34 protein-coding genes and 2 tRNA genes (2 of these 36 only partly in view) are annotated in these 57671 nt (G+C 35.2%); 17 read left to right on the forward strand and 19 right to left on the reverse strand.

Annotated elements, in window-relative coordinates:
• From IPO86_13145 to IPO86_13160, 4 genes are all read right to left on the reverse strand, one after another.
• Positions 1–738, reverse strand: the 5' portion of a protein-coding gene (locus IPO86_13145) for an efflux RND transporter periplasmic adaptor subunit (GenBank protein ID MBK9729053.1). It extends 573 nt beyond the left edge of the window; the window shows 738 of its 1311 coding nt (coding positions 1–738); it begins with the start codon at positions 736–738; its stop codon lies beyond the left edge, outside the window.
• A gap of 10 nt (positions 739–748) precedes the next feature.
• Positions 749–5122: a CusA/CzcA family heavy metal efflux RND transporter gene (locus IPO86_13150; GenBank protein ID MBK9729054.1), complete on the reverse strand. Its 4374-nt coding sequence runs from the start codon at positions 5120–5122 to the stop codon at positions 749–751.
• 100 nt (positions 5123–5222) lie between these two features.
• Complete coding sequence (locus IPO86_13155) at positions 5223–5540, reverse strand: hypothetical protein (protein MBK9729055.1); 318 nt, start codon at positions 5538–5540, stop codon at positions 5223–5225.
• Positions 5541–5610: 70 nt separating this feature from the next.
• A complete protein-coding gene (locus IPO86_13160; GenBank protein ID MBK9729056.1) occupies positions 5611–6777 on the reverse strand; it encodes a type IV secretion system DNA-binding domain-containing protein in 1167 nt (388 codons plus the stop codon).
• Positions 6778–6824: 47 nt separating this feature from the next.
• Between IPO86_13160 and IPO86_13165 the strand changes: the two genes are divergently transcribed.
• The 4 genes from IPO86_13165 to IPO86_13180 all read left to right on the forward strand — a co-directional run bounded on the left by IPO86_13165 (position 6825) and on the right by IPO86_13180 (position 10083).
• Complete coding sequence (locus IPO86_13165; protein MBK9729057.1) at positions 6825–7064, forward strand: hypothetical protein; 240 nt, start codon at positions 6825–6827, stop codon at positions 7062–7064.
• A 33-nt stretch (positions 7065–7097) separates the two neighbouring features.
• The gene (locus IPO86_13170; GenBank protein MBK9729058.1) at positions 7098–8753 is read left to right on the forward strand and encodes a recombinase family protein; all 1656 of its coding nucleotides are present in this window, start codon (positions 7098–7100) and stop codon (positions 8751–8753) included.
• Entirely contained in the window at positions 8750–9268 is a 519-nt protein-coding gene (locus IPO86_13175) for a replication protein (protein MBK9729059.1), read from the forward strand. Before IPO86_13170 ends, IPO86_13175 begins: the two co-directional genes overlap by 4 nt.
• A gap of 458 nt (positions 9269–9726) precedes the next feature.
• Positions 9727–10083, forward strand: coding sequence for a helix-turn-helix transcriptional regulator (locus IPO86_13180; protein ID MBK9729060.1), 357 nt, complete (start codon positions 9727–9729; stop codon positions 10081–10083).
• Between the two features lie 298 nt (positions 10084–10381).
• On the opposite strand, the gene IPO86_13185 is transcribed toward IPO86_13180, so the two are convergent.
• From IPO86_13185 to IPO86_13200, 4 genes are all read right to left on the reverse strand, one after another.
• Positions 10382–11218, reverse strand: coding sequence for a C39 family peptidase (locus IPO86_13185; GenBank protein ID MBK9729061.1), 837 nt, complete (start codon positions 11216–11218; stop codon positions 10382–10384).
• Between the two features lie 49 nt (positions 11219–11267).
• Positions 11268–12170: a serine hydrolase gene (locus tag IPO86_13190; protein MBK9729062.1), complete on the reverse strand. Its 903-nt coding sequence runs from the start codon at positions 12168–12170 to the stop codon at positions 11268–11270.
• A gap of 107 nt (positions 12171–12277) precedes the next feature.
• Positions 12278–12991 (reverse strand): YggS family pyridoxal phosphate-dependent enzyme, encoded by a 714-nt coding sequence (locus IPO86_13195; GenBank protein MBK9729063.1) that lies wholly within the window; start codon positions 12989–12991, stop codon positions 12278–12280.
• A 6-nt stretch (positions 12992–12997) separates the two neighbouring features.
• Entirely contained in the window at positions 12998–14407 is a 1410-nt protein-coding gene (locus IPO86_13200; protein ID MBK9729064.1) for an SET domain-containing protein, read from the reverse strand.
• Between the two features lie 481 nt (positions 14408–14888).
• On the opposite strand from IPO86_13200, the gene IPO86_13205 reads away from it, so the two are divergent.
• Complete coding sequence (locus IPO86_13205; protein MBK9729065.1) at positions 14889–16166, forward strand: pyridoxal-phosphate dependent enzyme; 1278 nt, start codon at positions 14889–14891, stop codon at positions 16164–16166.
• Positions 16167–16317: 151 nt separating this feature from the next.
• Here the strand turns inward: IPO86_13205 and IPO86_13210 are convergent.
• From IPO86_13210 to mqnE, 7 genes are all read right to left on the reverse strand, one after another.
• Positions 16318–16392, reverse strand: a tRNA-Pro gene (locus IPO86_13210).
• A gap of 22 nt (positions 16393–16414) precedes the next feature.
• Complete coding sequence (locus tag IPO86_13215) at positions 16415–16771, reverse strand: four helix bundle protein (protein ID MBK9729066.1); 357 nt, start codon at positions 16769–16771, stop codon at positions 16415–16417.
• A 122-nt stretch (positions 16772–16893) separates the two neighbouring features.
• A tRNA-Ser gene (locus IPO86_13220) sits at positions 16894–16982 on the reverse strand.
• 100 nt (positions 16983–17082) lie between these two features.
• On the reverse strand, positions 17083–18483 hold the full coding sequence (dnaA, locus tag IPO86_13225; protein ID MBK9729067.1) for a chromosomal replication initiator protein DnaA: 1401 nt from the start codon (positions 18481–18483) through the stop codon (positions 17083–17085).
• A 244-nt stretch (positions 18484–18727) separates the two neighbouring features.
• On the reverse strand, positions 18728–19480 hold the full coding sequence (locus IPO86_13230) for a hypothetical protein (GenBank protein MBK9729068.1): 753 nt from the start codon (positions 19478–19480) through the stop codon (positions 18728–18730).
• Positions 19477–20103 (reverse strand): histidine phosphatase family protein, encoded by a 627-nt coding sequence (locus IPO86_13235; protein MBK9729069.1) that lies wholly within the window; start codon positions 20101–20103, stop codon positions 19477–19479. The genes IPO86_13230 and IPO86_13235 overlap by 4 nt, the downstream gene beginning before the upstream one ends.
• A 157-nt stretch (positions 20104–20260) precedes the next feature.
• A complete protein-coding gene (gene mqnE / locus IPO86_13240; protein MBK9729070.1) occupies positions 20261–21442 on the reverse strand; it encodes an aminofutalosine synthase MqnE in 1182 nt (393 codons plus the stop codon).
• 329 nt (positions 21443–21771) lie between these two features.
• Between mqnE and IPO86_13245 the strand changes: the two genes are divergently transcribed.
• The 10 genes from IPO86_13245 to scpA all read left to right on the forward strand — a co-directional run bounded on the left by IPO86_13245 (position 21772) and on the right by scpA (position 36056).
• Complete coding sequence (locus IPO86_13245) at positions 21772–22665, forward strand: glycosyltransferase (GenBank protein ID MBK9729071.1); 894 nt, start codon at positions 21772–21774, stop codon at positions 22663–22665.
• 105 nt (positions 22666–22770) lie between these two features.
• Positions 22771–25647, forward strand: a complete 2877-nt coding sequence (locus IPO86_13250; GenBank protein MBK9729072.1) for a TonB-dependent receptor — start codon at positions 22771–22773, stop codon at positions 25645–25647.
• Positions 25648–25671: 24 nt separating this feature from the next.
• Positions 25672–27234, forward strand: coding sequence for a T9SS type A sorting domain-containing protein (locus IPO86_13255; protein MBK9729073.1), 1563 nt, complete (start codon positions 25672–25674; stop codon positions 27232–27234).
• 69 nt (positions 27235–27303) lie between these two features.
• A complete protein-coding gene (locus IPO86_13260; GenBank protein ID MBK9729074.1) occupies positions 27304–28290 on the forward strand; it encodes an aldo/keto reductase in 987 nt (328 codons plus the stop codon).
• 12 nt (positions 28291–28302) lie between these two features.
• Positions 28303–29556, forward strand: a complete 1254-nt coding sequence (locus IPO86_13265; protein ID MBK9729075.1) for a T9SS type A sorting domain-containing protein — start codon at positions 28303–28305, stop codon at positions 29554–29556.
• 92 nt (positions 29557–29648) lie between these two features.
• Positions 29649–30848, forward strand: coding sequence for an L-2-hydroxyglutarate oxidase (lhgO, locus tag IPO86_13270; protein MBK9729076.1), 1200 nt, complete (start codon positions 29649–29651; stop codon positions 30846–30848).
• Between the two features lie 50 nt (positions 30849–30898).
• Complete coding sequence (locus IPO86_13275) at positions 30899–31393, forward strand: acetyl-CoA carboxylase biotin carboxyl carrier protein subunit (protein MBK9729077.1); 495 nt, start codon at positions 30899–30901, stop codon at positions 31391–31393.
• Positions 31393–32421 (forward strand): hypothetical protein, encoded by a 1029-nt coding sequence (locus IPO86_13280; protein MBK9729078.1) that lies wholly within the window; start codon positions 31393–31395, stop codon positions 32419–32421. Before IPO86_13275 ends, IPO86_13280 begins: the two co-directional genes overlap by 1 nt.
• Positions 32418–33902, forward strand: a complete 1485-nt coding sequence (locus tag IPO86_13285) for an acetyl-CoA carboxylase biotin carboxylase subunit (GenBank protein ID MBK9729079.1) — start codon at positions 32418–32420, stop codon at positions 33900–33902. Before IPO86_13280 ends, IPO86_13285 begins: the two co-directional genes overlap by 4 nt.
• A gap of 9 nt (positions 33903–33911) precedes the next feature.
• Positions 33912–36056, forward strand: a complete 2145-nt coding sequence (gene scpA, locus IPO86_13290; GenBank protein MBK9729080.1) for a methylmalonyl-CoA mutase — start codon at positions 33912–33914, stop codon at positions 36054–36056.
• Between the two features lie 498 nt (positions 36057–36554).
• Here the strand turns inward: scpA and IPO86_13295 are convergent, their stop codons facing one another.
• The 3 genes from IPO86_13295 to IPO86_13305 all read right to left on the reverse strand — a co-directional run bounded on the left by IPO86_13295 (position 36555) and on the right by IPO86_13305 (position 54403).
• Positions 36555–52676 carry an HYR domain-containing protein gene (locus tag IPO86_13295; protein MBK9729081.1) on the reverse strand — a complete coding sequence of 5374 codons (16122 nt, stop codon included), beginning with the start codon at positions 52674–52676 and terminating at the stop codon, positions 36555–36557.
• A 26-nt stretch (positions 52677–52702) separates the two neighbouring features.
• A complete protein-coding gene (locus IPO86_13300) occupies positions 52703–53344 on the reverse strand; it encodes a hypothetical protein (protein ID MBK9729082.1) in 642 nt (213 codons plus the stop codon).
• Between the two features lie 462 nt (positions 53345–53806).
• Positions 53807–54403, reverse strand: a complete 597-nt coding sequence (locus tag IPO86_13305; GenBank protein MBK9729083.1) for a hypothetical protein — start codon at positions 54401–54403, stop codon at positions 53807–53809.
• 159 nt (positions 54404–54562) lie between these two features.
• Here IPO86_13305 and IPO86_13310 point away from each other — a divergent pair, with 159 nt between their 5' ends.
• Positions 54563–56107: an acyl-CoA carboxylase subunit beta gene (locus IPO86_13310; protein MBK9729084.1), complete on the forward strand. Its 1545-nt coding sequence runs from the start codon at positions 54563–54565 to the stop codon at positions 56105–56107.
• Between the two features lie 186 nt (positions 56108–56293).
• Positions 56294–56641: a 4Fe-4S dicluster domain-containing protein gene (locus IPO86_13315; protein MBK9729085.1), complete on the forward strand. Its 348-nt coding sequence runs from the start codon at positions 56294–56296 to the stop codon at positions 56639–56641.
• A gap of 363 nt (positions 56642–57004) precedes the next feature.
• Here IPO86_13315 and IPO86_13320 read toward each other — a convergent pair whose 3' ends face one another.
• On the reverse strand, positions 57005–57671 hold the final stretch of the coding sequence (locus IPO86_13320; GenBank protein MBK9729086.1) for a S8 family serine peptidase. It continues 3359 nt past the right edge of the window; the window shows 667 of its 4026 coding nt (coding positions 3360–4026); its start codon lies beyond the right edge, outside the window; its stop codon occupies positions 57005–57007.

The following is a 57671-nucleotide window of genomic DNA, read 5'->3' on the forward strand; positions in this document are numbered from 1 at the left end:
TACATATAAATCCAAATGCAGTTGATTGTTATCCACTATTTCTGCAATGGGGTTGCTCGCGTCAACATAACTACCTATATTTATCAAAACAGTACTTATAGTGCCACTAATAGGACTTGAGATGTTTACAACGGATTGAATGTTTTCGCTTGAGAGTGAGACTGAATTTATTCCAATAAGTTCTAATTGCTTTTGCAAGCTAGCTTTTCGGGATCTAAGGATTTTCAATTCAGTTTCCGTTGTTTGCAAGTTTTTTAAAGCCCCAGCATTTCCTTGTAGCAATTCTTTTTGGCGGTTGTTTTCTAATTGTGCCAAATCCGTTTTAGCGGAAACTGAAATAAATTCTTCTTGCATGGTGATAAAAGAATTATTAGTGATGGTTGCAAGAACTTGCCCTTTTCTAACGGTATTGCCTGTTTGCACCAATATAGACTTTATTACACCACCCAATAATGCAGTTGCATTGGCTTTATTTTGATTTGGCACTTTAAGAAGACCATTGACTTTGAGGGAAGCGGTTAGCTGTTTTTTTTCGATACCGTTTAATTCAATTTTGATGGATTTCATTTGTTCTGCTGTCAGCATTGCTGTGTTATCATTTTCGTGTTCATCATGGGATTCCTCAGAATGGCCGGCTTCTTCTCCGTGACTATGCCCGTCTCCTTCTTTGTGTTTTTGACAAGATGTAAGCAACCAACAGGTAGCTGCAAAGGATATGATGATTAATAATTTTTTCATTTTATTAAATTTACTTGTTGATTAAGAAATTGATGTTGATAATAGATTGGTTGAGTTGATTGATGGCTTGCAGATAATTCAATTGCACATCAGCAACAGTCTGCAAAGCCTGTAAATATTCAATATAGCCAACAGCTCCACTGTTGTAGGCTATTTTTGCGGTATTTATAATGATTTCAGCATTAGGTAGAGCACTTGATTTATAATAGTTGTATTGCGACAAATTTTGATTGTATTGCTCAAAAGCATTTTGCAGTTTGGTTTGAAGTTGGAGTTTTCCATTATCTGCTTCCATTTGAAAAGCTGCGTGTTTGTAATCCAGTGATTTTATTTTTGCGGAGTTACTAAAAAAAGTTAATGGAATGCTTACTCCTAGATTAAAACCTTGAAATCGTTTGCTCCCATCATAATACACTTCCGTTCCGTTAACTGTTTGTGTTCCGATTAAAGACTGATTGAAATAACCCACATTCAAATCTGGTAAGGTGGATGAGATTTCTACTTTTCTGTTTTGCTCTGCAATAAGAGCCTGTTGGTATAAAACTAACAGAGAAGGATTATTGGCTATGAGTGTAAAATCGAATGAATTACTTATGATGAGAGGTTGAAAATTGTCGTTAGTGAGAATTGTAAAATCTTCACTCGAATTCAATAAAGCTTTAAGCGATGCATAAGCCATCGCCGCTTCTGTTTCATTTTGCTTAATTATGAGCGATAGTTGTCCACGTTTTGTTTCAGCAGTGGCTTTTTCCAATAAATTTGTTTCGCCAGTTTTGTAACGCAAATCAGCAGCATTGACGAAATCAACATACAAACTGTCTAATGACTTTAATTGTTTTTTCGCATTTTGCAAATACAGCAATTGATAAAACCAATATTTCACCTGGGCTTTTATTTCATTTTCTGACATTTGCATTTGCAATTGACTCCCTTCTAATTCGGCATTATACAACCTGGCTTTTGCTGTATAGTAAGTTGGGAATGGAATGTTTTGTGTTATCTGAAATGCTTTGTCCTGATTGATGCTATTGTATTGCCCGAATTGAAAGTTCACATTAGTTTTTGGTAATTCAAAAACGGATTTTTTCATAATGCGTGAAGATTGCACATTGAGTTGCCTTGATTGAAGCTCCAAATTATTTTTCATTGCAACACTCAATGCGTCTTCTATACTCAACTGTTTAGGTGTAGTCTGAGCATTCGCATTTTGAGAGAAGAACAATCCAAAAACAAGTAGTAGTAGTGTCGAAATATTCTGATTGAATTTTCTTTTTCGTTGTGAAGAAAAAATCAAATACAACAATGGCAAAACAAAGAGTGTAAGAAAGGTTGCAGTAATCAACCCACCAATTACCACCGTTGCCAAAGGCTTTTGTACTTCTGCACCCGCACCATGAGAAAGAGCCATTGGTAAAAAACCAAGTGAGGCAACAGCAGCAGTCATAAGGACTGGTCGCAAGCGTATTTTAGTCCCTTCTTTAATTCTTTGAAGAATATCAGTTACGCCATCTTTCTCCAATTGGTTAAACGTGCTGACCAATACAATTCCATTCAAGACAGCTACTCCAAACAAGGCAATAAAACCAACGCCTGCTGATATACTAAAAGGCATATCGCGAAGCAACAATGCGAAGACTCCACCAATGGCAGCCATTGGAATTGCGGTGAAAATAAGTGTTGCTTGTTTAACAGATGTGAATGTGAAATAAAGAAGCATGAAGATAAGAGCGAGAGCAACTGGTACAGCAATCATCAAACGCGCAGATGCAGCTTGTAAATTTTCGAATGTTCCACCATAAGTATAATAATATCCCTCAGGTAATTTGACCTTTTCACTGAGTTGATTTTGAATATCTTTTACTACACTTTCTACATCTCTGCCTTTCACATTAAAACCAACTACAATTCTACGCTTGCCGTCCTCACGGCTTATTTGCGCAGGCCCCAATTCCATTTTTATTTCCGCTACTTGTGATAAAGGAATTTGTGTTCCGTTGGCTGTCGGAATATATAAATGGCTTACATCTTCAATATTATTTCTGTGAGTACTGTCCAGACGAACTACCAAATCGAATTTGCGTTCGTTTTCAAACACCACCCCCGCTTCTCCACCTGCAAAGGCAGTGCTTACAATATGGTTAATGTCTTCAATGTTGAGGCCATAGTTGGCAATTTGAGCGCGATTATAGTTGATAACTATCTGAGGTAATCCTGCAACCCGCTCCACACTTGGTGCAGTGGCACCTTCCACTCTTTGAACTATACCATTAACCTTGTTTGCATACGATAAAAGAGTGTCCATATTTTCACCAAATATTTTTACAGCAACATCCTGACGAATACCAGTCATGAGTTCATTGAATCGCATTTGTATAGGTTGACTTTTTTCAAAGAAAACACCAGGGATGTTTTCTAATTTTTCGAATATTTCATCAGCAAGGTCATCATAAGAAATTTCCCGTTTCCAGTCACTTTGAGGTTTTAAAATGATCATCATATCGCTTGCTTCGGGTGGCATAGGATCAGTTGGTACTTCGGCACTACCCGTTTTACCAACGACCATTTTTACCTCATCAAATTCTTTAATTAATCGTGATGCCTGCATAGATGTTTCTATACTTTGCGATAATGAAGTACCTTGAGATAAGATACAATGGAATGCAAAATCGCCTTCAGCTAAGGTTGGAATAAATTCACCACCCATTCTTGAAAAAATAAAAGAAGTAAGGAAGAATATGGCTACTGTCAATCCTACTACATAAAGTTTAGCATTGATGGCTCTTTGCAAAAGCGGCGCATAAATGCTTTGAAAAAATTCCATCATCCTGTCGGATATATTTTTTTTGTGAATTATTTTTTTACTAAGAAAAAGAGAAGACACCATCGGAATGTAAGTCAAGGAAAGTATAAAAGCACCAAGTATCGCAAACGAAACTGTCTGAGCCATTGGGCCAAACATTTTTCCTTCAATTCCTATTAAAGAAAGAATTGGTAAATACACAATAAGAATTATGATTTGTCCAAATGCTGCAGAATTCATCATGCGTCTTGCACTTTCGAAAACGGTTTCATCCATTTGTTTTGTGGTAAGTTCTGTTTTACCACTCTGCAAATGACTTGTAGTAATCCGGTGAAAAATACTTTCTACAATAATGACAGCACCATCTACAATTAACCCAAAATCAATAGCCCCTAAACTCATCAGGTTGGCACTTACCCCAAATACATTCATCATTCCTAATGCAAACAACATGGATAGTGGGATTGCCGATGCAACTATCAAGCCTGCACGAAGGTTTCCAAGAAACAAAACCAATATAAAAATTACAATTAGAGCTCCTTCAATGAGGTTTTTCTCAACCGTGGAAATGGCACGGTTCACTAAATCAGTTCGATCTAAATAAGGTTCAATTACTACATCCGGTGGTAGTGATTTTTGAATGGTTTTCATTTTTTCTTTAACACGGTTTACTACTTCCGCACTATTTGCTCCTTTTAACATCATAACTACACCACCAACAGCATCCACCTCTCCATTGTAAGTAAGCGCTCCGTAACGAACTGCAAATCCCAAACGCACATCTGCTACATCTTTAATTAGGATTGGAATTCCATTGGGGCTGTTCTTAACGGCGATATTTTTGATATCTTCAAATGAACCAATCAAACCAACTCCTCGTATGAAATAAGCATTGGGTTTCTTATCAATATATGCTCCTCCAGTGTTTTCATTATTTTTTTCCAATGCCGAAAATATTTCAGGAATACTTATCCCCATTGCAAGCATTCGGTCTGGATTTACAGCAACTTCGTATTGTTTGAGTTGACCACCAAAACTATTGACTTCTGCAATGCCAGGTGTGCCATACAACTGCCGGGCAACAATCCAATCCTGCATTGTACGAAGATCCATAGCAGTATATTTATCTTCACTTCCTTGTTTTGGGTGAATGATATATTGATAAATTTCACCCAAGCCAGTACTTACAGGTGCTAATTCAGGCGTGCCAATGCCTTGAGGTATTTTTTCTTCCGCTTCTTTGAGTTTTTCATTGATAAGTTGCCGTGCAAAATAGATGTCCACTTTGTCATCAAATACGGCAGTGATCACTGAAAGGCCAAAGCGAGAAATACTTCTTAGCTCTTCCAGATCGGGTAAGTTGGCAATGCTTTGTTCTATTGGGTAGGTAACCAATTGCTCTACTTCCTGTCCTGCAAGGGTTGGGCAAAGTGTTATGATTTGTACCTGGTTATTGGTGATGTCTGGAAGGGCATCTATGGGTAGTTTACTAGCACTCCATACACCCCATATAACTAATGCAAGGGTCAATAATCCAACGATGAATTTGTTGTGTATGCTAAAAGCAATAATTTTATCTAACATAATTTAATCAGTATAATGAATGAGGAATTACTTACTTGTGAGGCTTATACAGCACAAGTAGCTCTACTTTGTGTTCAATAAAGAACACTAAAAAATTTCATTAACTGATTTTTGGCGGTTGCCAGATGTGGAAATATTCCACTGAAATAAAGGTTTGCTTGAAAACTGGAAAGCCTTTAGAATAGACTATGACAATATCAGTAAAATTTGTCAGATTATATATATTTAGAACAGAAGAACCACAACAAGAACAGATACAAAAGGGACTACAGGTTTCATTTTCATGCTTATGGTTGTCATGATCTGTAGAAGCTGAAAAGGAAGCTTTTGGGTTTTCATGACATTCACTAATATCACCACAGGGTAATAACGAAACTACCAAAATGTAGAAACTTATAGTGATTGTAAAAAATCTCATTGGCGCAAATATACTCAAAATCTATTAAAATATGTTAGAAAATGGTTAAGGTTTAAAGCAGGTTAACTGTTTACAAGGAAGCAATAGTAATTCCACTAAACGGTCGGCTTGGCTTCCCATCAATCATTAGCTTCAAATAGATCTTATAGTTTGGCAGGTTTATGAAGTCCTCAACATCAAATTCGGGATACATTTCCTTTGACATGTGCATTGCATCCTCTGTTCCAATTCTGAATGAAATAACAGTTCCAGCGTTACCAAGAACTGCACTTTTAATATCATCATCTAATTGATTCATGTATTGATGAGCTAATGTCATACCTACTTTGAATTTACGTAATTCGGAAAACATATTAACTAAAGACAAGGTGGTGAAGTTGTGAAACTCATCCATATAAACCATGAATGGAACACGGTTTTCTTCTGGAGTATCTACACGACTGAAAGAAGCCGAGGCAATAGAAGTGATAAAAAGAGCACCTAGAATATGAGATACATCAGCTCCTACATGTCCTTTAGAAAGATTGACCAAGACGATTTTCTTTTCATCCATTGCTTTACGTAAAGACACTTCTTCTGTGTTTTCAATCAATACTCTTCTAATTGCAGGATGCACCAGCATTCCACCAATCTTGTTCATTACTGGTAATAAATCATATTTCATATATTCCGGGAATTCTCGTTTCCAGAATTTCTTTACGCTTTCGCTCTTAACATAGCGAAGTGCTTCTCTTCTAAAGTCTTTATTTAATAGTATCTCAACAATATCTGCAATAGTTGCTTCCGGTTGGTCAAGCAATGTAAGAATTGCATGTCTTAATATATGTTCTAATTTAACTCCCCAAGCACTGTCCCAAAGCTTTGAGAATACATCCAAGATACCGGATGCCACTAAAGAACGTTTTTCTAAGCTTACTCTCTTGAATGGATTATATCTCAAATTCAATTTTGGATCAGTAATATTGAAATAAATTAAATCTTTCTTACGCTCTTCTGGAATTGTTTTCGCAATTTTTTCTACAAGATCACCGTGAGGATCTAACAAACAACATCCTCGTCCGGCTTGAATGTCTTGCATAATCATTGTTTCCAGACAAGTAGATTTTCCGGTACCAGTTTTACCGATAATATATGTGTGCATTAATCTATCCGCTTGCTTGATACCAAAAAGTCTTTGGTCGCTTCGCCATCCGACTTTTGCAAAATATGTTATGTCCTTGTTCAAAATTTCTTGCATTCAAAAATCATAATTGATGCAGTACTACTATTTAAAGACGGTATTATTTGCCACCATGTCAAATTGTACCGTCTACGATAAGTTCGATAAAAGTCCAGACTGGAGTTATGATTAATGAAAATAACAAAGCAGAAATAAGTCAATTTATTAGAAACATGTGTCAAGGAGCAACCGAAGAAGAATTACAAGAAGCTGAGCAGAATTTTATGGATTATCTGATGGTCGTAAAGAGAATTTCAGATCGACTTGAAGTAGAGGGTAAGGAGATAATTGACTTTGACGAATAAATAAAAAAGGATTATCATTTACTATATAACACTATGAAAAAAGTATTTGGATATATACGGGTATCAACCGTCAAACAAGGCACAGGCGTATCGCTTCAAGCACAAAAGGAAGCGATAATTCGATATGCAGAAAAGCATCAATTGGAAATTATAGAATGGTTTGAAGAGCAAGAAACGGCAGCCAAGCAAGGAAGGCCGTTATTTACCAAAATGATGAAATTAATAAGATCCGGCAAATCAAGAGGTGTTATAATCCACAAAATTGACCGTGGCGCACGTAATTTGAAGGATTGGGGGGTATTAGGTGATTTGATAGATGAAGGCTATGAAATACACTTTGCACATGAAAGCCTTGATATGGATACTCGTGGTGGAAGGCTTGCTGCAGACATTCAAGCCGTCATAGCGAGTGATTACATTCGAAACTTAAGAGAAGAAACACAAAAAGGAATTACCGGACGACTCAAACAAGGATTCTATCCATTCCGTGCACCTATAGGATATGTAAACAATGGCGGTGGAAAAGTAAAAACAATAGATAGTATTAAAGGCCCTATTGTCAAAAAGGCATTTCTACTTTATTCTTCGAATAAATACAATCTGGAAAAGCTATGCAGCAAGATGCAGGAACTTGGACTAACGAATGAGATTGGAAATAAAATCTCCATTACCTCAATGTCAAAAATCTTAAATAATCCATTTTATGCTGGAATATTAAAGGTAAATGCGAAAACATATCAGGGAATTCATGAACCGTTGATATCTCCAAGCACATTTACACAGGTTCAAAATATCTTGACTGGCAAGACCAATTCACAAGGCTTGAAGCATAATTTTTTGTTTCGCCGATATGTTAAATGTGAATCCTGCAGGTATTCCCTTATCGGAGAAAGGCAAAAGGGAAATGTCTATTACCGTTGCCACTCAAAAATATGTCAAATTAAAACTATTAGAGAAGAACTACTTGAGATGGAACTTCATAAAGTTATAAACAAAGTCCAATTATCAAAAGATGAAGGTAAAGTCTTAGATGAATTGCTATTAAAAGCACAAAGCAATTGGATAAATATTCAATCAGGTATTGAGGAATCTCTGAATTTACAACACAGCAAAGCATCTCAAAAAATGGATAAACTAACTGATGCTCTCCTTGATAGCCTGATTGAGAAAGAGATATTTGAACAAAAGAAGAAAAAAATAATATTTGAAATTCAAGACATAAATCAACGAAGAGAAAAAATTTCAAGCGAAAAAGACAATATTTTTAAGAAAGCGAAGAATTACATCGAACTAGCAAAAAGCGTTAGAAAATCATACTTAAATGGAAATCCAGAAGATAAACGAGATATGCTCAAAATTATCACCTCGAACTTTACAATTAATCAAAATAACCTAATGTTTACAATCAAATCTCCGTTTGCAGAAATTGCAAATCGCTATAATTCTACAGAATGTGCCCCATCTCGAGACGTACCTCGAATTAAATTTGCCAATCTCGCAAGTACTAACGACCATGTAATAGATAATACCAAACTTAAAACAGATATACCAGCCGATTCAAAAATGAATGGCACTTTAAATATTCCAATGGATAAAGAAAAACTCATAGAATCAATGCAATCATTGTTGGATTTGATCCTTTCTAAGGTCGAAAAATTAGAAGACCTTAAATCTAATTCAAACCAATGAACTATCAGCATACAACCCAAATTCCAAACATACTCTTTGATCAATACTTACCGGATTTAACTGAAGGTGAACTCAAGATACTTCTCACTATCATTCGCCAAACTAATGGTTGGATAGATAAATTTACAGGAAACCGGAAAACGAGAGATAGAATTACACAAAGCCAGTTTAGAATTAAGACAGGGCTATCAAAGAGAATCATATCTAAAACGCTCAAATCTCTCTCAGATAAAGAGTTGATAGCAATTTCCGACCAGAACAACCAGTTGCTTAAAAATTCACTGGATCGTAAAGGAAAAGCAATCTTGTATTATGAAATCGCTTTAGTGCACTTTACGACATCAACCAGTGCACAAAGTGATATTAGACCAGTGCACAAAAGTGCATATAACAAAACTAACTATACAAAACTAAATATAACAAAAGGAAACGGTTTGCCAAAACGGCAAAATACTACTGGATCTATTAATGAAATAATAGAGCAGTCTAAGTATCAATCACTCTTAAGATATTAATAAAAGGCTTATAATTAAAGATTAAATACGAACATTCAGTTGACTACACTACTTCAATATGGTATAATTATACAAAGGCGGTCAGGATAGATACGATTTCAATAACTGACTTGCAGAAATTCCATTTTCTCTTAGGCAAAACCTAAATTTATTGTAAGTACAACTTATATAAATGTTGACGGTGCCTTGGCACCGTTGGTTTGCAATCTGCGGTACCTTTTAATTACCGTAGATTCTGGGTACCTACAGGTGCGAAGGTGCCTATTTTATCAATTTAATTTACATAACTATGATACCACCATGATTGGATGCTTACAATTTAATAGGTTATCCACAAAACATGGAGCGTGGGTGAAAAAATTTGCCAAATTGGCAAATAATACTGTCTACGATAAGTCATATTATAAGCATACACTAAGGGCATCAGAAAAATTATTTCTGGTGCCCATTTTTTATTTATGTACAACATACCAAATTTTTTAAGAGTATATCGCAAGAGATCACCACTAGATCAAGAGGATATGCGGTCAATATCAGGATTATTGGATGTCTCAAGTATTTCAAGATATGAGAAAGGACTAAGAGAACCGACCACAGAAATGCAGCTAACCTATCACCATGTTTTTGATACCTCCATTGAGTCGTTTTATACACTGCAATCTAAAAATATGCTGCCAGGCCTCATAGAACGGATCAAAGAACGAATCACTGAATTAAGTAAAGAAGATCAAATAACATTAAAGAACACCTCTAAAATTAAATTCCTTGAACAAGCAATTATTAGATTAACTAATTTAAAAAACATATGGAAATAAAAAGTAAAAACAATATAGTGTTTGCAGTTTATCCAAATGCAAATGGTTTTGGGTTTGTGTATTTGGATAATGATGGGTATTTAATTTATTATGGTTCAGTAAGAATTAATCCTATTTCCAATTGGAAAATTCTGGAACGAGTCAAAAAATCACTTGATTATTTTAAGCCCAAAATCATTGTTTTACTTGACCCAGATAGTAAATCATCTAGAACCGGAAACCGGACTAGAAATCTCTTAAAAAATATCATTGAATATTCTGAGTCTGAAAATCTTCCCGTTGTTCAATATTCACGTGATCAAATCAGGGATGTGTTTGAGATTCGTGGAGCTGTTACCAAATATGAAATTTCCAAGTTCTTACTCATAAAATTTCCAGAGTTGGAACCAAAGCGACCGAGGGAAAGGAAATTATGGGAAAGTGAGGATAGGAATATGGCGATTTTTGATGCCTTGTCTTTGGCTTTGACATGGTTTTGGCGTAATGGATAAATAGCAATTCCTCTTCCTGCAAAATATTCAAGAAACTTTGGTACTAAAATTTCTTGATTATTTTGAGTATTATTACTACTAAATCCAGAAGGGTTATGAAATATTAATGTATTTTTTTGCTTATCATACCCAATTAAAAGAACTAGATGCCCACCTTTCTTTGAACTATCATTAAGTGTTCTATATTCTCGTATATCTGGATGAACGGAGGCAATTATTAGCTTTCCATCTGAAAGTAATTTTTGCAACCCGCGTATTCCTAAAGAAGTATAAATAACAGCATTCAATCCGTAATTCCTAACCCATATACAAAACTCTTTATAGTGCATACCAGATAGCCCTTTATTTTTTTCTTTGAATACTTGATATCTAAATGCATCTTTCGCTAAAATAATAGTTCCTTCAACTTTACATTTAAAATATCTTAATGCCATAGATAAACAAGCCATTCCGCAAATATTTAAAACCCATTTAGCGTATTCTTGTTCCGATTCTGCTCCAGTCTCTCTCCAGTTCGGATCAGATGTCATTTCAACTCTATTCCTAAGAATTTTCTCGGCATAATCAGGATTTGCAAATTGACTTACATACGGAACATCATTAATTACCCTTATCTTTTGAAAAGGAAAAATGGAACGGACCAATAGAATTATATTTTGGAATTTTGTTTTTAATTTAAAAATAAGTCGCATGTCATATTAAATCTTTAATTGCCTTAGAAAAGGAATTCACAGGAAATGATATATTGCCTAGCGATTTAGTGAAAGTCAAAAGGGCAATACAATATGAATCTCCTTTGTAATCAAATGAACAAACATCGTGTTGCCAGAAATTATTTTTGATTCTTAATTGCAAAGCGCTTTTAATGGCACTCCAAATACCATATGACCATAAATTAGTATATACTGATCCGATTTTATGAAAATAATTTTGATATTCCGACAGATATAATGAAAACTCCGGATTAGTATTTCCCTCCTTCATATATTCTTTTAAGTGATAGGACACAAAAAATGAAATAAATCTGTTTTCCTTTATAAGAATAAAGCATTCCAATATATGAATTGGGATAATTAAATTTATTCTTGCATTCTTATAGCGAGGTTCTTCTTTATCTCTTGAAATGAATTTTCTTGTTACTTCGCAACCAATCCATCCATATTTGTTAATTATATTTTCATTGATGCTTTCTCTTGTGACTAAATCAATTAAAACATTTGCAGAGGTATTATCACTTTCACCTAACATCTTCTTAAGTAGTTTATCAAGACTAAATTGACCTGACAACCAATATTCAGTATTGGTATCTTTCTTAACGATTGCTCTACTATCTCCCACAATATTCACCAGGTTAATTGGAATAATTTGTTGAAGATTAATAAATCCAAGTTCAACCTGCCTTAAAACCTCAGCGCCTATAAAAACCTTGCTTAAACTTGCGGCGTAAACGGGCTTATTGTAATTAATTCCTGCAATTACATAACCGTCATTTTGGGCTTTCGAAACAATCCAATAGACTTCGCAACCTGGTGGTAAAAATGGTAAAATATTTTTTGTGATTTTTTCCGATAAACTTTTTTCATAAAAATATTTCATATAAAATTTTTGCTTGCGAAAAAATAAATTACGCTAAATATAAACATATTCTAAAATATTGTACATTTTGACAACAACATGTCGAATTCATACCAATTCCTTAAATTTTATTTAAACAATGTACTACCTATTCTAACATATGTGGCCCCTTCTTCTATAGCTATTTCATAATCATTACTCATCCCCATTGATAATTCTTTATAATCTAGACCTAAATTTAATGAATTTAGATGATTGGCAAGCTGTTTAGTTTCATGAAATATTTGCCTTAACAAATACACTTCCGTAGTATTAGGTGCCATAGTCATCAACCCAATGATTCGTAAATTATTAAGTTTTTCTATTTCTTGAATTTGAACAACAAAATTATCTAATAATACCGGATTTTTATTCCACATAAATAAATTAAAACCAGATTTGGTTTCCTCCCCTGAAATATTTACTTGTAAAAATCCTTGAACATTTTTACCAAAATGCTTTGCATATCTAGAAATTAAAGATGCATTTCTAAAATTATCTATGGAGTGAATGATGCTACTATAGTTTACTATTTCTTTGATTTGGGAAGATTGCAAATGACCTATATAATTCCATGTAATATTTTGATATGTTTGCAATACGGATCTCTTCTCATTTAATTCGTTTGATCTATTCTCCCCAAAGTGTGAAATGCCTAAATCAACCATTTTTACGATATCTTCTATAGATTTGGTTTTGCTTACACATATTAATTTAATGTCAGCAGGATTTCTATCAACTTTAGAACAAGATTTATCGATTTTTTCTATAACTTCATCAACGTTTGCTTTATATCTATTCATGTCATTTTATTTTAATAGGTAATCGAAGTAATCTGATCTGCGTTTTAAATATTGAACTGAATTGTGATATAATTCGTCTTGGTTAAATCCAATGCGATATTGAATGCCAACATCACTGTTAATGAATATCGGATAAATTAAATTCATAACTAATATAAAGAAAAGATCGTGATCCATTTTATAGCTTCTCCTTTGACCTTGATCAAATTTCTCGTCATGAATACTTTCTTTATGCTTGTTTAGAAGCATAAAATATGGAATATATGCCTTCCATAGCTTTGAAGTTATCTGATCAAATAAGGATGGGTCAATATTTGGGAAATATCCAATCATAAGATTCTTAATAGGATTATATTCCAGTAATTTTGAAATGCTATAATGGCCTAACGCAAGAGGTGTTGAAAATTTACTAATGAAGTGATACATCATCGAGGCAAAATCGCGGAGAACCTGTAATCCTTGCAATTGAGGATCTATGTTTTTTAAAAATTGTGTTGAATCAAGATCCGTTAGAACAACACTCGCATTCTTAATGTCAAACTCAAAATTTGGAAGTTCCGCAGAGTATCTATAGAGTCCACTTAATGAAAAATTATGAATTGCTTTGCCAATTTGTGTTGCTAATTTAGAAAGTGTCTCAAGCCGAGTCTCTTCTGTATCTGGACTCCCAGATACATCTAATGACTCTCGAATTTGATCATAGTATAAATCTTTAATAGGATTTTCACCTCTTCGTAAAGCAGCTCCAAATTGAATTTCTGACAATCGCAATGGATATAATGATGGAGAGATACAAACCACAGTACCCATCACTGATCTTTCAAAGCTTAATTTGGGATACTTAGTAACTATTAGTGGGACTATTGACGGCACATTGTTTTTAAGTAAATGTTCTGACGCAACATATTCATTGGTTGCATTTTTATGCAAAATTCCTCCAATTGGTGCAACATTCCCAAACACAACTTGAAATTGTCCGGTATCATCAAAGCCGATATGTGGGTAAGTAGCAAAACTAATTAAAGGTTTTGAGGTTGGCTGGAAAGGCTTATTAGACTGTTTATCATAAATGGAGTCTCGGTTTTTAGCATCTGATACCGGATTGAAGCCACCTACACCTTTTATCTTTGCTGAAATTAAGCTGTTTTGAAGATTTTTAATGGTTGGTGGATTTTCAAAAATATACCAAGCTAGTCTTCCCCTTGAAAAGAAAAATGGTGTGTCCATCCATTTTATTATTTGGAGGATTTTTTTAAATTCTGAAGGGTCCATCTCAACATCGAAATTTCTGTGCGTTATTTCGATGTCTAATACACCAGAATCAGATTCAACCCAAGTATGGTTTTTAACTTTTGATTTACGAGCTACATTCTTGACCAAGCTCCTGGTCTTCTGTTTTAATTCTACCTTTTTCATATTAATGAATTTTAATTAATAAAACATATCATGAAAAGCAGAACTTGTCAACTCACATTTAAGAAGCCAATAAACATTAGGCACCAAAGGAGCTCATATGGTACTGTCAGGGTAAGAATTTGCGATTTTCTTATCTTTGGTGTAACATTTCTTTGACTTCGTCATTTTTGCTGTTCCGCGCCTTCCGAGTGAGTACCAGTTAGTATTGACGAAGTTCTTATATTGCCATAGCTACTTTTAGCTATGGCTTTTTTTATTTCTCGGAGAAGCAGATTCTATATTTTAGAATTCAATGAAAACCCTTTACATCTCCAAGTCTTAACATACTGTAAGAACCGTTAACCGGCAAAAATGCTGCTTGGAAATGTAAATTTTTTAATTAATTTATATTTACATTGGAATTTATAAATACATAGAAATATATATTTTTTCCAATTTGGAGATATTTTATAAATAATTTATAAATTTGGTAAAAATTATTATGAAAGTATATACCTCAGATATCAATGATTTATTTAATACGGCTCTTGTTGAGTTTGAGAAACAAACTGGCAAACAACTAAATCAAATGAAAAATTCTGATTTTTTTCAAGAATTAGCATCTCATATTCAACGAATTACGCATATTACAGTCAAATCCGACACAATTTATAAGCAGTTTTACATAAGGCTTAAAACCTGGGATAAAACAGAAATTGGGTTTTCAGTTGATTATCTAAATATGCTATCCCGGTATGTTCATGAATGTGACTATAATGAAAAATATAAAGTGGTTTTTGAAGATGAAGCCGAAATACCGGAATTCCCTTGGGATCACCCCGCTTTCCCGGCTACACCTGTAATAAAAATTAAAATGGAAGGATTTAATAATATATGGATAAAAGACGAAAGCCACAATCCAACAGGAATTCATAAAGACAGAGTTGCCTGGGAAGTTTATCTTTTTTATACCAATCTAATTAAGGATCTAATCTCAAAAGACAAAAGAGTGAAACTTCCAAGACTTTCTTTATTGTCATCTGGTAATGCAGCATTGAGTATACAGAATATTTTATCCCAATTTGGATTGCCTAATCTTAAAGTCCTCTACGATCCAACTTTTATAGACACAAAGGTTTTGGAAGCAATGGTAAAATGTGGATGTGAATTAACTCCATATAATTTGGAAGAAAGAGAGTTAACATCTGAAGATATTTTAAAATTTACAAATAATGAAGGTGGAAAAGATCTTACGTATGGTGAGGACTTAGATAAATTTAGTTTTTATGATTGGTTAAGTTTTGAAGTGTTAAACTTGAATCCACAATTTTGTTTTGTACCTTATGGGAGTGGCGAATTATATAAAAATATCTTAGAAATTAATCATAGAGAAATAATGTCAAAAAGAAGTTCAAAAAGATACTTTGGGACCAAAGAGATTTTAAGTAGATGCGCCTTTCTAGGAGCAAGAGCCGAAAACAAAAACACAAAAATGAAAATGCTATATGCAAAATATAATAAGTTTTCCACCGAAGATTTTCAATATTATTTTGATAGAGGAACTTGCTCTAAGCAATCCAGAATTGAATTTGTAAATGAAGAAATGAATTTTTTAAATAAGGCATCAAAAATTGCAAAAGAAAATAATATTGAATTTGAGCCAAGTGGTATTGCGGGTTTAGCATTATTTCTACAACTTAAAGATCAACTCAAAATTCAAACCAACGACAAAGTTGTTATAATTAACACTGGGAAGATCAAATTAGAATTATTTAAATGATCTGTTATATGGGAATTGAGATAAGGGTTATAGAGTCTTTTAAACTCGAAGCGTAGAGGGAATTCTGCCTAGATTATTTTAAATTTATGTGCAATTTATGTGCAAATAAAAAGGAGCTACAAAATTGCTCTTGTAACTCCTTGATTTTCAGTCGGGGCACCAGGATTCGAACCTGGGACCCCCTGCTCCCAAAGCAGGTACGCTAACCGGACTGCGCTACGCCCCGAATTTATTTTGTTTTCAGATTCCTATGAATCCTCTTTTACGTTTCTATACAATCCTAGTAACATCTTAGATATTTGTTCATAATTTGCATAATACGTATCATACAATTTTTGATCCAAAATATCCAAACCTTTTAATACATCCAAAATCGCAACACACTCAAAAGCAGCTGAACGGGATACCGTAAAATAATGCTTTTTTTCTTGACTGCTAAACCGACCTGTTCCTTCTGCAAGATTGAATTGAACACTCAATGTAGCTCTTTTAAACTGTTCTGTCAAATAAGGATCTTTTATTTTACCACTGAAAATATACTTTAATACTTCCAGATTTGTCTGCTTTACGAATTGATAGATCTCTAATTTCTCAAAATCAAACATTCTCAACACTTTAATAAATTTCCGCTCCAGCCTATGTTTTCCTTAAACTCATAAGCTCTTGCAGTCTTCAACTACACATCCTCATTCAAGCAAACTCAAGTCCCCTACCCATGCTCAATTTGCGGAGGGGGAGGGATTCGAACCCTCGGTACCCCTTTCGGAGTACGACGGTTTAGCAAACCGTTGGTTTCAGCCACTCACCCACCTCTCCTCCTAAACCACAATTTTCAATATCAGTTTGCTAAAACTGAAGTATTATGGATCAAGGTTAAAGGCTAACATTTGCCTTTGGGATCGCAAAAATAGAAAAACTATTTAATTCGTTGGCTTTTCTGAATTTTCTTTTCAATATTTTCAGCTCTTTCTCTAAAAGCAGGGTCTGAATCTATCAAATATTTCGCCATATTACAGGAATATAATACCGTAGCATGATCCTTTCCACCAAAAAATTCTCCAATCTGCTTTAAAGACCTTTGTGTATATTGCTTGATAAAATACATAGCAGTTTGCCTGGCAATCACAATTTGTCTTTGTCGGCTTTTGCCAATTAATCGTTCTAAAGGCAATTTGTATTGATCACAAACGATTTTTACTATCGACTCTACTGTTAATTCCTGATTTACCTGGTTGACATAGTTTTGAACTACTTCTTTGGCTAATTCAACATCTATTTTGCGGAAATTAAGAGAAGTTTCAGCTATAATTCGAATTAAAACTCCCTCCAATTCCCGGATATTAGATTTTATATTCTGACAAATAAACTCCATAACATTGTCGGGTAATTGAATATGACCAAGCTCCATTTTAGACAATAAAATAGCCATTCGGGTTTCAAAATCCGGCATTGTAAGATCTGCAGTCAAACCCCATTTAAACCTACTTATTAACCGCTCTTCAATATCTGCCAAATCTTTTGGCGCCTTGTCAGAAGCTAAAACAATCTGCTTTCCTGTTTGATGTAATTGATTAAATAAATGGAAAAATATTTCTTGGGTGCCCGATTTACCTGCAAAGAATTGAATATCATCTAATAATAAAACATCCATGCTCTGATAGAAGTTTGAAAACTCACTTACGGAGTTGTTCTTAACCGCAGTAATAAATTGGCTTGTAAACTTCTCTGCATTTGTATATACAATATTCTTTTCAGGATGGTTCTTTTGGATTCCGTTTCCAATAGCTTGCATCAAATGAGATTTACCCAAGGCTGCATTCCCATATATTACTAAAGGATTAAACATATTGCCTGGTTTTTGAGCAATATGCATTCCAGCCTGCCTGGCTACCCGGTTACAATTTCCTTCAATAAAGTTATCAAATAAGTAATTTGGTGACAAATTACTTTCTATTTTGATTTTCCGGATTCCAGGAATTACAAATGGATTGGTTATTGCCTCTGGATTATTGAAGTCATTTGAATGTGATTTGGAAGATTTTGCCTTAAAACCAGGCTTTTGATAGTCTTCCATTAAAATTTGATACTCCAATTTGCCTTTGTCGCCTAACTCTTTTCTAACACAACTTCTAAGCAATGCCAGAAAATTAGATTCAATCCAATCATAAAAAAACTTATTTGGAACCTGGATAGTCAATGCCTGATCCACCAATTTAATTGGAACAATCGGTTCAAACCACTTCCTAAAGTTTTCCTTAGGTACAGATCCTTTAATAAGGCTTAGAATATTATTCCAAACAATAATGGGATCATTGATGCTATGTACGAGTGTTGGTTCCAAATCAGTAATAAAAATCGATCTTAGGGATGGTCTTGAAAAATGTATCCTAAAAGGATTGCAAAATTGCAAAAAATAAACTTACTAAAAAGAATTCATTTTACTTTTTTTAAAATAATTAAAAGATTGATTTTCAACAGATTGTAACATATAAAATTAATCTATATATAAAAATTTGACATTCAACTTTATAGTCTATTCGCTTAACATTCAATTACAAATCCTAGCTAAATATTAGATTCGTCTTAATATTAGCTAGTCCCATAAACTTAACGATACTTTCCTTTTTAGTTTCATCTAAGTCATACGAAATATTCTCAGCAAAGTAAGAAGATAGATTTGATACGTTCTGCAATGGTAATGTTTGAACTAAAGAAGGAAGTCGTAAAATACTTGCTTTAAAAGTTTCATTCAATTTATCAAGTACGGAATTATCTGGTTTCGTTTTAGATACCCAACATGCAAAAACAAAAGGAAGGCCAGCATAATCATTCCATTCTTTTCCTAAGTCATATTCAAATTTAAATGTATTCTCAATTTCAAATACATCATCTCCAATCTTAAGCTTAGCCGTTTTCAATCCTATTTTAGCTGCTTCGGGAAATGAAAAAATAATAGTCTTTAGGTTCCAATGATACTTTACCAAAGTCTTAATTAATAAATTTGAAGATCGGGAAGATGGGTCCAATATAATTTGCTGAACATCCTGAATTGGAAAATCTGAAAATAATTTTACGGTGCGCACTTTTCCAAAACACCCAATACAAAAATCAGTAAGCACAAATAACTTTTGAAAATCTTCCATTGCTCCTATCGGTAATAAAGCGATGTCTACGCTATCATTTAATAACAATGCTGCGCATTCGGAAGGTTTTGCCTCTATAAGTGTTAATATAGTATCTTGTTGCATTTGACGCAAGGCATCCAGAAAAGGGAGTGCATTTAAATATTGCACTGTTGCAATTTTTAATTTCAAAATACAAAAGAATTTGGAAGATGACTACTATCATTTTCTTGCAAAATTTTCCATTGATTTTGTTGAAAACAACTAATATACAATCCTGTATTTTGGTGTTTAACTTCTTCCATATAACTTAAAGGAATTTTTTGCAACAAACAAATCATTGCACGCATCGTGCGACCATGAGTACATATCAATGCTTTATTAAAATCCATTTTCTCCAAATCCTCAATAAAAGAATTCAATCGTTCACTTAAAACATGCGCACTTTCGCCACCTTCAGCAGCATCATGGTAATTTCCATCAGACCAGGAATTTATAATCCGGGTATATTTCAACATAAGCTCGGGATCTCCTGCTTTCCCTTCGTGTTCACCCCATCCAATTTCATCTAATCTATGATCTTTAACGATTGGGATAACATGGTTCTCAAAATTTTGAATGGTCTCGTAACTGCGATTCTGACTTGAGCAAAAAAATACATCAAATGGAATCTCTTTATAATAATTGTAAAATGCATTTGCCTGTGCAATTCCAATTTCATTTAAACTTGAATTTATGCCTCTCCCTTGTACAATTCCATGCCGATTTTGGTTTGTTTCCCCATGCCTCAATATGTAAATTAATTTTGGATTCATAACACTTCATTCAACAATCGTTTCTCAACTCAATTTGAGTTTACTATTAACAAATATTATTAATATCTATTAATCTTATCCTCCCTAAATTCAACCCTCCAGGTTTGTATTTATCATTCACAAATTTAAGTATTTAAAAGCAATCTTAAGAAATCTATTAATTAACTGGCAACTGATAATAAGATCGCTTAGTATCTTCTGCTAATTCACCTTTTTCAAATACTTTTATCGGATGATACAAAGAATCTCTTTCAATTGCAGTTCTTCCAACTTGCTGAATTAGTGAAACTAATTGTCCGGTAGTCATACTTGGACTTTGTTCTTCAGAACCAGCCATAGAGTATATTTTTGTGGTATCATCGATGGTACCATCCATATCATTAACCCCAAATGACAATGACAATTGAGCATGGTCTCTGCCCAGCATAGGCCAATACGCTTTAATATGATCAAAATTATCTAAATAAATTCTGGATATTGCATAATTCCGTAAATCCTCTATGATGGATACTTCTTCCAAATAAGACAACTCATTATTTTGATTCCGGAATTTTAAGGGTATAAACGTTTGAAACCCGTTTGTTTTATCTTGCAATAAGCGTAAACGTTCCAGATGATCCACACGCATTTCATAAGTTTCCAAATGACCATACAACATCGTAGCATTTGACTTCATTCCCAAATTATGCCAAATCTCATGGATTCTCAACCATTCTTCAGATGAACATTTGCCTCCTGCAATTTTGTCACGCAGCTTTTCATCAAAAATCTCTGCACCTCCTCCTGGTAATGAATCGACACCTGCATCTAAAATTTGTTTCATCCCTTCTTCATATGAAACCTTAGCCTTTTTAAAAATATAATGATACTCAACGGGTGTCAATGCTTTAATATGTAATCCCGGTCTATGTTTTTTAATTTCTTCAAAAAGTTTGCAATAAAATTCTAAATCATATTTTGGCATGACACCACCTACAATGTGAACTTCAGTAACCGGTTTCTCGTCAAATGATTTGACAATATCCATCATTTGTTCCAATGAATACTCCCAACCTTCTGCTCGCTTTTTAATTAATCTTGAATACGAACAAAATGAACAAGTATACAGACAAACATTTGTTGGCTCAATATGAAAATTCTTATTAAAATAAGTTTTATCTCCATGCTTCTGTTCCCGAATATAATTTGCGACACTACCGAGCCACGATAAATCTGCATTTTTGAACAAATAAAGTCCGTCTTCAAAACTAATCCGATGTCCTGAGTATACCTTATTGCGAATGCTGTTTAACTGCGCATGCGTGGATTGCAAATCTGGCATCATGTGATTTAAAATCATTATTCTGTAAAATATAAATACAAATTTATAACAAATAACTTAGGAGAGTGTTGACTAAATCCACCCTAACCAATGAAATATAAAAGGTATGATTTTAAAATTATAGTTATAAACCGATATACTACAAGATGAATTCTAAGATTGTTTCTTAACTTTTATTCACAAAATGAACTTAACCATGCCCTAAATACTCAAAAAGTATGCATTTATGCCATGCATGTATAGTAAGGTGAGAATCCAAAAGACGAGTTTGTTGCTCCCAAGGAATCCTTTCAAATCTAAACAAATATACATTTGTAAAAGCTGAATAATTCTGATACATTTGTAGCATGCTCTCCATTTTAATACCAGTCTTTAATTATGATATGAATACGCTGGTATTGCAATTAATTCAACAATGTGAACTAAATAAAATAGTTTTTGAGATCATTTGCCTTGATGATGCATCTTCCGCTGTTTTTCAAACCATTAATTCGAAACTTCCTACACACAAAAATTTAACGAAGGTTCAATTATCCAATAACATCGGTAGATCTTCCGCAAGAAACAAACTTACAAGTTTAGCAAAATTTGATAATCTTCTATTTTTGGATTGTGATGTTCAATTAATGGATGAAGCATTTATTAAAAATTATATTGATACTATCCAAAATGAAAAACATCCGGTAATTTATGGTTCTTGCCTATATCCATCGGATGTTCCAAAAGACACACGCTTACTTTTGCATTGGAAATATGGCTTAAAAAAAGAAAATCCATCACTAAAATACAGGCTCAAAAATCCTTATTTGTGTTTTCATACTGTAAATTTTATAGTAAATAAATCGATTGCTTTAAAATTTCCATTTGATGAAAATATAAAATTATATGGACATGAAGACAGTCTTTGGGCGATGCAATTAAAACAACATCAAATTGAGATCTTACATATCGATAATCCAGTTCTACATTTGGGTTTACACCCTGTGAAATTTTTCTTACGGAATACGTCGAAAGCAATAAAAAATATCATACAAATAAATTCAAAACAACAAATTATACCAACTAAATTAATAGTTCTCTACCATTTCATTAAATCCTGCGGACTGCACTCCTTATACTTTCTAATATATCGATATTTTGAACGAAAAATTGTTCGAAATTTGATGGGCAATAATCCGTCACTCCGATTCTATTCATTCTATAAATTAGGACTTTTTATCCGGTTTAAAATAAAGCTTTGAAAGCGTTTTAAATTCCTTTCTCTGGACTTGTTAATAAAAAATTTAGGATTTGCCATGATTTCGTTAACTTGCCTTTAGATTCTTCAACAGATATTCAGCAAAACGATGAAAAAAAGAAACATATTAGCGTTCGCTATAATTTATTATGTGCTCTTATTCAATTACTCCGCTCAAATATTTTCACAATCGACCCTAATTGGCAGGTTAAAAGACTCGAAAACTGGAGACCCCCTCATCGGTGCAACCATTTTAATAAAAGGAACAGCCCAAGGAGTGGTCACCGATTTTGATGGTGAATTTTTGTTAAAGTTTCAAGGCGATTTCCCAGTTACGATTGAATGTCGTTATAGTGGATATGCTACCAAAGAAATGCAATTTACAGATGCTAAAAAAATAGATATTCAATTAGATGAAGAATCTGTTTTAATTGATGTTGTTGAAATTAGCGGACAGCGTATTAGCGAAAAACAAAAATCATCCCCTTTGACTGTTGAATCGATGGATTTAATAGCCATTAAAGAAACCCCAGCTGCAAATTTTTATGACGGTTTAGGATGTTTAAAAGATGTGGATATTACAGCAGCCAGTCTTGGATTCAAGGTTATCAATACGCGTGGTTTTAATAGCACCAGTCCGGTTCGGTCGCTTCAAATTATTGATGGTGTAGACAATCAAGCACCAGGATTAAATTTTTCATTAGGAAATTTTCTGGGTTGCTCTGAATTAGATGTTTTAAAAGTTGACCTTATTGTTGGCGCAAGTTCTGCTTTTTATGGACCGAATGCTTTCAATGGCGTTATTAAAATGGAAACCAAAAGTCCGTTTTATCACAAAGGACTCTCGGTAATGTTAAAAAGAGGTGAACGTAATTTAATTGAAGGTGGATTACGATATGCCGATGTGTTTAAAAACAAATCTGGAAATGATTTTATAGGTTTTAAATTAAATTTTTCTTTTTTAAAAGCATATGACTGGGTTGCAAATAATTATAACCCAATAGATGGAATTAAACAAGATTCTATATTTTCATTAAATAACATCCCAAATCCAGGTCGGTGGGATGCTGTAAATATTTATGGTGATGAATATTATTCCTTAAATGACTTGACCAGTAATCAAACTTTAAATGGTACAGAATCTAATTACTGGACAAATCCGGGCCTTCGTATCTTTTACCGTACAGGTTATAAAGAAGAAGATCTTGTAGATTATAATACTAAAAATTATAAAGGTAATGTCGCCTTACATTTTCGATTAAAACCAAAAAATAAATTTGATTCTCCAGAACTTATCCTTGCAAGTAGTTTTGGATCCGGAACAACTGTTTATCAGGGTGACAATCGTTTTTCTTTAAAAAATATTTTATTTTATCAAAATCGGATTGAATTGCGCAAAGAAAACAAATACTTCTTGCGTGCATATTCTACCAACGAAGATGCGGGTGATTCCTATGATCCATATTTTACTGCGATAAAAATAATTGACCAGACAAAGAATAATGAAATTTGGGCATTCAATTACAGACAATGGTGGCAATTAAATAATAATTCAAGTACCAAAATGTGGAATCTTGGATATCCTAAATTAATCTATGACCCGATAAAAGGATTTGCCACATTTGATTATGATGCTGCTCGAAAATGGTTAGTACAATATTCCGATACCTTAAGATCCTGGCATCGATTAGCAGAAGACTATGCTAACAAAAAAAGTCCGAATCCATCCGACATAACAACAGATTTCTTACAACCAGGCTCGCCAGAATTCAATGCATTATTCAATAAAATTATAAGCTCGAAATCAAATGCAACGGAACAAGGCACCTTGTTTTATGATCAATCGGCATTATACCATACGCAGGGTGAGTATCAATTCAATCCAGGTTGGGTTGAAGATTGGGTAATCGGTGGAAATACCAGATGGTACAGACCATATTCTGATGGAACTATTTTTTCTGATTCCAATAATATTCGCATCCAAAATTTTGAATACGGTTTGTATACAGGAGCCACTAAAAAATTATTTGACAATAAACTGAATATAAATTTCGCATTTCGATTAGATAAAAATGACAACTTTGATTTTATTTATACACCTGCTGCTTCTTTAGTTTACAACCCAAAAAAGAATACTTACCTAAGGGCATCTTTTTCTTCTGCACTGAGAAACCCAACATTGACAGATCAATATTTACATTTAAATGTAGGTCGGGCAATCCTTTCCGGGAATCTTCAGGGAGCAGATAGTTTAATAACCATAGAATCTTTTATCTCCTATTTAGGTAATAAAAGCAGGCCTATTGAATACTTTGATATTGATCCAATACAACCAGAAAAAGTTAAAACTTTTGAATTGGGTGCACGCACTACGCTCTTTAATTGTATCTTTTTTGATGCAGGATATTATTTTAGCACCTACAGTAATTTCATTGGATATAATATCGGTATAAAATCTGAATTTGAAGCTGTCACAGGATTTCCAAAAAACACACAGGTTTATAGATATTCTGCAAATTCAACAAACAATGTTCAGACACAAGGATTTTCGTTTGGTATTAATTATTATTTTTCAAAATACTTTGCTTTAAGCGGTAATTACTCATTAAATAAATTGACTAAAACGAATGAAAAAGATCCTATCATTCCGGCATTCAATACGCCTGAAAATAAATACAATTTAGGATTTTCAGGAAGAGATATGGATATCCAAATATTTGGCGGCAAACTTAAAAATATTGGTTTTAATATTAACTATAAATGGGTGGAGGATTTTGTTTTTGAAGGATCCCCTCAATTCACTGGACATTTGCCAGCTTACAATTTATTAGACGCTCAAATCAACTGGAAAAGTCAAAAGTGGAATACCACATTTAAAATGGGTGCTTCTAATTTGTTTAATAATTTACATTATGAAACATATGGAGGTCCATTATTAGGAAGGTTATCATACTTTGCCATTTTATACGAATGGAAGAAAAAATAATTCAATCATTAAAAACTAAAATCTATGAAAAAAAATGTACTCATTTTCTTAATTGCTTTAACGTTTCTGATAAAACTTTCTGCACAGGAGCGATATCTGGATCCAGTATTTAATTCTGTAAAGATCGACACTACAATTACATATGGAGTTAATGCGACGATTCTTTATGTCAATATACCTCAGATCAAACAGGCGGTAGCCGAAAAACTTTTAATGGATATTTATAGTCCAGAAGGAGATTCAAAAGCAGAAAGACCTTTAATCTTGTATTATCATACAGGTAATTTTTTACCATATCCACAAAATGGTGGAACCAGTGGCACAAGACGTGATTCTACCTGTGTTGAAATTTGCACCAGACTTGCAAAAATGGGTTATGTTGTTGCTTCTGTTGATTACAGATTAGGTTGGGATCCAGTAAATACGAGTAAAGATATCCGTGTATTTTCATTGATTAATGCTGCATACCGTGGTGTGCAGGATGCTAGCACTTGTATTCGTTTTTTCAAAAAAGACGTTACTGAAAACGGCAATCGATTTGGAATTGATACTGCAAGAATATCAGTTTGGGGACAAGGAACCGGTGGTTATGTTGCTGCAAACTTAGGTGCATTGGATAGTTATTCAAAAATACCTACCGCATCTGATGGAAAATTTTTAATTTCTACTCCGGTCGGAATCTTACCAATGGTTATTGAAGGGATCAATGGAAATTTAAATGCAACTTCAGCAGGTATTGTTCCTCCAGGATTTGGTGCCTTATTAGGGGTTCCAGATGGAGACACGTTATGTTATCCAAATCATATCGGATATTCATCATCTTTTCAATTGGGTGTTAATATGGGAGGTGCTGTAGGTGATTCTGCCTGGATAGACCCAGGACAACCGCCAGTAATCTCTATGCAAAGTATCACAGACCCATTTGCACCTTATAAAGAAGGATTAGTAGTTGTTCCTGTAACACCACCACTTGAAGTTGTAAAAGTTCAAGGTAGTTATATTATACAATTATTGAACACTGCTTATGGAAATAATAATTCATTTAATGCAGCATCAAAATTCTTTAATGATCCCTATACCTTAGCTGCAAATGCATTAAATGATGGTCTTGATGGGCTGTATCCATTGGTTAGAGAAAGCGCATTTGATTCCTCACCTTGGGATTTCTGGTCTTCAAGTAATATTAATAATGCAAGAGGATTACAAACAAATCCTGATATGTCTAGAGAAAAGGCCAGTAGATTTATTGATACCTTATTAAATTACGCTGCCCCAAGAGCATGCCTTGCATTGGGTTTAAATTGCGATTTAAGCAGATTCACGGGTACCACTACTTTGGATCCTTCAAGTGTAGGTTTAGAAGTAGCTCCAAATCCTGCAGAAGAACAATTTAACGTGAATACGCATATTGATTTTCAAATGAGATCTGCTTATTTGATGGATATCAATGGAAGAGTCGTTAAGACTTTTTCAAAAATTAATTCTAATCATTTAACCATTCATCGAAATGAATTAAATAGTGGAATTTATCTTTTAAAATTAAGCTTTGATAAAGGAGAATCATTTTCAAAAATTGTTCTCAAATAAATCAAATTAAAAATAATTACAGAAAGGCTGCTAAATTAGCAGCCTTTCTATTTTAAACAAAAACATTAGATGCTTTACAGATATTTAGGAAAATCAGGCCTTCAGGTCAGTCTTCTTTCATTTGGCTCTTGGGTTACCTTTGCAAATCAGGTGGATGAAAATAAAGCTGCAGAATTAATGTCTTTTGCATATGATCATGGGGTTAATTTTTTTGATAATGCTGAAATATATGCAAATGGATTATCCGAAAAAATAATGGGGAATGTCCTATCAAAAACAAATTGGGATCGCAGCAGCTATTTAGTTTCTAGTAAAACATTTTTTGGTCGGGGTGACAAAAGACCCAATATGACAGGGCTGAATAGAAAGCATATATTCGAATCCTGCAATGAAGCATTAAGGCGATTACAAGTAGAATATCTCGATTTGTTTTTTGCACATAGGCCCGATAAAAAAACACCAATAGAAGAAACTGTTTGGGCAATGCATCAGTTGATTCTACAGGGTAAAATTTTTTATTGGGGAACGTCAGAATGGTCAGCACAGGAAATTATGGAGGCCCATATGATTGCACGTCAAAATCATCTTATCGGACCTGTTATGGAGCAACCGCAATACAATATGCTCACCCGGAACAAAGTGGAAGTAGAATTTAGTCAAATTTATAAAACAGTAGGTCTCGGCACTACGATATGGTCACCACTCGCTGCAGGTATATTAACCTCGAAATATCTTGATAATGAAATACCAAAAAACAGCCGGTTTGCACTCCAAGAATACCATTGGTTAAAAGAGAAAAACCTGATACCTGAAAACTTAAAAATTGCAAAACAGCTTCATGAACTTTCACAAAGTTTGGGAACGTCTTTAGCTAAATTAGCCATTGCATGGTGTGCCCAAAATCCAAATGTAAGTACTGTTATTTTAGGTGCTACCAGTCTGGAACAATTAAAAGAAACTATCTGTTCTTTAGATATTCTTCCATTATTTACGGAAGAAATAAATACAAAAATTGAACTTATTTTAAATAATAAACCAATTCATCCACCTTATTAAAATCTATACCAAATGAAGTCCAGTATTCTTACAATGAATTTGAAGCTTTTATTGTTAGTGCTCTCAGGCCTTATTTTAAAAGAATCCATTACCGCACAGTGCGACTATCTTACACCCCGGTATAATTTTAAAGTCGAAAAGAAAATACTCTATGGAATCCTTCCAGATTACCAAAATGCAATGGATTCTTTATTTGTTGATGTGTATACTCCAATAGGTGCAGCAGAAGTTTCTAAACCTTTGGTAATATGGGCCTTTGGCGGAGGGTTTTTTCAGGGAAAACGGGAAGATTTTACAGCTGTTTGTGAAGAATTAGCGAAACGAGGATTTGTCACTGCAACGATAGATTACAGACTTGGTTTTGACGGACCCTATGCTGGTTTGAACCCACCATTTGCCTATGATGCTGCAGAAATTTTGCGCGCTGGATATAGAGGAGCCACAGATATGAAAGGCGCGATTCGCTTTTTAAAAGGAAAACATCTTGAATATGGAATTGATCTTGATAGAATTTGGATTGGCGGTGCTAGTGCAGGTGCAATCGTAGCCTTAAATGCTGCTTTTTTAGATAAAGATTCTGAAAAACCAAAAGAAACCGGAGCCATTACACCTATTGCAAATAAACAAAGGCCAGATCTTGGACCCATTAATGGCTTATTAAACTTGAATGGATACGATGATAAAGTGCAAGGTGTATTTAACATCTTTGGCGCGTTAATTGACACTTCAAGTATCTCAGCAGAAGATCGCATTGCAGTATTTTCTTATCATCAAGAAAATGATCCTGTAGTGCCTTGTTTAGCTAAAACACCCTACTATCAAATTCCTTTTATCTCCTCAAATTATCCGATAGTATACGGCTCTTGTATGATCAATGATCGTTTCAAACATATGGGTCTGGATCCAAATTATTATGAAACCTGGATCTATTCTGGCAATCAACATGCAACACATGATGAAGCTGCAGTTATAAATTATATGATTGAACAAGCAAAACCATTTCTTTGTAAAACAATTACAGCAGTCGGTGATATTTCATTGGTCGATGCATTTGTTAGTCCAAATCCTGCATATAATACCATTCAAATACAATTCATCGCGGGTGATTGTAATTATTCCATAATAGATCTATCTGGGAATGTGATTCAAAAAGATAAATTACGCGAAAATCATTTTATCAATATTGCAAATCTCCATGCAGGTTTATATTTTATTAAACTTCAAAACAATACGCAATCTAAAACACTTCGATGGATGAAGCTTTAGTTATATTATTTGAATATTAGATATTTTAATCTTCAAATAGTTTCGCTATTGGAATGATTACAGGTCCATAAATTTGTTGAATAAATTAATACATGAAATTTGATATTGTAATCGCTGGAGCTGGAATTGTTGGCTTATCAACGGCTTATCAAATTCTTAAACTAAAGCCAGATACAAAAATTCTAATATTAGAAAAAGAAGCTGCTATAGCAACCCATCAAACAGGACACAATTCAGGGGTAATGCATTCTGGAATCTATTATAAACCGGGTTCCTATAAAGCTAAAAATTGCATACAAGGCTATCAATTATTAATTGAATTTTGTAATACCCATCAAATAGAATACAAATTAATTGGCAAATTAATCGTTGCCACTAAAAAACAGGAACAAGCGAGACTTCATACAATCTATCAAAATGGAATTCAAAATGGCTTGTCGAATTTAAAATTGCTAAGTACCACAGCAACCTTGGAATTAGAACCCAATGTAAGTTGTCTTGAATCGATCTATGTGCCGCAAGCAGGAATTATAGATTATAAAATAATTGCTCAAAAATTGAAAACTGAAATTGAAAATAAAGGTTCTGCAATTGAGATTGGAAAAAAAATAATAGAAATTAAACCAAGCAACACAGGTTTCATTGTTAAAAATGAGGATGGATCTGAATACGAAACTGAATTTTTTATAAATTGTGCGGGTCTACAGTCAGATCGTATTGCAAAATTAAGCGGCTTAAAATTAAATTTTAGAATCATTCCATTTAAAGGGAATTATTATAAACTGAATTCTAAAAAAGCAAATATTGTAACGCATCTTATCTATCCAGTTCCCGACCCTCAGTTTCCATTTTTAGGCATTCATTATACCCGTTTAATCAATGGTGATCAAACCTTAGGGCCAAATGCTGTAATGGCTTTTGATCGGGAATCTTATCATCATAATTCAATAAATTTTAAGGATAGCTATGATATATTAGCATTTCCAGGTTTTTGGAAACTCATAGCCAAACATTGGAAAACAGGGATCAGCGAATATGCAAGAAATTATTCTAAAAGCTATTTTGCCAAAAAAGCCTCTGAAATGACCCCGGGTATTACATCTGATGACCTCCAACCGGCAGGTTGTGGAATTCGTGCTCAAGTAGTTGATATTCATGGTAACATGGTTGAAGATTTTGTAGCGATCCGCAAATCAAAAATGATTCATATTTGCAATGCACCTTCTCCAGCCGCAACTGCTGGATTATCAATTGGCAAACAAATTGCGAATTGGTATCTTGAGATGCACTAAACAACTATAATCCTTAGCTGCTAACGATTATCTTTGCATTTCTTTAAATTATGGAAACTAAACCTACTTTTCAGGCGATTTGTGGCGAACATATAATTCGTGCAACAGAAGATGAAATTTCTGAGAAAGGAATTTCCAAAATTGCGCCTGACACATATCGTATACTCCACAACAATAAAAATTTTCAAGCTTCGATTACGAATATCTCCTTATTAGACAATACTATTGAATTAAAAATTGGAAAACGAAAAAAAATAATTCAAATTAAAAATCCAATCCAGCAATTAATTCAAACGCTCGGTTATAATGATTCAAAAGCGAATCATTTAGATTCTCTACAAGCTCCTATGCCCGGGATGGTATTAGAAATTCCAATTCAAGTTGGAGATTTGGTTCTAAAAGGAGATCATCTTATTACTTTGGAAGCCATGAAAATGGAAAATATCCTAAAAGCAACTCAGGAAGGAAAAATCAAAGAAATTCGAGTTTTAAAAGGAGATAAAATTGAAAAAAATCAAATTCTCATTACGTTTTCTGAAAAGTGATGAAAACAAATGAATTCATTGGAAATTGGCCAGCACAAAACAAAGATTCTTGGCTTCGTCAAATCATAGAAGAAAACGCAGCTAAAGTACTGCCACCAACTAATTTTCACATTGAAGACGAGATCTTTGCAAATGCATTTGCATTTCCTACAGATTTAACAAATGAAGGAAACGTTTTAAAATCGAATGGCACTCTTGATTTTTGGAAAAGCGGACTAGAAATCAGAATTTCAAATCCAGAAGAAGCAAAATTAAAATTAGACCACGCGCTTACACAGGGTGCAGAATATATCCATTTTATTTTCGAACTTGAACCTGATATTAAAACCACTGATTATTTACTCCATCAAGTTTATTTAGACCTCATTGCAAGTCGCTGGAGTTTTGATGCAACTTGTGATTTAAATAATTTTAAAAATAATTTACTTGACAAGTATGGTAATTCATGCAAAATATATCAAACAGGTGCTGCGCAAAATAATATAAAAAACCAGGTAGATTTATTTTCCCGATTTTATGTATCCAATTTAAATTCCTGGGCTGATAACTTAATTAATTTACTTGAAAATTTAAAAATCTGTAATAAAATAAATGAACATATTATTTTTGAAATTTATTTAAATCATGATTTTCTTTTAAATATTTGTGCCTCCAGAGCCTTAAAACTAGTAATCCATAAACTGTGGGCTACCTTAAATATTTCGATTCTCCCAATCATAGAATTGCATATAGATCGTCAAAGTTTAACTTCCGATTTTCATTCTAACTTATATAAGATAGCATCTATTTGTTTATCCGCTTCTATTGCAAACGGTGATTATATAGTAATTCCAGATGCAAAAATGTTACAGAGTTCATCTGAATTGCAAGCGATAAAATCTACATTACATATACAACATATTTTAAAACAAGAGGCATACATGGATAGACTTTTAGATGCCTCGGCGGGCTCCTATTTTATGGAAGATCTAACAGAAAAAATCTCAAAAAATATTTGGTTCCAACTCCAAAATAAACTCAATACATGATTAAGAAAATTTTAATAGCAAATCGTGGAGAAATTGCATTGCGTATCATGCGCACTGCAAAAAAAATGGGAATTAAAACAGTTGCTGTATTTAGTGAAGCAGATCGAAATGCAAAACATACACTTTTTGCTGATGAAGCAGTCTATATTGGGCCTGCTGCTTCAAGAGAATCCTATTTAAAAATGGATACTATTATTTCTGCAGCTAAATCAACAGGAGCAGATGCAATTCATCCAGGTTATGGTTTTTTAAGTGAGAATGCTGCATTTGTTACCGCTGTAACACAAAATGATATAATATTTATCGGTCCACCAGCTGCATCGATGATACAGATGGGTAGTAAGATTGAAGCAAAACAAACTGCAAGAAAGAAAAATGTACCGCTCGTACCTGGCACTGACAAAGCAATTGAATCTATTGAAGAAGCTACTGAAATTGCAAAACAAACAGGCTTTCCTTTATTAATAAAAGCATCTGCTGGTGGTGGAGGTAAAGGAATGCGTTTAGTGCAGCATGCAAATGAATTGGAGGAGCAATTAAAATCAGCATCCAATGAAGCCATGTCTGCTTTTGGAAATGGGGCTGTTTTTATTGAAAAGTTTATTTCTAAACCACGTCATATTGAAATTCAAGTTTTAACAGATACCCATGGAAACGGTGTGTATTTATTTGAACGGGAATGTAGTATCCAAAGACGACATCAAAAAATTATTGAAGAGGCCCCTTCCTCTTGTTTAACACCTTTTATCAGAAAACAAATGGGAATAGATGCTGTGAATTTAGCACTTTCCTGTGGCTATGTAGGGGCTGGAACCGTCGAATTTTTAGTAGATGAAAATATGAATTATTATTTTCTGGAAATGAATACCAGATTACAAGTTGAACATACTGTTACGGAGATGATCACAGGTTTAGATTTGGTCCAATTACAAATTCAAATAGCAGAAGGCAACGCATTGCCATTTAATCAAGAAGATTTAAAAATCAATGGTCATAGTATGGAATTGAGAATTTGTGCAGAAGATCCTACGAATCATTTTCTTCCAAGTATTGGTATACTCACAAAATACAAAACTCCAAAAGCAAATTACATTCGCGTAGATGATTGTTATGAAGAAGGCATGGAAATTCCAATCCATTACGATCCGATGATTGGAAAATTAATTTCATTCGGTAAAAATCGATTAGAAGCTATTGAAAATTTAAAATTTGGCATTCAGCATTTTGAAATAGAAGGTGTAGAAACCACTTTAGATTTTGGTCATTTTGTGTTGGAACATCCAGATTTTATTCAGGGCCAATTCGATACAGGTTTTATTGAAAAATACTATTCACAATATTTAGATACATTCAACGACCAGGAGGAATCCGAAGCAATAGGATATATTGCATTGTTTGCATACCTTCAAAAAAACCGGCAACTCATTACACCAAAGTTAGAAGATAGTAGCTGGTTTCAAAATAGAAAGACATTCAATTGATCCTTTACAATGTTAGATCCTAAAATTATAAAAAGCATTCCCTGGAGCAGAGAAGAATCAAAAGTCTTAACGATTGAACAACCTTATATAACGGGTGAATCCATCGAAATCAAAAGTTTGTATTCTGTTGAAGATTTTCCATCTGAGATGAAAAACTTTGTTTCCGGAATTGCTCCTTTTTTAAGAGGACCCTATGGCAGTATGTATGTAAATCAACCTTGGACAATCCGACAATATGCTGGTTTTTCAAATGCAAAAGAAAGTAATGCCTTTTATAGAAAAAACTTAGCAGCGGGCCAAAAAGGACTTAGCATTGCTTTTGATTTGGCAACCCACCGGGGTTATGATTCAGATCATCCACGAGTTGGTGGAGATGTTGGAAAAGCAGGTGTAGCCATTGATAGCATAGAAGATATGCGTGTATTATTTGATCAGATTCCGTTAGATCAAATTTCAGTTTCGATGACAATGAATGGAGCTGTGTTGCCAATTTTAGCTTTTTACATTGCGGTTGCAGAAGAACAAAATATAACTTCTGATAAATTATCTGGAACCATTCAAAATGATATTCTCAAAGAATTCATGGTTCGAAATACATATATATATCCACCGGGTCCATCTATGAGAATTGTTGGTGATATTTTTAAATATTGTGCCAGGTATCTTCCAAAATTTAATTGTATAAGTGTTAGTGGATATCATATGCAAGAAGCTGGTGCTACTGCAGATATTGAATTAGCATATACTATAGCGAATGGATTAGAATATATCCGCACAGGGCTAGGTGCGGGTTTAGATATTGATGAATTTGCTCCCAGAATTTCTTTTTTTTGGGGTATTGGAATGAATTTTTTTATGGAAATAGCCAAATTAAGAGCTGCACGTTTATTATGGGCAGAATTTATTTCTGCATACAATCCAAAAAATCCAAAATCTTTAGCCCTTAGAACTCATTGTCAAACATCTGGTTGGAGTCTTACGGAACAAGAGCCTTTAAATAATATTGCACGCACTACAATCGAAGCGTTCGCTGCAGTATTTGGTGGTACGCAATCTTTACATACAAATTCTTTGGACGAGGCGATTGCATTACCGACCGATTTTTCAGCAAAAATTGCAAGAGATACGCAGTTGTACATCCAAAAGGACAGTAATATTTGTAAAACGGTTGACCCGTTTGGAGGATCCTATTATATTGAATATTTAACAAACGAACTTTATCTTAAAGCAAAAAAACATATCGCTGAAATAGAGACTTTAGGAGGTATGACGAATGCTATAAGTAATGGATTACCTAAATTAAGAATTGAAGAAGCAGCTACTAAAAAACAAGCAAAAATTGATTCAGGATTAGATCAGATTATTGGTGTAAACAGTTTTAAAAATGCTCAAGAAAGCTTTGATTTTGATATTCTGGAAATCGACAATGAATCCGTTAAAAAAGAACAAATTGATCGACTCCAAGAAATAAAGAGCACTAGAAATGAAGTGGATGTAAAAAAATATTTATTGAAATTGGAAACTTGTGCAAAAACAGGTGACGGCAATTTACTTGAAATTGCAATAAAAGCAGCAAAATCAAGAGCAACACTTGGCGAGATCAGTTCTGCTCTAGAAACCATTTTTGGTCGTTATATTGCAGATCCAAAAATTATTACTGGCGTGTATTCAAAAAATTTTAGCGACCAAGCAGAAATCCTTGAAGTCAGAAAATTATCAGATTTATTTTCCGAGTTAGATGGGAGAAGGCCTCGGATATTAATTGCCAAACTTGGCCAAGATGGCCATGACCGGGGTGCAAGAATTATTGCAACTGGATTTGCAGATTTAGGCTTTGATGTTGATATCGGACCCCTGTTTCAAATTCCAAGAGAAGCGGCTCAACAAGCGGTAGATAATGATGTGCATGTTATAGGCGTTTCCTCCCTAGCTGCCGGACATAAAACTTTAGTGCCTCAATTAATAGCAGATCTGAGCAATATGGGCAGATCCGATATACAAGTTATTGTTGGTGGAGTAATTCCTGAAAAAGACTATGAATTTCTTATAAATGCAGGTGTGGCTGCTATTTTTGGGCCCGGTACTTCTGTACCAAAAGCAGCTAAAATTGTATTAAACATATTGAAAAATAAATGGTATCCAGATTCTCCATGAGGCAGTGGATTGTTGATCTTATTTGAAAACTTAACTCCAATTAAGTTTAGTTCTTTCTTCTTTTAGAATTTCCAAAAAATTGAACCCTTCAAAGGTTATAAGTGATTCTTTAATTATTCCTTTGCCCATTAAAGCTTAGGTAGAATGTGTCGCTTAAAAAATAATATAATGATCCAATAAAGTTTTGTGTAGAATCTATTTAAGCTAATACTACCAATTGTATATATAAATAGGTCTCATCCCATTTATCAATTGCAATGGGTAATGTGCTGGTTACAAATACGAAGCCCACATTGCCTCAAGGATTCATAGAGTTAAAATAGTTTACCAAACGGTATTAGAGTAATTAAATCTTCTTTGACACGGATCTTAATCAAGAGTTAAAATCTCAAAGGTAATCTTTGAACTAACAATGCTTTGTAAAAAGTATATAAAAAACAAAAGCCGCCTAATTAGGCGGCTTTTGTTTTTTATAGTTTAATTCTTAGTTGATAAGAATTATTTCAGTTTTGTCATACGTTTTGTTGCAGTATGATCAGCTCCATCTAACTGATAGTATAAGACACCTGAAGTTTCAATATCATCTTTTCCAATTGTGATACTGTTTAATCCTTTCACTCCATTGATTTCATATACTCTTACTACTTTTCCTGTTACATCGTAAATCGTTAACAATGCTGGAGAAGCAGTTGGTAATCTAAAGCTAACCACGGTTTCTGTTTCAAATGGGTTTGGTGTATTTTGATATAATTCGAATACTCCACTTTCAACAACTCCATTATCAGTACGTACTCCTAAATCTACTCCTTTAATATCAAGAGATGCGTTGTATGCTTCTGCAGTAGTAAGGTCGCTGGTAATTGCGATCAAATCACTAACATTTGCATCTTTCAATGCTCTGAAGCTAAGTGTAAACAACACTTCATCTGATTTAAAGCTCATTCCTTTATTGCTATTCCAGCTTGTGGTAAGAATACCATTATCTATGGATGTCACACCGAAGTTTGATTCATCAATATCTAATACACCACCTTTAATTCCTTCATAAAGCATTGCTTCCTGATCGAATTTGAAAGTGTACTGGTATCCAGCAATATCCTCAAAGTTGCTAGCCATAAAGTTAATTTCATAAACTTCACCTGCTTTCAATTTACCACTTTCAATTTCAAAATGAAGTTGGTCTTTATGTCTGCTGGTTGCATTTGTAAAATTATGTGCTGCTGCATTATTCGTAACATCACCCATTTTTATTGCAACGAAATCTTCCACATGAGTACCTGTATTAGGCATTGGTACTAATACCTGGCGTGGAGCATTCCAAGGTGCAATTGGAAGTGGGAATACATAATTTGTAGGTACGAATGTCCAAGATTGAACTTTTGCAAATTCACTTGTGATACCTAAAATCAATTTACGAATTTCTGAAACGTCTGCTGCAGTTATTGCATTTGTAGCGTTTACATCTGCTGCAATCAATTTATATGGACTATTCAAGAGTTCAATTCCAAGAATATGTCTCTGAATTTTCACGATATCTGCTGTAGATACTCCATTAATATGGTTGTCATTTCTAGCTGGTTTTACTGCATACTCTGCACTTGCACCAACTGCTAAATCTCCAAACATATAATGACCATCTGCATGTGTCGTTACTTGTTTCATCATTTTTGGACCAACATGCATTTGTACATCTGCAAATTCAGTTTCGTCACCTTTCTCTGTTTTCAAATTACCAGTTATTTTACCAGTCACATTTGAAGAGTTAGGACAAAGATCTTGATTGTCTTGTACGATGATTACAGTTTTACAGTAGTCTGTATTACCTTCTTCATCTTCAACCCACATCTGAACTTCAACTAATAACTCATCATTTGCTCCAGCTGCTACGAAATCATCACAGCAAATAGTGATACTTGTTTTTGAAGTATCTCCATCAAAATAGAAATTCAATGCATCGTTCGTTGTACAGTTGTCAAAACTTCCTCTGTCTAAATCTTTTGCCCAAACCGTTACACATTTAGATGCTGGCATTGGAACTGTAATTACTCCTGTCAAACAGTATGGTGTTGGTGCTTTGCAATCCTTCACTTCAAACAATTGACATAAAGTACCTATGTTTCCACATCCGTCTTCTACAAACCAACAGATTTTGTGTATTCCTATTGGATACGTACCACTTGCTTCAAATGGATTGTTTTCATTATCTGCTAATGGATTGTGGTGGAACAATGGTGTTCTTCCTGCTGCATATTCTTTTCTAGTCAATGGACCTACTTTGAAATCATATCCCTGGTGAGTTCCGATTCCATCATTAAATAAGTCTATTTTATAGTCATAGAATAACCAATCTAATGGGCTACAGTTGTCTGTTGCATCAGCTACTAAGCTAATATGGCCATAGCAGATATTATCACTTGCTCTCTTAACTGCAGGTTCACATGGACCTACTTCAATACTAACAACTGGTTTATCTGTGTCGTGTACTTTTATAATTTGTAAGTACTCCCATCTTCCTTTTACCGGATCGATACTTGGGTCATACTGACACCAGTCAATTACTACCCATTTACGCAATACTTTGAAACATGCATCTGGTTCAATTGTAAAGATCTCATCGAAATATTCGATACTGATCAATGCACATAAATCATCTGCTCCGTTTTCAATTACTGGTCTTCCTAATAAAGGATTATCTGGGCTGATATCTGCACCACAACCATTTATTGTAGTTGCTTGACCTGTACAATTTCCTGGCCAGGTGATGTCATCATCAGGATCACAATTATCTGCTCTATTGATATAGAATGGATCGCAATCAACTACCCAAATAATCTGAGTACCTGTTACGCTAATTCCATTTGGTCCTCTAGCAACTACTGTACGAGTAATTTGACCTTGACCGCACTCCCGGTTATCATTTACACTGATCGTTGGTGTATTTCCGCAGTTACTTAATACATAACCATCAAATCCCCAAACCAACTCATATTTTCTATCATAATGAGCAGTATCGAACAAGGATCTGTAATAATCACAAGCTCTATTCCAAGCAGGTGGATTTGAAGGTGGTGCGCCTGGTACGAAACCTGGGTAACCTGTAATATCATTTCTTACACAATAGTTATAACAAACTAAATCTGTTGTAACTACTTTATGTCTATCTGATAAATCAGTAACTACTCTACCGAATGTTGGGTCATTAGGATCTGTTAATTTATCTACGTCAAACCAGAACCAGCAACTTACTACGATATTTGGTGGAGGTACAACCGTTGGAACACCTTTGTCTTGTATTTCGATTTCTACCATACAATCGCTATAATGTCCAAATAAAGATCCATTCTGATTCATTCTTGAAGGTGCAACTGGACCATCTCCTGGTTCAACGTCAAACACTCTCATAACAACCATAATTCTCTTACCGGCATCAGTACAACAGAATTTCACATAGTCATCAAAATAAATTTGATTACCATCGATAATTACATTGTCATCACCATTAACAGAAGCACAATTGGTTCCATTATCTGGTTGGTTAGCATTTGATCCATTATTTGTATTTCTTAAGTGCTCCATACGGATCGCTTTAAAGAATACATGCGCTCTACAATTATCAAATGAACCATCATTAATATCTTCTGCGAAGATTTTTCCAAAGTTTTCTCCAGGTGATTGATTTCCTGCAATACTTACAACAATATTTCTATCGCATACAGCTGTTGGAGGTGTATTATCAATCACATTTACTTTAATTGTTTTTTCTGTTTTATTTCCACAAGCATCTATCGCTGTAATAACTACTGGATGAACACCTAATTTCATGTTGATTACGATCCAACTTCCATCAAGTTGTTGGATAGCAGTTCCACTCCATGTTCTTACTGTGAAATTAATAGAATCAGAACAATTGTCTGTAATCCAAGGTGCAGGAACTTCCCATGTACCATCACAAGTCCATGGATTTGTACCTACTATCACTGTGTCTGGATAAGCAATTTTTGGTCCTTCTTCATCTAACACTTTAATTACCTGAATATATTCAACCGGGTTCACACCTGCTAATGGAGGTAAGCACATATTTCTTACTTTCCAGTAACGAAGGATTTCATACCCGTTTGCACATACATCATATACTTCATCATCGTATCTGATTGACAGATTACAATTTTTGTTGTCTTTATTTAATGCAACTCCATCTAAAGATGGTGCACCAGTACCTTGCCACATCCATACTTGGTTTGGTCCCCAACATGCACCTGTGTTTCTCCACTGAGGATGTGCATCGTAATAGATTCCATATGGAGATGGGTGACCATCATTAATACCACCTTCAAGATAATTCCATCCAAGAAGTTTTGGAAGTCTATCACCACTTAAATCTCTTGTAAATGGATCAACAATTCTTGGATCTCCACCTGTTAGGTACCAATATGCACTATCCAATAAATAACCATCAACACAATATGGTGAAGGTAAAATATGTGGAGTTACATCTTTTTCAAAACGTTTTGCATCACAATGTAAAGCTGGAAGATCTAAATTATCATAGCTACGTGGCCATTCGATTTTACTTAAATCAAATGCTTTCACCTGAATAATTTGTGTACACTGAGAACCGTTGCCTAATTCATTTGTAACGGTAAACGTACGTTTAATGATAAATGCAATCGGGAAGTCACAATCTCTTGCTTTTGTAATGGTATCATCGTAATGAATATCATAATCAAATACACAACTTCTGATAATTGGATTTCCTAAGTATTCAGGATCTAATGATGAATTACAAGCTACAATGGTATCTCTTGGACAATCAATTGCAGGTGTTGCTTTGTATTCAATAAATACTTTGCTCCAACATTTATTTCCTGTAACAGGATCAATCACAGTCACTTTAAAGTATCTACCAATGTCTGCAGTTGTAAACACATTACTATGTCTTGCACCTGTAATCCAATCTTCAATAATTAAAGTGAATCTGTCTTTACAACCATAGTTGATTCCAGCTAATAATTCATCTGCAGTAATCGTACCTAAACAATCTGGTCCTAAGGAGAAGTTGATTTCATCTACACAAGCAAGATCTCTGCTTGTTGGATTATTTTCAACCACTGTTATGTTCCACATGCACATGGTACTATTACCAGCTTTATCTGTAGCTGTTGCTGTTATCTTATGAACACCAATACCCAATTGTGTATTTAATGGTGGATTTACTGTAATCCGAACTGAATCACAATTGTCATCAGCCCAAAGTGCAGGGTTAATTTCAAGGAATGCATAACAATCGCCACCATTTAAATTGATCGTGTAATCTTTAGGACAATTTGTAAATACAGGTGCCTGAGCATCTCTAATTGTAACTGTAAATTCACATGATCCAGTATTACCTGACATATCGGTCAAAGTATATACTACTCTTGTTGCACCTACACTAAAGAATTGCGTTGTTTTTGTTCCAGGATTAACTCTACCGCCAGTTGGTACACTATGTAAAGGACAACCCGGCATTGGAACAGGAATGTAAGTTACATCCACTGTACCCATACAGCAATTATCCATTACTACTGGATGAATCCACATAAAGTTAGCACCACAGAAGTCCAAGTCATTATTAAATGTAGTATCCCTTTGAGCATAAGCTCTTTGAGAAAGCACTCTTAATGACCAGCCATTTAAACTAATACTTGAAGGAGAAGCAGAATTATTTTCTATTTCTAATCTCCAGGTACCAGCTGCTGATTTAGGACATAAAACACTCAATGGTTGATCTGGTTTGTAATTTAAACCTCCAGCTAAAGATGCACAAATTGCATTTGCAACTTTTGTAGGATCTAGATCTGAAATTCTTCCAGCAATAAAATTTGTAAAACCATTACAAACACCATCATTCCATAAACGAACTCTGGTTCCGTCAGGATGAATTAAGGTACCTTCAGTATTTGCAAAGTTAGAAGCTGTTAAATTTAAATTCGTTACCCAAATATCAATGATTTTGGTTGTTGGATTTACTGGAACTGTTAAGTTAAATGTATAACAACCTGGTCCACTTGCAGTACCGGTTAAACCAGTAAATGTAAAGGTATCATTGGTAGCACACATTGGAATTTCAGTATCTCTAACCAATACATTGAAACAACAAGTATCCTTTTGAGCTGCAATTGTTTGAACAGAAGTTATTAATCCGTTTGATGGGAAAACATATTGTGCTAAAATTGGATTTACTCTACCTATAGATGCTGGTTCGCAACCTTCAGCAAGTCTCCAATCATCAGCAATATTGCGATCTAAAATGCAATATCTGTAATAAGATCCTCTATCAAGATTTGTAGGACTAATTCCACTCCAACCTGCAGCCGTCATTGCTGGCGTTCCTTGACCTAATAAGCTGTACCCATTGGTAGTGACTGCATCTACGTTTCTTAAACTTAGATGATTTAACACATAACCTCTTGGCATATTTATAGCCACCTCTGGTAAGTTCATATTGTAGAAGAACGCTGCAGGATTATCTGGGAATCCAGGTAATGCAGCTCCAACATGCAATGTTAAAACACCACCAGAAGGTAATACCGGTCCAGGCATGTTTGGTAAGGTATAGGTACCAACCAATACACCACCCTGGAATATATTTAAACTCAAGCAGCTAACATCAATTGATGAAGGGCCAAAGTTTGTTATCTCAACATAATCTCCATTTACATCAGCAGGTGATATAAAGAATGGCAATGGACTTGTAGTACCGACTACAATAGCATCAATTTGTTGAGTTACCTCCGTAATTAATAATATTGGTTGATCTTGTACTGTATAGCAGATCTGATTATTTCCTTTAGGGAAATTACTATTGCTTGCATCGCGAATACCTTTCTTAATTGTATCACCAGCTTCGTTTCTAATAACATAAGTTACCGCAGTATGAGGACAAATATCTCTAACAGAAACCGGAGCTAAACCTGTTACATTATTTTTACCACAAACACCTGGATCATTTACTAAATCCAGATTTGCAGGACAGGTAATTACAGGAATATCCCAGTAATCGTTAACAACAACTTTTATCGTACAAGTATCTCTATTGTTACAAAGATCTCTTGCCTCATATTTAAGTATTGTTGTACCAACAGGGAATCTAAATTGAACTGGATTTGGTCCAAAAATTTGCGTAATTACGATACTATCTGCTTGTGTACAATTATCTGTAGCAACTAATTTTGGCACTGTAACATATGCATCACAATGATCTTTTTCTGCATCCTGTACAATTGGAGGAGGACAGTTTAAGAATCTTGGTCTTATGTTATCCGTAATTGTGAATCTAGCAGAACTTCTGGAAACATTACCACAATCATCTGTAGCAGAGAATGTAACAATTACAAATCTTGCTGGTCCACAAACGCGAACCCAGTTAGCTGCTTGATAATCATTTGTGTATGTAATTTGATCACTACATGCATCCACAGTATTGAAACCTGCTCTATAATTCAACCATCCAATAAGTTCATCATCATTATTACCTGATAAATTCTCACAAGAAATTGTGGTATCCCTTGCTGGGCTAACAATCGTTGGTGCTAAGTTATCAATGATAATAAAGCTCGCTTCACGAGTAGATGAATTACCTGAACAATCGTATGCTGTAAATCTATAGATTGTACTATCTGTATTGCTACAACGATCGTACTCTCTAACCTGATCATGCTCAAATCTTACGACTCCATTACAAAGATCTGTAAGAACGGATCCACCACCAGTTGATGTTAACCAATTATTTAATTGTGTAATATTTCCTCTACCATCACACTGAACTTGAAGATTTCCTGGATTTACGATCCAAACCGGAGGTGTAGTATCTCTAACTATAAATCTAGCTACAGTTCCGTTTGAAATATTTCCACAAGAATCAAGTGCATTGAATCGGTATGTGATTCTACGGTTTTGTCCACAAGTAACTTCATTTGAAATGAATGTTGTATCCCAAATAAAGATTCCACCGCTTAATACATCCTGATCTAATTGTAATGGTCTGGTATTTAAATAATCCAGGATATTCCATTTAAGATTTCTAGCATTTGGTTGTGGCCCATGGAATCCTGAAGCGGTCATTCCACCAAACATAACAATACCGCCACCCCATAATGATTCTGCAAGAACTGGGCGATTTGCACCACCATTTTCGCGAATAATGATATTCATTGATGGAGGACCGATTATCGCATGTCCAAAGAAGTTACCAGTATAAGCTGCACCTGTAGGCAGATACGGACCATTAAATATTGGATGTGGATTTGCTTGAATAACATTTGGAGTAAAATTAGGATATGTAATTTGCACACCACCAAATCCAAGATTAATATTTCCACCAGTGTTTGGTGCTGCATTTAAAAGCAATCTACCACCACAAGTTACCCATGCTTCCGCTAAGCCTAAATTATTATTGATGAAAGTATTGAATGTATTCGAAATAGCATCACTTCCATCAATATATATAAATCGATAATTTCTACTAAATAATGTTGCTGCTGAAACTGTAAAATCAAAACGATCCCAGTTTCCAACACCAAATATCTGATTCATGGAAGTAGTGTAATCATCATAAGATGGTCCACCACCCCATGGGAATGGATTACTTGATACTAAGGCAGCTTTTGCACCTGGGAAAGGTTGACAAGTTACCCCACTACAAAGATCTGCAGCTACTGCGGATGCATGATTATTGATCCATGCTGCAAAACCTGCTGCGTTTCCATTACCATCACATTCAACAACAGTATCTCTTGCTGGAGATAAAATTTCTGGTGCTGTTTTGTCAACTACAGTCACTGTAGCTTGAGCCGTTGTTGTGTTACCGCAAACGTCTGCTGCTGTAAATGTAACTAATGCAGAACCTGTGTTTCTATTACAACCACCTGTTAAACCATTGAAGTTATTTGTATAGTTGATGGTAATCTGACAAGAGTCAAGTGCTACACCATTTCCATTTGCGCGCAACCAAGCTGAAACTTGTTGATAAGGATCATTGGTTCCATCGCATTCTAATGTTGTATTCTGTGGTCTTACATTCCATACAGGAGGTGTTTGATCACGTACCTGAAGTGTAAATGTTACAGATGCAACATTACCACAACGATCTGATACTGTAAATACAACTGGAATTGCTACGCCACAATAGTTGTTTATTAAACCTGAGAAATTATTTGTCCAAAGTAAGAATGGACTCGCATCACAAGCATCTGTACCTATGGTACCCGCATGTGAATCTAACCAAGCATATACTCTTGCATATACATCATTTCCACATTCAACAATAAGATTTGATCCGCCTGTAATTACTGGAGGAGTGATATCCCGAACTGTGTAATTAGCATATCCAACACGGGTATTTCCACAAGCATCGGTAGCAGTAAATACAAATACATACGTACCTGTACCTGGGCTACATGCTGATTGACGATCAAATACTCTGTTTGTTACAACCACTCCAGCACAATTGTCTGTAGCAGATGCACCGGCAGCCCATGCAGCCATTGAAGGACTTAATGGATTCTGACAGTCTACTATAATATTTGCTGGTAATGTTAATGTTGGTCTAACTGTGTCAGTATAGATATTTAATGTATATGAATTTGAACAACCGTTTGGATCATCCAAAGTATAGGTTACTGCATAAATTCCACAAGCAGTAGGAACGAAAGTTCCATTACCACCATTTCCGTTAAATGTTACACCATTACCTGTAAAGGTACCACCCGCAACTGCTGGCGTTAAAGTTACACTTTGACCGATACATGGATTTACTGGATTTGCAGTAAATGTTGCATTCAACAAGGTTCCATCACGAATTGAAATACGCTCACAATATTGTTCAGTACAAACAGATGCCGGATTTGCAGGAGAAGCAGGATTTGGGCCCGCTGCTGGACCACAAATAGGCGTTGTAATTGTCTCCGTCATACAAAGATCGAAGATCAATCCACCTAATGGTACTGGACCATTAATTGTAAATGCGCCGGTTGCAGTATTCAAGGTAATTTGTGGCAATGGTGTTGGGCTTGTACCCCAAGTTCTTGTCACAACCCCTGCTGCATCATACGATGGGCTGTTTACTAATGGATTGAATGTAGTTACTGGATCATTTGTTGACCAGCAAATTTCATTCTGAACGCTAAAGCTTGGAGTCGGCTGCTCAGAAATCTGTAAGCACGCTGAACTTTGAGCAAAGCATCCACCTCCAGTTGCACCAGGAACCGTAGTTACTGTATAGGTGAAGCAATAACAACCTGCTTGTGTAAACACTAAATTGTTACCCATAATTTGAGCACCTGATGGCGGTGTACCGGCAAAAGACCAGCTTCCTCCAGGAGATGTTGCTGTACTTGCAAATAAAACTGATAATGGAATAACACCACCTGGTTCTACTATACAAGGAATTTGTTTATTAGCTAAAGTTGCATTTGCTAAAGGAGCAACCACAATATTTCTAGTTAACACGTTACTACATCCGTCAGGACTGTTTACCGTATATGTTACTGCATGTGTTCCAACGCCTGCAACTGCTGGACAGAACTCATACTGAGGATGACCTGCAGTCGTTGTGCTGACACCTGCTCCAGTAAATACACCACCTGGGGTTCCGGTAACCAATAAGTCTAAACGCACACATGGAGCGTCGACACAAATTGGTCCAAATCCAGTCCAGTTAGGATTGGAAGCAGTTACAGAATTTGTTATAGTAATGGTTTCGCAATATTCTTTTCTACATTCTACAAAAGAGCAATTCGCATTATCATAATGCTCTTGCATACAAATTGTAACGATACCTGCTCCAATGATTGTTACCACACCACCTGCAGAAACCGTCGCAACTGAATTATTGCTTGAATTGAAGGCTCTTAAGAATAATGTAGTATTTGGATGCGGCGCTTGACTTGTTAAATAGTTCGCTACGATATTATAGGAAATCGTAGGCACACCAACAGCCCAACAAATTTGATCCGGTAGATTAAATCCTGGCGTTGGTTCTTCACCTACTGTTAAACGATAGTCAAATGTAGCTGTACATGCTCCGGTAGCACCAGGGAATGCCATTACTGTATAACGTACGATATAACAACCTGGATCTGTATATACTAAGGTGTTACTTTGAACAACCCCTGTAATACCACCACCTAAAGCATTTGTCGGACTAGACACGATTGACCAAGTACCACCTCTTGTAGCCGCTGGGCATAAGAAGGTTAATAAGTCAAAAGTACCCATTGTATAATAGGATTCTATATTCACTGGAATAAAGAATTCACTTGCATTTGGGAAGCCACCATAAGTTTGAGGAGATCCTAATCTTCTGGTTGCACATGCAATTGCAAAATCATCTTCTGGACAAGCTGCTGTAACCGGACCATAAACTTCAAGATTATGAGTCATTACTGCGGTACATCCTGCACCATTCTGAACTGTATAGGTAATTGCATGGGTTCCAACACCAGCAACTGCTGGGCAGAATCTATAATTTGGATGACTAGGATCCAACTGAACACCTTGACCTGTAAATACTCCATTAGGCGTGCCTGTAACTAATAAGTCTAAATCTATACATGGATCTGTAGTACAGAATCTGAATGGATTTGGACGTGTCCAGGTAGGATTAACTTCTGTATTTGTTTGGTGGATCGTAATCCGCTCACAATAAGTTTCAGGACAGGAGATACCGGCAGCTAAAGAGCCACAAGCAGCATAAGTCAAAATTTCTGTTACACAGATTTCAAAAACCCCTGCACCTTGAGCGGTGATTGTTGGAGATTGAACTGTGTTGTCATTAAATGTAGGAATTGGACCTCCAGAAACAGCGGTCGCTGTCCAAACATAGGTTCTTGTAGAATTTACACCAGAGGTATTTCCATTATATAAAGTACTTAATGTTAATGAACCTGGGATACCATTCCAACATACTTCCTCTGCTAAATCAAAGCTAGGTGTCGGCGCTTCCAATAAAAGTAAAAATACATCATCAGAAACTTCGGCACATGCACCTGGCGCACCCGGGAATGCTGCTGGAACTGTATATCTTAATTGATGACATCCTGGAGATGCACTCATGGTATAATTCCGAATTGCAAAAGCAGGTCCGGAAATATGAGACCAAGTTCCACCTGGAGTGGTTCCAGCTGTTTTCAATTCTTCTAAATTAAAATCTACAAATGGGCCTCCATTGCTATTATTAAAAATAAAGCAACCTCTGGCTACATCGTTTCTTAATGTTGCATTATTAACAGGATAAACGCGAATCAATCTGCATGAATATTTCATACAGTTGGATTCCCCTGTCATAACACAAATTAAATGATAACCTGGTCCTGCTACAGATGGATCAAATGAACCTGTTGGGTCATTACCACCATTATCTGTTACGCCTGGGCCTGACCAAATTACTTCTGCATTACCGTCAGGTGAACCTGCGTTTACAGAAGCATGTGGATTTGATAATACTAAGGGCACTGCTGTTACATCAGCGCACACATTAATTGGTATTACAAATGATGGATCACTAGCAGCATTTATGACAACTTCTAAAGTATCAATTTGCTGACAGTCTGGTCCGCCTGGAGTATTTGTACCAATGGTATAAATTATATTATGAGTTCCTTCTCCTGCAGTTTGAGGATTAAAAGAAGCTGTTGCTCCGTTTCCTGCATCTGTGATACCAGGGCCTGAAAAGACACCATTGATACCACATAATGTGGTTGTACCATTATTCCTAATTGTATAAGGACCTACATCGTTTGCACAATAAATTTGTGGACCGGATAATGAAATATGTGGAAGTTGATTCACTACTATAGTTCCTCTACATACGATATCATCTGGACAACTTGGAATTGTATATTGATATTCTACTGTACCGCAGCCACCATTATATACTAAACCCGTAACTACATCTCCTGGTATTACAGAGAATACTGTAGGAGCTGTTATTCTAACTAAACCTGGGCCTGTTTGTACTCCAGTAGTTGTAGTTGCAGCTGTTACGCCACCAATATAGGATGAACCACCACCACCGCCGGCACCAAAACCTGAACCGTGATCTGTTGTGGAAGTTCCACCACCACCACCAAAATAACCACCACCTGCACCACCAGAACCCCAAGCTGCTACGTTTGAACTTCCGTTACCACCTTGTCCTAGTGTTCCATCTGTAGCACCTCTTAAAAGTGTACCAGCAACTCCACCAGCAGCTTGCGTACCACCTGTTCCTCCAATAGAGTTTATATGTGGTGGGGCATTATTTCCAATAAGACCACCGCCGTCGGCACCTGGTGCTACTGGACCAAAGAAGCCTCCGCTTCCCCCGCCACCGCCTGCTGCGACAATCACTCGGTCTGCAAGCGCTGTACCACCGACTCTAATATCAGAAGCACCGCCGCCGCCGCCGCCATTCTCTACTTGAGGAAAATTATCAAATCCACCATTTCCACCGCCGTTAAATCCGCCGGCATTGTTAGCGTCTGCTCCATTAAATGAAGTACCTTGACCACCAACATAGATATTTAAAACTTGACCAGGAACGACCGCAAGTGTACCGGATGCGTATCCTCCCAGACCCGCTGGATTATTACTTGTACCACCAGCTCCGCCTTGTGCACCCCAGGTTTCAATATTTACAGAAGTAACACCTGCTGGTACCACATAAGTTTGGGCAGCACCTGTATAATTAAATGTTTGAGCGCCAGGAGCACTAATAATTGTAAATGTTCCTCCTGTTATTGCTGTAGAACTTAATAAATCTGAGAAAGAGATTGTTGCACCTGGATCGAGACATGCTCTATAATCAATAAGAGCACAAGTTCCAACTACGTGATTTTCTATTTGAATTAAAATACAATAAGTTTGTTCGCAACGCTGATCACCAACGTTAACACAAACTGTATAGGTACCTGGACCAGGAAATCCATCACCATCTGAATCATTTGGAGTAAATGTTCCTGTTGTACCATTATCCGTTACACCACCACCAAACCATCTTACATTAGCTGCAGTAAATGGATCACCGGCGATATCATTTGGATTCAATAAAGTTAATACTAATGGCCAGGTATCTGTTTCACAAAGTATACCTGGATTCGTAATACCGTTTGGAGCTGTAGTGGATTGCTCCCCTGCTGCTTGATAAATTGTTATTACTTTTCCATCTGATTTTGTAGGGCAAATACCTGTTGGATCAACTACATCTAATTGTAGACCGTAGTCGCCAGCAGAAACTTGTGTATTTAATACTGGGAAAACAAAAGAACCTAAAGGTAAAGAAATTGGCGCGCCGCCAATAAGTGCATTACCATCAGGACCAACTGCAACAAATAAGTTTACAACATCATCAACACAACCTTCAATTCTGAAAGCACGGAGACTGAATGGCTCATCCTGACAATATTGTTGGTTAAAGTCCCAAATAATTTCTTTACAACGACGAATCGTTACATTGATAACATCTGTTACCGTTGCACCGGAGCAGTTTGTATATGTATATGTTATCGTTGAAACACCACATCCGCCATCATAACGAGCGGCATGAGAATTTCCTGGACCTGGAGGAGGTAATAATACAAATTGTAATCCACCAGAATTTGAAATCGTCCAAGTACCACCTTCTGGTGCTGAACCTAATAAGAATGTTTCAAGATCTATAATTGCATCTGGACATAAGCAAACTCCAAAATCATCAATTAAGAAAGGAGCTGCGAATGTTTGTTCTACGTTTATTACTCTAGTTACTTCGACATGACAATTTGCATCCCCAACGGTATAAGTAACTGCATAGGCTCCTGGTAAGGTTGGGTTAAAGATACCACCACCTGCAGAACATCTGCCTGGTGTTACGGCATCACCACTCCATTCGCCACAAGGTACGCAACAAATAAGTGCACATAAGTTAAGTGGAAGTTGGCCTGTATTTAAACAAACGATACCTGGATTTAACCAATCTGCATCTTGTGGATTTGCACGAATGAAAACGTTGCAAGATCCAACAAAAGGATTTTCATTACCTGAACAGTCGACGGCACCAATATCTATTGGTTGAATTCCTAATTCATAACAATCGAAATTTTCTATTGCATTAAATTCCCTTGGATTTGGATCACAATTATCTGTTGCAACGGCTCTACCATTAAACCAATCTAGAGGCACGGTAGCAAAAGTATATTGACAAGTTGTTAAGTCGATAGCTAAATTGAAAGTATCCATTGGAACTGGACAAGTCAATGCATCTGGTGCCATGTCGTCAATGATTGTAATCACCATTGGACAAACTGTTGTTACTGGACCATTGCCATTACAATCTGTATAACGGAAGGTAACAGTTATTGGAGACTGACCTGGAGGACAAACAAAAGTACTGGCATCTAATGGACCAGGAGCTGGTGATTGTATAATATCATCCACGTCGAATATAGGATCGCAATTATCTACAAATAAAGCTGGATCTCTAAAATCTGGGATCGTAACCATACAATTTGCATCCGTAGTTAATATCACTGGTGCAGGGCACGCAGAAACATCAGGAACCGGAGGTGTATTATCTGTAATGGTTACATTAAAAGTACAGCAGTTGGACGGAATTGGTCCACCTGTAGGAGGATCTAATGGTCCGTTGCCAAAACAATCCTGTGCACATAAACGAATTGTAAGAACTCTAGCAGAAGGACAACCTCCACCAGTTATAATCTCAGTAAAATCATCTAAATTTAAAACTACCGGTGCAATAACACGTTGGCTAATACCAGTAGGAGGAACCTGACCACCACAACCATCTGTAATGGTAGCACCAGCTCTGAAGTCTTCGATGGTATATTCGCAGAAATCATCAAAATTCCTGAAGAATGGGCCAGGGCAAGTTATGGTCGGGATTGTTAAGTCACGTAAGGTAATAATTACAATACCTAGGTTGGTATTTCCGCATGCATCCGTAATCCTGACGATTGCAGGGGGGGCAGTGACCGGATTTACCGGGCAAGCCAAAGGAGCAGGGAGTGGGCCTAAAAATACTAATCCAGACAATAAAGCGGCATCACTTGTACAGTTGTCATCAACATCTGCAGCAGTGTAAGTCGCCAAGATTTGTGCCGGTGTTACCACGCAACCAGGCCCTACATCCAAAGTAATCATTTTTGGTAGTATAGAAGGCGGCGTGTTATCCCGGATAAGTAAATTATCTATCCTTGACAAAGAACAGAATACATCATCTGTAGGATCTAAAGGATTTCCAAGGAAGAAGAAGAATGCTTCGATAAGCACTGCAATATCTTCATTGGCACACGCACCTGATTTTGGAACGGTAACTACAGTGCCCGCTAAAGGAGCTTGAACTACAGCTACCAAAACAAAACCCGGTCCAGGTGTTGCAACCCAGCGAGGTAGTAAATTGGGAACTGTAATACTGCAACCTGCATCAAAATTTACAGTAATGTTAGGTGGTGGAGCTGGTCCTGTCAAGGTATTCCCTGTAATAGGGTTACAAGCCGGAACCTGTCCGTAGGAAACTTGAAAAAGACCTACAATCATTAAAAAACAAATAAACCATCCTGGGATTGAGGATCGCAATTTGTTGCTAAGTGTACAAAGGTTTGTCATGAGATTAGTATTTGTAAAAAATTCGTTTAATCCAATAAATTATTAATAAAATACAATTTTGTTGAAGGCTTCAAACTGACTTCTTCGTCATAAGTCTGTTTTTTACCATCAATTACCAAAATATTTTTTGCTTCATCTAATACTACCGATTTTCCATTCATCATCCGGACAGGAGATTTAATATTTGGATCTGAAAATCCGAATCCGACATGTTTAAATAGAAAATTAAGATTTTCCTGGGTTGTTAATTCAGGATAAATCAATTGCGAAAACTTTGCATTGTCTAAAGTCTTCAATGCTACATCTGAAGGTACCAACAAGGTATATTCAAATTGACCAGGTCTCATAAACACAGTCATATAGTTTCCGCGTTCTAAAAATTCAGCAAACAAAGAGTATGCTGGTTTGGCTTTAACAGCCGCTATAATATTTTTGTATTGTTCTTTTAGGACTTCATCAGAAGCAATGACTTCACTTGGCACAGCTTTTGCTTGTGATCTAAGTCGTTGAGGAATTGAATCCTGGTTTGTAGTAGAAGTTTTTAAGGCTGGGTTGGTTTCATTTCTACAAGAAAACGAAACAAAGCATAAGGAGAAAATAACAGCGCAAACTGTCCATGGTTTGCACCACGACATATGAATTGCTTCATGCAGATTGCGTCTTTTCATTCTTGGTTTGGTTTTTTGCACACTAAAAGCCCCCTGGATAGTACGACTATCTAACAGAAAACCAATAGTTTACAAATAATTGCTTCGTCACCGGAGTCTTCGTTCCCCCGATTAATACCTTGCAAATATAGAAATGAGATAATACGGTAGTTAAAAAAAGTAAAATATTTTTATATTTTTTTTTTAATAACATGTATCATCTTGAATTATAAAGTAAATACAAATAACAAAAAATAATAATGTCTAATTTTAACTATTTATTAATGGGAGCTTAATCATAGTCATATATAAAAAACATGAAGAATGTAAGATGTTTTTTTATCATCCTTTATGTATATTAAATAAATTTAATCTGTAAATAGATATTGTAACTTTTTGAAACTCAATTTTTCAAAATCACATTAAAAGCATTTGCCTAGAAATGGCAAAAATTATAAAAAGTAAGGTTTACCATTCTATAATTTATCTGTAAATCACCGTATCCAAATGCATAATTTTTAAATCTTCTGAGATTTTTTCAGTCGATAATATTCGCATAGAAGTGTTTTTAAGTTTCAAAATATTGCGGGCTTCCAGAACTTCTACTTCGTCTGCCAACAAACTCCGATAACTCATTCCAACATACTTTTTTCTTGGATCTATCAATATATGGTGCAACAGAAATTTCAACTGATAGGCTTCATTGGTAGGTGCCATTTCCTGCAAGTTCTTTTGCAAATATTCCGGCAACTCGCCGATTGCACTATTCTTAACGGCCAAAATCAGATATCCCTGATTTTCAGCATTTACAAATAAATGTCTTTCTTTAAAATGATCTACAACTGCAGAAAAAGAACTGTATTCGGGTTTCTTTTTCAAATTCTCAAGGATCTGTGCCATAATATCTCGAGAAGTCTGTTCTTTCTTCAAATCTTCTTCAGATTTTTCCGGGATTACTAAAGTTTGAGCAGGTTTAACTGGTTCGTTGACATTTTGTTTGCCCGTGCTTTTACAAGCCAACAAACCTAAATTAAGTAAGCACATGAATACATAAGCATAACATTGGAACCTGCAATTCATAGTCTATAGTTTAAATAATGTCCGCAAAAGTAATGCCTATTCGAATTTTGAAGATAATTATATTGGATGTTCAGATGTACTGCTTTGATAGCATTGATTAAAAGCCTAATTCTCATTTCAATATTCACTTTTAAATCTGGAACACTAACTTTGCCAATTATGCAGCAAAAAAAATTAGAACTTCTAAATCAAAAAAAAGAAGATGCTCAGCTAGGAGGTGGGTTAAAAAGAATCCATTCTCAGCATTCAAAAAAGAAATTAACTGCACGGGAACGCATTGAACTGCTTTGTGATCCGGGGAGTTTCGAAGAACTTGGGATGCTAGTTACACATCGCACTTCAGATTTCGGAATGGAGGAACAACTCTATTTTGGTGATGGGGTTGTTACGGGTTATGGTACTGTAAACCTCCGATTAATTTATGTTTTTGCACAAGACTTTACGGTTTTTGGTGGATCGCTCTCTGAAACACATGCAGAGAAAATTTGCCGACTTATGGATATGGCTCTTAAAACGGGTGCACCTGTAATCGGTTTGAATGATTCTGGCGGTGCCCGGATACAAGAAGGTGTACGTTCTTTAGCTGGGTATGCCGATATATTTTATCGAAATGTAAGAGCATCCGGAGTCATTCCTCAAATATCAGCAATTATGGGACCTTGTGCTGGGGGCGCTGTTTATTCGCCTGCAATAACGGATTTCATTTTGATGGTCGAACAAAGCAGTTATATGTTTGTCACAGGTCCAAATGTTGTAAAAACTGTAACCAATGAAGAAGTTACTTCAGAAAGTTTAGGCGGAGCACATACCCATGCGACGAAATCCGGGATCAACCAAATTACCGCCAACAATGATGCAGACTGTATTCTAAAAATTAAAACATTACTATCCTATATTCCTCAAAATTGTGAAGAAAAAACACCAAAGCAAGAATATATTATAGCAAACGAATTAAGACCTGCACTCTCCACTATAATTCCAGAAATTGCAACACAACCCTATGATATTAAAACTGTAATTATTGAAACTATAGACAGCAATAGTTTTTTTGAAATTCAGGAGGACTATGCAGAAAATATTATTGTCGGATTTGGACGACTTGCAGGTAGAAGTATTGGAATCATCAGCAATCAACCGATGGTGTTAGCAGGTTGTCTGGATGTAAATGCTTCTAAAAAAGCAGCTCGGTTTGTTCGGTTTTGTGATTGTTTTAATATACCACTTTTAATCTTTGTAGATGTTCCAGGATTTTTACCAGGTACAGATCAGGAATGGAATGGAGTCATCAGTAATGGTGCAAAATTATTATATGCATTTAGTGAAGCCACTGTACCAAGAATTACAGTAATCACAAGAAAGGCCTATGGTGGTGCCTATGATGTAATGAATAGTAAACACATTGGCGCTGATTTTAATTTTGCCTGGCCAAGTGCAGAAATTGCCGTTATGGGTGCAAAAGGTGCTATTGAAATAATTTTTAAAAAAGAAATAGAATCGGCTTCAGATCCTATGAAAGCCTTACTTGAAAAAGAAGCAGCGTATGCTGATAAATTTGCAAATCCATATCATGCAGCAGCAAGAGGGTTTATCGATGAAGTAATAGATCCTTCATTTACCAGAATCAAATTAATCAAAGCGTTTGCTAGTCTTGAAAACAAAGTAGATAATCTTCCAAAGAAAAAACATGGCAATATTCCATTGTAATTTAATTGGATTAAGAGTTCACAATCTCTTTCTGTAAATAAAATATTCGACAATAAGTGATTCAAATAATTTTCTTAAAATGTTCATACATCATAACCACTTATTACAATTCATCAAAAAACAAAGTTTTTATCAAAACTCTATACAATAAATGTTGTTATTATACCAATTTAAGAAAGGAAGGCTATGGCAATTATAATTACCGACGAATGCATCAATTGTGGTGCCTGCGAACCAGAATGCCCAAATAATGCGATTTATGAAGGTGGAATCGAATGGGCCATGGCGGAAGGAACGAAATTAACAGGAACCTATATTTTGGAAGATGGCACAGAAGTCGACGTCCAATCTAAATTGAGTCCGGTAAGTAATGAATATTATTTTATTGTACCCGATAAATGTACAGAATGTGTTGGCTTTCACGAAGAACCTCAATGCGCAGCTGTTTGTCCGGTAGATTGTTGTGTTCCAGATCCTGATCGCAGAGAATCGAATGATAAATTATCTGCTAGACAAAATACATTGCATCATTGAGTTTAATGCACTCCTAAATCAATTGCTTTCCGGTTATAAAAACAAAGAACCATTAAACAGGTTTTAAAAGCAACATGCTTTCAGCAATATCATTTCAAATTTTCTGAGCTATTCAATAGATCCTTTTAGGAATACTCAATTAAAATTTCTGTAAACTATTTTAAAGTCTATAGACACCAGTATCCTTCACAAGTATGTCGAAAGAATTCATACTGAAACTATTTAAATTATAAACTACCATTTAGATTCTTATTACAATTAAATCCAGTTACAATAATATTACCGTTCAAAAATTAAATTAACCAGAACAGAAAAAAAAAATTTGAATCAAATTTAAATTCACAAAATTGCTATCCTGAAATTTTAAATTTTTTCTATTTTCTGAATACTTGAATAATTTTTTGTCAATACTTGAATTGTATATATTCCAGGCTGCATCTTTTGCATTGGAATTTGAATTTCTTTGCTATTTGAATTTCTAATTTCCAACACTATTTTACCATCGGTTGACAGGATTCTATAAAGTGTAATAAGCTCTTCACTTTTTAGAATTAATAGATCCTTTACTGGATTTGGAAATATTAAAATATTATTATTTGAAATTAGATCATCTGATGCCGTCAATGTCAAATCAACATTTACAGTTCTCGAATACGTTCCACAAGGATTTATAACGCTTAATTTTACTTTGTAAATTTTTGCAGAATCAAATGTGTGTACCGGACTAAATTCAGTAGAATTTGTACCATCACCAAAATCCCATAAATAGCGATCTCCATTTACAGAAGTATTTTTAAATGCTACCATGCGACCACTGACAATATTAAATGAATATCCTGCAGATGCAGCCACGGATAATGGCAATTCTTTAATTATAATGGCGTCATTATTTGTTTCTGATTTCACCTTTAATACGACGCGTTTCTTACCAGAAATTGTGTACCTGCAAGTGAAAGGTCCTTTACCAAAAAATGTTCTTGGATTGCCACCGGCATCGAGATCCCATATATACTGTGTTCCGTTAATATCA

The sequence above is a fragment of the Saprospiraceae bacterium genome, assembly GCA_016717265.1.
Classification (GTDB): Bacteria; Bacteroidota; Bacteroidia; order Chitinophagales; family Saprospiraceae; genus Vicinibacter.

Bases quoted from the DNA above. Each gene is read 5' to 3' on its own strand.
- IPO86_13200 (MBK9729064.1), bottom strand. From the start codon at position 14,407: ATGAAAAAGGTAGAATTAAAACAGAAGACCAGGAGCTTGGTCAAGAAT.
- IPO86_13295 (MBK9729081.1), bottom strand. From the start codon at position 52,676: ATGACAAACCTTTGTACACTTAGCAACAAATTGCGATCCTCAATCCCA.
- IPO86_13190 (MBK9729062.1), bottom strand. From the start codon at position 12,170: ATGAAATATTTTTATGAAAAAAGTTTATCGGAAAAAATCACAAAAAAT.
- IPO86_13280 (MBK9729078.1), top strand. From the start codon at position 31,393: ATGAAAACAAATGAATTCATTGGAAATTGGCCAGCACAAAACAAAGAT.
- IPO86_13160 (MBK9729056.1), bottom strand. From the start codon at position 6,777: ATGCAAGAAATTTTGAACAAGGACATAACATATTTTGCAAAAGTCGGA.
- IPO86_13180 (MBK9729060.1), top strand. From the start codon at position 9,727: ATGTACAACATACCAAATTTTTTAAGAGTATATCGCAAGAGATCACCA.
- lhgO (MBK9729076.1), top strand. From the start codon at position 29,649: ATGAAATTTGATATTGTAATCGCTGGAGCTGGAATTGTTGGCTTATCA.
- IPO86_13255 (MBK9729073.1), top strand. From the start codon at position 25,672: ATGAAAAAAAATGTACTCATTTTCTTAATTGCTTTAACGTTTCTGATA.
- IPO86_13260 (MBK9729074.1), top strand. From the start codon at position 27,304: ATGCTTTACAGATATTTAGGAAAATCAGGCCTTCAGGTCAGTCTTCTT.
- IPO86_13265 (MBK9729075.1), top strand. From the start codon at position 28,303: ATGAAGTCCAGTATTCTTACAATGAATTTGAAGCTTTTATTGTTAGTG.
- IPO86_13150 (MBK9729054.1), bottom strand. From the start codon at position 5,122: ATGTTAGATAAAATTATTGCTTTTAGCATACACAACAAATTCATCGTT.
- IPO86_13195 (MBK9729063.1), bottom strand. From the start codon at position 12,991: ATGAATAGATATAAAGCAAACGTTGATGAAGTTATAGAAAAAATCGAT.
- IPO86_13305 (MBK9729083.1), bottom strand. From the start codon at position 54,403: ATGAATTGCAGGTTCCAATGTTATGCTTATGTATTCATGTGCTTACTT.
- IPO86_13170 (MBK9729058.1), top strand. From the start codon at position 7,098: ATGAAAAAAGTATTTGGATATATACGGGTATCAACCGTCAAACAAGGC.
- IPO86_13310 (MBK9729084.1), top strand. From the start codon at position 54,563: ATGCAGCAAAAAAAATTAGAACTTCTAAATCAAAAAAAAGAAGATGCT.
- IPO86_13175 (MBK9729059.1), top strand. From the start codon at position 8,750: ATGAACTATCAGCATACAACCCAAATTCCAAACATACTCTTTGATCAA.
- mqnE (MBK9729070.1), bottom strand. From the start codon at position 21,442: ATGATTTTAAATCACATGATGCCAGATTTGCAATCCACGCATGCGCAG.
- IPO86_13315 (MBK9729085.1), top strand. From the start codon at position 56,294: ATGGCAATTATAATTACCGACGAATGCATCAATTGTGGTGCCTGCGAA.
- IPO86_13155 (MBK9729055.1), bottom strand. From the start codon at position 5,540: ATGAGATTTTTTACAATCACTATAAGTTTCTACATTTTGGTAGTTTCG.
- IPO86_13205 (MBK9729065.1), top strand. From the start codon at position 14,889: ATGAAAGTATATACCTCAGATATCAATGATTTATTTAATACGGCTCTT.
- IPO86_13300 (MBK9729082.1), bottom strand. From the start codon at position 53,344: ATGAAAAGACGCAATCTGCATGAAGCAATTCATATGTCGTGGTGCAAA.
- IPO86_13250 (MBK9729072.1), top strand. From the start codon at position 22,771: ATGAAAAAAAGAAACATATTAGCGTTCGCTATAATTTATTATGTGCTC.
- IPO86_13245 (MBK9729071.1), top strand. From the start codon at position 21,772: ATGCTCTCCATTTTAATACCAGTCTTTAATTATGATATGAATACGCTG.
- scpA (MBK9729080.1), top strand. From the start codon at position 33,912: ATGTTAGATCCTAAAATTATAAAAAGCATTCCCTGGAGCAGAGAAGAA.
- IPO86_13215 (MBK9729066.1), bottom strand. From the start codon at position 16,771: ATGTTTGATTTTGAGAAATTAGAGATCTATCAATTCGTAAAGCAGACA.
- IPO86_13285 (MBK9729079.1), top strand. From the start codon at position 32,418: ATGATTAAGAAAATTTTAATAGCAAATCGTGGAGAAATTGCATTGCGT.
- IPO86_13235 (MBK9729069.1), bottom strand. From the start codon at position 20,103: ATGAATCCAAAATTAATTTACATATTGAGGCATGGGGAAACAAACCAA.
- IPO86_13275 (MBK9729077.1), top strand. From the start codon at position 30,899: ATGGAAACTAAACCTACTTTTCAGGCGATTTGTGGCGAACATATAATT.